Genomic DNA, 54,715 nt, shown 5'->3' on the forward strand with positions numbered 1-54,715 from the left:
AAGTGGGTTATGGAAGAGGTTAGATGGGTTATGGGTTTAGGCGTCCAAACTCCGAACTGATAACTCCTAACTTTAAGTGGGTTATGGAAGAGGTTAGATGGGTTATGGGTTTAGGCGTCCAAACTCCCAATTGATAACTCCAAACTTTAAGTGGGTTATGGAAAAGGTTAGATGGGTTATGGGTTTAGGCGTCCAAACTCCCAACTTTAAAAGGGTTATGGAAGAGGTTAGATGGGTTATGGGTTTAGGTGTTTAAACTCCTAACTGATAACTCTCAACTTTAAGTGGCTTATGGAAGAGGTTAGATGGGTTATGGGTTTAGGCGTCCAAACTTCCAGCTGATAACTCCCAACTTTTAAGGGGGTTATGGAAGAGGTTAGATGGGTTATGGGTTTAGGCGTCCAAACTCCCAATTGATAACTCCCAACTTTAAGTAGGTTATGGAAGAGGTTAGGTGGGTTAAGGGTTTAGGTGTCCAAACTCCCAACTAATAACTCCCAACTATTTAGGCCTCTAATCTTTTCGTCACGTCTTGATACTTGATACTATTTACGATACTACTTTTAATAACCCGCTTTGCACAGTCTTGATACTCGATACTAAATACTTGATACTATATACTTACAACTACTAAAAATGATAGAACTTAAAAACATAGAAAAATACTACTCCAGCAAAGGCATAAAGCATTACGTTTTGCGCCACGTTACCACAACAATCAAGCAAGGAGAATTTGTGTCCATCATGGGCCCATCTGGTGCTGGAAAATCTACGTTACTGAATATTTTAGGGATGCTTGAAGAGCCAACATATGGTACATATGAATTTTTGGGTGAGGATGTAACCACGCTGAATGAACGTAAACGGATTGAATTGTACCGTAACCACATCGGTTTTGTGTTTCAGGCTTATCACCTCATTGATGAAATGACGGTTTACGAAAACATTGAAGCACCTTTACTTTATAAAAAGGTTGGAGGTGCAGAAAGAGCCAGTAGAATTGCCGATTTATTAGATCGGTTTAACATGGTAGCCAAGAAAGACTTATTTCCTAACCAGCTTTCGGGCGGACAGCAACAGTTGGTTGGCATTGCCAGGGCCTTAGCCGCACAGCCGTCAATAATTCTGGCTGATGAACCAACCGGTAACCTTCAATCTGCTCAGGCGGAAGAGATTATGCAACTTTTTCAGAAGCTAAATAAAGAAGATGGGATTACAATTATTCAAGTTACACACGCTGAAAAGAATGCAGAATACGGAACTAGAATTTTGCACCTCGCTGATGGCGTGGTAAAGGATGATGTGAGCGTTTAGGGTAGTAAGTTATAAGTGATCAGTTTTAAGTTGGGTATATGATGCTAATAACTTACCACTTAAAACCTATAACTTTGCTTCATGCAAAAATCTTTTGTCGATCAATTAGGGAAGGAGATTACAATTAATTTTCCACCCAAAAGAATTATTTCTCTTGTACCATCGCAAACTGAGCTGCTTTTTGATTTAGGCTTAGACCAAGAAATAATCGGTTTAACTAAGTTTTGCATTCATCCGATAGAAAAGTTTGCTGAACGGACTAAAGTTGGCGGCACTAAAAAGCTCAATATTGATTTAATAAAAGATTTAAAGCCCGATTTAATCATCGGTAATAAGGAAGAGAACTCGCAGAGCGACATCGAAGAGCTATCGGAGTCTTTTCCAGTTTGGATGAGCGATATTTTTACGCTGGATGATGCAAAAAAAACCATTTCACAAATTGGAGAACTGGTAAATCGAGAGCCTGAAGCGGCTTATCTCAATCACCTGATCTCCGCTGGTTTTAATGATTTGCAAACACTTGCCTTGCAAAATAACATAGACAAAAAAGTAGCTTACCTCATCTGGCGGAAGCCTTTTATGGCCGCTGGGAAAAATACTTTTATACATGATGTTCTGCTTACCAATGGAATGACAAATGTTATTGAGGAAGAGCGATATCCGCAGATTACATTAGAAAAGCTGAAAACTTTAAACTGTGAACTGATCCTGCTTTCCTCAGAGCCTTATCCATTTGGTTTAAAGCATATAGAAGAAATTCAGGCTGCTATCCCAAATGCCAGGATTATGCTGGTTGATGGTGAAATGTTTAGCTGGTACGGAAGCCGGCTGGTAAAAGCGGTGCAGTATTTTTTTGAATTTCAGAAAGAACTTTATTAGCTGTTTTCAGCAGAGTTTTCATAAATTGTCGCGTTAATTACATTTACCTCGTTTTACTCATTATGAAAAGAATACTTATGTTATCGTTATTTGTAGCCATTTTTTCTGGTTGCACTTCTTTTAAAGATTCGAATACGGCCAACAGGGCAACCGCAACCGGAACGATTCAAAAAATTGGTATGACCACCTTTCAATATGGCACACACCTGTTAACCACCGAAAATAAAACTTACGCCCTAAAAAGTAATGCCATTAACCTGGATGAGTATATGAACAGAAAGGTAACCGTAAAAGGGAAGAAAGTTAAAGGTTATCCTTTAGATGGCGGACCTGAATTTTTGGATGTAACCTTAATTAAGTTTTAACAATTGATCTTGCTTTTTAGTTAGCATTTAAAATTTCGCAGTTTTTTTGGCGAATCTAAACCTTTCCCAGAAGCAAGATTTTTTGTTCACTAAACCCGATTGCCGCGAAAAGCCCCGGTTTTTTCTACCGGGCTTGAAGCAGAAAGCGGGACTGCCGAAACCGATTAGCACGGGAACTGATTTTCTAAATAGTTTTTAAATGAAATTTTTCTCGCTCTAAATTAAAGACTTAGCTTTTTTTGCTAAAAATAATTGATGATTTTTGGTGCATACCTTTTGATTATTCAATCTTGTTTCTATCTTTGCAGTCCTTACAAAATCCTAACTGCGGATGTGGCGTAATTGGTAGCCGCACCAGACTTAGGATCTGGCGCTTCACGGCGTGGGGGTTCGAGTCCCTTCATCCGCACTATAAATGAAGCCGTTTTGAGTTAAATCGAAACGGCTTCGTTTTTTTTAAAAACATTGATTAACAAAAATTGATGTGCTGTTAAATTAGAAAGATATGTGCCATTTGTCTCAAATCTCATATCTTAATACCCAAATCTAACCGCACATCTCAATACTCATATCTTAAAAAAATGAATATTACACAGGAAAAAACCGGCAACTTAAATGCTGTTGTAAAAATCAAAATCGCACCTGCTGATTATAGTGATAAAGTGGAAAAGGCCATTAAAGACCAGGCTAAAAAAGCACAATTACCTGGTTTCCGTAAAGGAATGGTTCCTCCTGCCCACATTAAAAAAATGTATGGCAAAAGTATTTTAGTAGAAGAAGTGAATAACTTGTTAAACGATACTTTATCTAACTACATTGCTGAGCAAAAATTGGAAATTTTAGGTCAGCCTTTACCGCAGTCAGAAAATGAGCGTGAATTTAAATGGGATAATACGGATGAATTCGAGTTTGATTATGAGTTGGGTTTAGCGCCTGCTTTTGAGGTAAATATTTCTTCTAAAGATCAATATACTGAATACTTAATCAAAGCTGATCCCGAAACTTTAGAAAGCCGGATGAAAAACATCCGTCGCAGTTATGGTAAAATGACTAACCCTGAAGTATCTGCTGAAGGTGATGTATTATATGCAGAACTGGTGCAACTGGGTGCTGATGGTACCGTTTTCGAAGGTGGAATTACCAACACAGCTACACTTCGTTTAGATTTGGTTAAAGACGCAGAAATTCTTAAAACCTTAATTGGTTTGAAAAAGGATGATGTAGTAACCATTAATATTACAAAAGCGCTTGATGACCATGCTGCAGTTGCAAAAGCATTAAATATTTCTGAAGAAGATGCTGCTGATTTGCAATCAGAGTTCCAGTTAATGGTTAAAAATGTGAACCGTTTGGAGGAGTCAGATTTAAACCAGGAGTTCTATGATAAAATTTTCCCAGATGGTTCGGTAACTGACGAAGCTGCTTTCAGAGCGAAAATTACCGAAGAAGTAGAAGGCATGTTTAAACAAGATGCGGAACGTAAACTATCTAACGATATTTATGAAGACCTTTTGAAAAAACATACTTTTGATTTGCCGGATGAGTTTTTACGCCGTTGGTTAAAAGCGACTAACGAAAAATTAACAGACGAAGAATTGGCTGAAGGCTATGATGATTTCGCTAAAAACCTTAAATGGACTTTAATCGAGAACAAAATCATTAAAGATAACAGCATCGAAATTAAATACGAAGATGTGGTTCAGGCAGCTAAAGCGAAGTTAGATGCGCAATTCAGAATGTACAGTCCAGCTCCGCTTCCAGAAGATCAGTTGGCGCAATATGCTGTTCAGTTTTTACAGGAAAAAGAAAATGCAAACCGTGTTTTCGAAGAGGTTAAAGCATTGAAAACATTCGAACAAATCAAATCTATTGTTACTTTATCACAACAGGATATAGACTACGATAAGTTTGTGGAGTTGGATAAGAAATAAAGCGTTTGGCGGGGAGCGTATGGCGTTTAAAATGATTGTTCAATTGCCTATATTTAGCAATGGCTCAATTTAAATTCCAATCGCTCGAAGTTTGGCAGTTGTCAATCAAATTAACTGATAAATTACTTGATATAGCTGACCGATTGTCAGTTGATAAAAAATACAGATTTGCAGAGCAGCTCAATGGGGCTGCTCTTAGCATATCTAACAATATTGCAGAAGGTTCAGGTTCAGTTTCTAATAAGGAATTTGCTCATTATCTGAATATTGCACATCGTTCTGCGTTTGAAAATGCAAACATTTTAGTAGTATTGGAGAGAAGAAAATATATTTCTGACACAGAACTGCTTTATTATCTGGAAGAATTGAATAAATTGGCACGGAAATTAACCAACTTCAGGAAATTTTTATTAAAATTATAATCCGGTTTGGCTTCTCGTAATTCAACGCTTTACGCCAAACTCCAAACGCAAGACAAGATTATGAACATAGATTCACAAGAATTCAGAAAATTTGCCGTTAAACATCAGGGGATTGGCGGTTTGCACGTAGATAAATTTATTTCCCAGGCGAATGTAAATCCGCAGAGCATGACACCATACATCATTGAAGAACGTCAGTTAAACGTTGCACAGATGGACGTGTTTTCGAGGTTAATGATGGATCGTATTATCTTTTTAGGAGATGCGATTTATGATCAGAATGCAAACATCATTCAAGCACAGTTGTTGTTTTTACAGTCAACCGATGCAGATAGAGATATTCAGATTTACATTAACTCGCCAGGAGGTTCAGTTTATGCTGGTTTAGGTATTTACGATACGATGCAGTATATTCAACCAGATGTTGCTACAATTTGTACCGGTATGGCCGCATCAATGGGTGCCGTTTTATTAGTGGCAGGAGCAGAAGGTAAACGTTCTGCATTACCACACTCAAGAGTAATGATCCACCAGCCATCAGGAGGTGCACAAGGTGTAGCATCTGATATGGAAATCAACTTAAGAGAGATGTTGAAATTGAAAAAAGAATTATACGATATTATTTCAGAGCACTCTGGTCAAACTTATGATTGGGTAGAGAAAGCTTCAGATCGTGATTACTGGATGAGTGCTGAAGAAGCAAAAGGATTTGGTATGATTGATGAAGTGTTATCGAGAAACACAAGAAAAAATGGCGAAACAAAATAAAGAATCCCGGTGTTCCTTCTGCCATTCTGGCAAGCATGAAACTTTAATGTTAATTGAGGGCATGGATGCATTTATCTGCGATAAATGTGTTACACAGGCCAATCAATTGCTTGCGCAGGAATTGGGTACGAAGAACACGAAAAATATTCAGGATGCAATCTCGTTGCTTAAACCCTTAGAGATTAAACAACACCTTGATCAATACGTAATTGGTCAGGATGATGCGAAGAAAGTATTGTCTGTAGCCGTTTATAACCACTACAAGCGTCTGAATCAGAAAGTAGATAAGGATGAGATTGAGATTGAAAAATCAAATATCATGTTGGTTGGTGAAACCGGAACAGGAAAAACACTTTTAGCTAAAACCATTGCGAAAATTTTGCATGTACCTTTTTGTATTTGTGATGCAACAGTTTTAACCGAAGCAGGATATGTTGGTGAAGATGTAGAAAGTATTCTTACCCGTTTATTGCAAGCTGCTGATTATGATGTGGCTGCTGCGGAACGTGGAATCGTTTACATTGATGAGGTAGATAAGGTGGCCCGTAAGAGCGATAATCCATCCATTACACGTGATGTATCTGGTGAAGGTGTACAGCAGGCGTTATTGAAAATTTTAGAAGGTACGGTTGTGAACGTTCCACCTCAGGGCGGTCGTAAGCATCCAGATCAGAAAATGATTCCGGTAAACACGAATAATATCTTATTTATTTGTGGTGGAGCATTTGATGGTATTGAGCGTAAAATTGCCAACCGATTACGTACGCAGGCAGTAGGTTATAAGATAAAGAAAGATGATACTGTTTTAGATCTTAAAAATCTTTATAAGTATATTACACCACAAGATTTGAAGTCTTTCGGATTAATACCTGAATTAATTGGTCGCATTCCAGTTCTTTCTCACTTAAATCCATTGGATAAAGAATCTTTGCGTAATATCTTAACTGCACCGAAAAACTCTTTAATTAAGCAATATGTTAAGCTTTTTGCTTATGAGGAAGTAGACCTGGTATTTGAAGATGATGTGTTAGATTTTATTGTTGATAAGGCAATGGAATATAAACTGGGTGCCCGTGGGTTAAGATCGATTTGCGAAGCCATTATGCTTGATGCGATGTTCGATACGCCGACTCAAACGGATGTCAAGGAGTTGCACATCAATCTCGATTATGCGATAGAAAAATTTGAAAAGGCCGACTTTAAAAAGTTGCAAGCCGCATAAAAAATCAAATCCTCTCGTGAAAGCGGGGGGATTTTTTGGTAAATACGCTAAGCGCCTGGCGCTAAACTTATGATTATGAATGAAGAAAAAGACGTTAAAAAAGATGAAGCCATAGTAGAGAAATCGAAAAAAGTAAAAGAAGTAGAAAGTCCGGTTAAATCTGGCCTGAAATCTAAAGATGAAATTGTGAAAAATTGGCTACCAAGATATACCGGACGCCCATTAGATCAATTTGGTGATTATATTTTGTTAACGAACTTTAGTAAATATGTAAGCATGTTTTCTGAATGGAACGACAACGCCCCGATTATGGGGTTAGATAAACCGATGCAGAGTGTTACGGCAAACGGAATCACTATTATCAACTTTGGAATGGGAAGTCCGCTGGCAGCAACCATGATGGATCTCTTAACTGCAATTATGCCGAAAGCCGTATTGTTTTTAGGTAAGTGTGGTGGTTTGAAAAAGAAAAACCAGTTGGGCGATTTAATTCTACCTATTGCAGCAATAAGAGGAGAAGGAACATCAAACGATTACCTTCCTGCAGAGGTTCCGGCATTACCAGCCTTTGCGTTACAAAAAGCAATATCCACCACCATTCGCGATCATGGTAGAGATTACTGGACAGGAACCTGTTACACCACCAATCGCAGGGTTTGGGAGCACGATAAGGAATTTAAGAAGTATTTAAAAACCCTAAGGGCCATGGCTGTAGATATGGAAACGGCCACTGTATTTACCACTGCTTTTGCGAATAAAATTCCAGCTGGCGCATTGTTATTGGTTTCAGATCAACCAATGATTCCAGAGGGCGTTAAAACCGCTGAAAGTGATAGCAGTGTTACGGAGAAATATGTGGAGACACACTTAAGAATTGGTATCGATTCGCTTAAACAACTAATCAATAATGGTTTAACGGTTAAACATTTGTTGTTTTAGTTATTAACTTCTCGTTGCGGCAATCGTGATGTGGAATTTAATGCATATAAGATCGGGTTACCGGTCTTTTTTTATGCGTTGTATTTGGTCGGTGAGCCACCGACCAAGGGATTAGGATTAATCATTGAAATCTGGTAAATAGCCGTGAAGGATAAGATCGTCAGTGGTATTTATCTTATAATTGCAGCCATTATGGAGAAGCACAATTCTATCTGATATATCCAGTATGGATCTGTAATAATGGTCGGTAATGATAAACCCTTTTAACGGTTTCATTTTGTTAATGTGGAGTTTAACTTCATCAACCAATAATGGCGCTAATTGTGAAAAAGGTTCATCTAAAAGTATAAACACCGCATCACTGTAAATGATAATTAAAGCTTCTAATAACCTATGTTCTCCACCTGAGCAGTCTCGGAATTTCTTTTTTAGATTTTGAGCGATAAAGGTAACTTGAAGGAGTGCTTCTTTATGCCTTGTGCAGAAAATCTCTATTGCGTCTTCAACGGTTAATTTATTTGGAATAAAAGTGTCTTGGGTTAAATAAGCTATCCTTCCTGATAAATAACCTTTCTGAATAATCTCGTCATTAAGCTTTAAGTGCTTAAAATCGGCTTTTATACTTCCGAAAATAATTTTTAATAAAGTTGATTTACCACTTCCATTTCTGCCCAATAAGCCAACAACTTCACCAATTTTGCAGTTCAGGTATACGCCATTTAGTACTGCTTGCTGGTTAAATCTGTGGGTAACACTGTCAATAAATAGTTCCTGCATAGAAAGCTTAAGATAATAATAGAAATGAGAAAGGCTAAATCATAAATTAAAATATTCATAAATATTTTTCTGAAACCCAATCCCATATTCTTGTAGAAGAAAGCGTGTTTGGTAAGAAAGAATCTTTCTATAACAACCGAGAATACCCAGCCAACAGGTTTCATAAATACCGCCATTGCATATCCGCCAGGCTTTTCAAAACCATCGATGATAAAGAAAATGCCAATCAATATATTAACCAGAATGTTCCACAGTACGATTGGTTTATAAACTATTAATGATTTTTTGAAGAGCTTAACAGACATATTTAAATATATAGAAAAAACTTAAAAAGCCGGTAAACAAAAACGGACCGACAATTGCCGATCCGTTTTTAATTTGATGAAGGTAAGTATCAAATCCACAAAAAAAAAGACCAGCAATAGCTAGTCTTTTTTTTATCTTTTTTACCGTATTTGGTAAAATTATCCCAGATAAGACTTTAATATTTTACTTCTTGAAGTATGTCGAAGGCGCTGAAGCGCTTTATCTTTAATCTGACGAACACGTTCACGTGTAAGGTTGAATTTCTCACCAATTTCCTCTAAAGATAATGGGTGGTTTGAGCCTAGTCCGAAGAACAATACAATAATTTCTCTTTCTCTTTCTGTTAAAGTAGACAGTGAACGTTTGATTTCTTCAGAAAGCGACTCGTTAATTAATGAACTATCTGTATTTGGCTCATGGTTTTCCAATACATCTAACAACGTATTTTCCTCACCCTGAACAAAAGGAGCATCCATAGATACGTGACGACCTGAGTTACTTAAGGTATCAGAAATTTTATCAACCGTAGTTTCCAAAATCTCTGCTAATTCTTCAGGAGAAGGTTCGCGCTCATATTCCTGCTCTAACTTAGAGAAGGCTTTGCTGATCTTGCTTAATGAACCAACCTGGTTCAATGGCAAACGTACAATACGGCTTTGTTCAGCAATTGCTTGCAAAATCGACTGACGGATCCACCATACGGCATATGAAATGAATTTGAAACCTTTTGTTTCATCAAAACGTTTTGCTGCTTTGATCAAACCTAAATTTCCTTCGTTAATTAAATCGCCTAAGGTTAAGCCTTGATTTTGGTATTGCTTTGCAACGGATACTACGAAACGTAAGTTTGTTTTTGTTAATCGCTCTAATGCAGCTTGATCGCCTTCACGAATCTTTCTTGCTAAAATTACCTCTTCCTCTGCTGTTATTAAATCTACTTTACCAATTTCGTGTAAGTATTTATCAAGTGATTGACTTTCACGGTTGGTAATGGATTGCGTTATCTTGAGTTGTCTCATTTATACGTTTTGTGTGCTCTTTAATTATTGAAGTGTGCAAAGTTACGAAATTGTATGGCAATCCGAAAGGATAAAATACTGAAAATGTTGCTGTTTGCACGTGTTTTTTACATTTTTATCTATAACAAAAATCATTCCAATAAAGTTTTTGACATAGATAGCATATGTAAATGTCAAATATTCGATTATCAATACATATTTATTGCAATTCAATAAATATGTATTGATTTATAATTAATATATTTTTTATTTTTGCTATTATTGCATTGTAAATTTGACGCTCGACAGATAACTTACAAACCGAGTCAGGAAAACGAAACTTTTATCAGATGTCGGTTTTGGATGTTTAGAATTTAGATAACGGGGTTTAGGTGTATGGCTTTGCTAAGTTTCACCTCTTGAAACAAGAACTGTGAGGTCTGTCATATAATGCATTAACATAAGAGGATCTTGTAGGTGGAATCTATTTAAATAAAAGTAAAAGAAATTAAATTAATCAGCATCAATATGAAAACACAACACCAGATTTTAATGATCAAACTAGGATATGTTATTACGCTAATAAGCGTACTTCTGTTTTCGCTAGGTGATGCAGCACGTGACTTTCGGGATGGTTATAATGATGCTGGTACACCGGGTACGCTAAGCTTCACACATGGTATTCTTATGTTGTTGATTGTTTTTTTAACGTTGAGGGTGTTAGTATATATTTACCGTTTCATCGATTCTGTACAGGAGGGGAATGTGTTTATTGAAGAAAACACAAGAAGGCTAATCCGAATGGGGTTCTACTGTATAAGCATCCCGTTTTTATTATTTGGTTACAATGCTATGAGTTACTTACATCACGCCAATAGTAATGCTACTCAAATTAGTGATGTTATCAAATATGTTGATTTTGAGATCTGGTTACTCATTTTTGGTTTAACACTTTTAACTATAGCCTTTGTTTTTAAGAAGGGGATTGAACTTAAACAAGAAAGCGATCTTACCATTTAAATCACATTACCTATGCCAATAATTATAAATTTAGATGTGATGCTTGCCCGAAGGAAAATGTCACTCACGGAACTCAGTGATCGGGTAGGGATTACAATGTCTAATTTGTCTATTTTAAAAACTGGTAAGGCTAAAGCGGTTCGTTTAGAAACACTCGAATCCATTTGCCGGGTTTTAGAATGCCAGCCAGGAGATATATTAGAGTTTAGCGTAAAATAATTAAATACAGGGGAATCTGAGCAGTATTTTCTTAAAGCGTTTTAAATAAAAGAGTCCGTTCATCTTATGATGCGGACTCTTTATATTAATCACTCAAATAATTAATCTTGTTTTTGGTTTAGAAAAACAAAGTTGTGATCAAACATATCTAACTTTATTTTACTTTCCTTATCAATTTTTCCTGCCAGAATTTCTTTCGATAACTCGTTTAGGATTCGTTTCTGAATCACCCTTTTTAACGGCCTGGCTCCAAACTGAGGGTCGTAACCTAACTGTGCCAACCAATCCAGCGCTTCATCACTGGCCTCCATTTCAATGCCCATCTCTGCAAGGGTTTGTTTTACCTGTTTAAATTGTAAGGCAACAATATCCCTGATTTCGCTTCTGTTTAATGGAGTGAACATGATCAACTCATCAATACGGTTCAAAAACTCCGGACGAATCGTTTGTTTCAATACTTCGAACAGTTCACTTTTGGTTTTCGCAATCACCTCATCGCGGTTCTCATCGCTCAGGTCTTTAAAATTATCCTGAATTAAATGCGCGCCGATGTTTGAAGTCATGATGATGATGGTATTTTTGAAATTTACCGTTCTACCTTTATTATCCGTTAAACGGCCATCATCTAACACCTGTAACAAAATATTAAATACATCAGGGTGAGCTTTTTCAATCTCATCCAGCAGTACTACCGAATAAGGTTTTCGTCTTACAGCCTCTGTTAATTGTCCGCCTTCATCATAACCCACATATCCGGGAGGCGCTCCAATTAAGCGGGAAACCGAATGGCGCTCCTGATATTCACTCATATCAATTCTGGTTAAGGCATTTTCATCATTGAATAAAAATTCTGCCAATGCCTTTGCTAATTCTGTTTTACCTACGCCCGTTGTACCTAAGAAGATGAACGAACCAATTGGTTTACGCTTATCTTGCAAACCGGCACGCGAGCGACGGATGGCATCAGAAATGGCTTCAATTGCTTCATCCTGTCCGGCAACACGCTGGTGTAACTCATCTTCCAAATGAAGCAGTTTCTCGCGCTCGCTGGCAATCAACTTGGTAACCGGAATACCGGTCCAACGGCCAACAACTCCTGCAATATCATCAGCAGTAACTTCTTCCTTCAGCATGCGGCTATCCAACTGCTGACTTTCTAAATCGGCTTTAAGTTTTTCAACCTGATCTTGCGCTTCTTTAATTTTTCCGTAGCGGATTTCGGCTACTTTGCCATAATCCCCTGCGCGTTCAGCCTGCTCTGCCTCTAATTTATAATGTTCTATTTGCTCCAGCTGATTGTTAACTGCATCAACGAGGTCTTTTTCGCCTTGCCATTTCGCTTTAAATTCATCACGCTCTGCAGATAAATTGGCAATTTCTTCAGATAATTCCTGAACTTTACGATCATCTTTTTCTCTTTTGATGGCTTCACGCTCAATTTCTAAGCGCATAATCTCACGATCCAAAGCATCAACATTTTCTGGTACGCTATCCATTTCCATCCGCAGTTTTGAGGCTGCCTCATCCATTAAATCGATGGCCTTATCTGGTAAGAAACGATCGGCAATATACCGCTGACTCATTTCTACAGCTGCAATAATGGCTTCGTCTTTAATCCGCACTTTATGGTGCGTTTCATAACGCTCTTTCAATCCACGGAGGATAGAAATTGCATCCTGAGTATCTGGCTCTTCAACCATCACTTTTTGGAAACGGCGTTCTAATGCTTTATCTTTTTCTAAATATTTTTGATATTCATCTAAAGTTGTAGCACCAATAGCCCTTAATTCTCCACGGGCCAGCGCAGGTTTCAGAATGTTCGCCGCGTCCATGGCACCTTCACCACCGCCGGCACCAACCAGCGTATGGATCTCATCTATAAAGAGCACAATGTCTCCATCGCTTTGCGTAACCTCTTTAACAACAGCTTTTAAACGTTCTTCAAACTCGCCTTTATATTTAGCGCCGGCAATTAAAGATCCCATATCCAACGAGAATACCGTTTTGCTTTTTAAGTTTTCCGGCACATCACCTTTGATAATTCTAAAGGCAATTCCTTCAGCTATCGCTGTTTTACCCACACCAGGTTCACCAATTAAAATCGGATTGTTTTTCGTTCTGCGGGATAAAATCTGAATCACCCGACGAATTTCCTCATCACGACCAATTACCGGATCCAATTTTCCGCTTTCCGCGTATTCATTTAGGTTGCGGGCATATTTACTTAAAGCCTGGTAAGTGGCTTCGGCATTTTGATCGGTCACTCTATTGTCGCCACGTAATTCTGCAATGGCTTTTTTCAGGTCTTTTTCGTTTACGCCTTGCTCTTTTAAAAGTTTCGAGGTGCTATCATTAACCGCTAAAAGCCCCAATAACAGGTGTTCTACCGATACAAATTCATCTTTAAATTCTTTCAAAAATGTTTGGGCCTTTTGCAATACGTTATTTGTATTTGATGACAAATAGACATTACTTCCGCTCACTTTGGGGAATTTGGCGATTTCCGCATCCAAATTCTGGTTGAGGGAATTAAGGCTTACATTTAATTTTTTTAAAACGTATGAAACTACGTTTTCATCAACAGTTAGCAAACCTTTAAGCAGGTGTGCTGTTTCAATAGCCTGTTGCTGATTGCCCTGAGCTATTTCAGAAGCCTGTTGAATCGCTTCCTGGGCTTTTATTGTATAATTGTTGAAGTTCATATTTTCCTTTTGATCAAAACAAATGCCATAGCGGTTTTGACTTTTCAATCGGAAATTTTGTCGCTTATTTATGTTTTTTAATGACTAAATTACTGATTTATAGTGTTTTGTGCTGAAATTTTGTCTGAAATGATGTGGTTCGAGATCAATATCATCTGGCTTTCTTTTCAATTACATATTTGCCGGAGGTTAATTCAATTGTCTGGCTCTTAACTAACTTCCCGTTGAGATAAGTATCTGCATCAGGTTGTGGCGGAACATTGAATGAAGCAGTAGAGTTTGCCGGTATCGTAATATCGTATCTGATATCTTTATCAATCTTTTTCCAGGCACTAACAATTTTCCCATAAGGGCTGATATGACTGGCTTCGAATGAATCTAACCCTTCCATAATATGCGGATCTAAGATGATATGTTTAAAGCCGGGTTGCTGTTCATCTGGCTTGATGCCGCCAGGAGATTTGTACAACCAAGCGCCAATTTCGCCAAACATGATGTGGTTCATCGAAATATCAGATTTTGCATCAATCGGCCAGTTCTCGTATAAGGTAGTGGCGCCGTTTTCCATCCACCAACCCCAACTTGGATAGGTTTTTTGAGCAGCAATTTTGTAGGCAATATTACTATAACCGTTTTCGCTTAAAGCATTTAATATGGCTTTTGTACCCAATAACCCCACGTCTAAATGGAAACCATCAGCTTCCACTCGTTTGGCCAGATTTCCGGCAACTAAGGCCATTGATTCTTCTGGCACGATTTTCCAATAAAGTGGAACGCTCATTTCAGTCTGTACCCCAGATGCATAAATTCCTTTTTCCTTATTTAAATATTTGGCATTAAAAGCATCTTTGATTTTTTTTGCCAAAGCAATGTACTTTTCATAATCATCGTTTTTGCCTAAAACTTTAGCAGCTTTGGCTAAGATAATCGCATCGGCATAGTAATAGCAGGTGGATGTTAACTCTACAGGAGATTTAGATTTTACCGGAATCCAATCACCCAAACCCCAGCTTGTTAATCCGGTAGGGTAAGTTTCATCAATATGATTTACATATTTTCTGATGCTTTCATAGCAGTCGGCTAATAATTTCTTGTCTCCATAAAACAAATAAATATTCCATGGGATAATGGCAATGGTACTGGTCCAATCCGGGCCATTTCCCCATTCATAACCCCAGCCATCAGTAGGGATGATAGATGGAAGGACGCCATTGGGTTGTTGCTCATCTCGGTGATCAGCTAGCCATTTTTCGTAAATGGTAATCCCATCAAAACCATAAAGCCCGGTTTCGATCGCGATTTGTGCATCGCCCGTCCAGCCATTTTTCTCCCTCTGCGGACAATCAGTAGGATAACCAAAAAGATTGGATAAATAGGAGTTATTGGTGGCGGAATATATTTTATTGATGATGGCCTCGGAGGATTTTACCTCACCGGAAACCGGCACATCACTGTGCATAAAATAACCGACCAGATCTTCCTTTTTAAGGTTAATAGGCGTAGATGTGGTTACTTCTACATATTGAAAGCCTTTGTAATTGAAATGCGGCATAAAACTTTGTACGCCTTTTCCGTTGAGGACTAAAATATCAGTTTGAAACGGATCTGTGTTGTCTGTAGGGCGATAATGTGCATCTATATTAGAAATGTCTAATCTTCCATTGGGATATAAACGTTCGCCATGTTTTAATTTAATGATAGCTCCGGCACGTCCATTGATCGTTATTTTACTCACGCCGGAAATATTTCTTCCTAAATCAAAAAGGTAAGTGGTGTCATTAATTTTCTTTATCATTTTAGTGGCAATTTCTTCCACGTTGCGAATGGGATGGAGGGCTTGTGCTATAATATTTTTTGAAGGAGCGGTTCGATATATTACATCTTTCCAATCTTTGTCATCGAAGTTTGCGGTGTTCCATCCGGGTTTTTCCATTCTGGCATCATAATGTTCGGCGGTGTAGATACTGTTAAAAACAATCGGACTCAAAGCTGTTTTCCAGTCCTTGCCTGATTTGATCGTTTCTAATGATCCATCCTCGTAAGTGATTCTTACATCAAGACAGAAAGTCGGCCTGTTGCGCCAGGGTGCCCGGTCGAAATCCCAAACGGCGGTAGATTGATGATTGTACCAGCCGTTGCCTAAAAGCACACCAATAGCATTTTTACCCTGATTAATTTCATTGGTTACATCATATGTTACATACAGCGTTCTTCTGTCAAAACGGGTGTACATCGGGTCCATACGGTGGTTGCCGATTTTCTTTCCATTGATTGATAATTCATATAAACCAGCAGCGGCAATATATGCTCTGGCCGACTTCACCTTTTTTAAGGGACTAAAAGTTTTTCTGAAGTAGGGGGCAGGTTTAAGCTTTACGTTTTCATTATCCGATATCCATGCGCCTTGCCAGTTGCTCATGCTCATCATGCCCATCTCAAAGCTTGCTATTTTACCGAAAGTTTTCTGGCTACCATTGGTTACGTCTACCCTCCAGAAATATTTAGTAAAAGGTTTTAGTGACTGCCCGGAATAAATTACCAAATTGAGATCTGATTTGATCCAACCCGTATTCCATTTATTTGCTTTTCCTTTTGTTAAGATGGATGAATCAACATCTACTAAAATTCGATACTTCGTTTGCTTTGCATCCTGGCTATTATCATTCATTTGCCAGGTAAAACGGGGTTGAGGGTTATCTAAACCGATTGGTTGAGTAAGGTATTCTGTTTTTAAAGCTGTTAGTGATTGTGCTTTGGCATTTGAAATAAGGAAAATAGATGGGAGTAGTGTTAATATTTTAAGGAAATTGAATCTCATAGTTTAGGGCTTATCCAAAACTAAGGTATTAAAAAAATATATAGATAAACACCACCTGAAATTTCTTTGCATAAAAAAAGCGAAGAAAAATCTTCGCTATATCTTAATCGATTGCTAATTTGATTGCAGCATCGAGAAATCTGAACTATCCTAAAATTTGCTGTAACCGTTCCGTCTGGTGATCAACTAATTTTTGCAGGGGACCTGAAGCCAACATCTTCATCATCATATTTAGATCTGCAGAGATGATGAGTTTTGCAATTGTTCCTTCACCATTTTCGGCAACAGTCCATTTTAATTCAATTTCGAAAGGTGCTTTTTCTATTGGTGTGGCCGTTAATTCCTGATTTTCAACACGGTTGGTGATCGCAATTGCTAATTTAGCCATGTTTTGAATGGTAAAACGTGCTTCATCTTCGGTAGATTCCCAATTGTATATATTTTCGGGCATTAATCTTTGATGATTGTTCATATTAGAAAGAAAAGTATAAACCTCGGTAACGGGTTTATTCACTTCTACAGCGCTTTCAATAATTGTCATTATTTTTATTTAAATGGTTTAGGTAATTGGTGTGAAAATCAGTGATTTTAATTAGAATTTTGACCCCACTCTGATGGGTTTAAGCGCCATTTGCTTAGTAATTCCATATCATTTTTGGCAATGATACTGTGTTCAGCAGCATAATCAATTAATGCACCATAGCTGGATAAAGTTAAGTATCGGCATTTTGCTGCTGTAAAGTTTTCATCAGCTTTTTCAAATCCGTAAGTGAAAATTGCAGCCAGGCCAGCAACTGATAGTCCAGCAGATCTTAAGGCCTCAACAGCTTGCAAGCTGCTTTTGCCTGTAGAAATTAGATCTTCGATTACCACCACACGTTGCCCTTCTACCACTTCACCTTCAATTAAACTTCCAGTTCCATGCTCTTTTGCTTTCGCTCTTACATAAATAAAAGGGAGACCAAGTTCTTGAGCAACCAGTACACCTTGAGGAATTCCGGCAGTTGCAACTCCAGCAATAACATCAACTGAACCAAACTCTTCCTGAATTGCTTGTGCAAGCTTTTGACGGATGTAAGTTCTAACCTGAGGATGGGAAAGGGTAATTCGGTTATCGCAATAAATTGGCGACTTCCAACCAGATGCCCAAGTAAAAGGATTATTAGGTTGTAATTTAATTGCCTTTATTTGTAATAAAAATTCCGCTACCTTTAATTCAATATCACTTTTATTATACATGGCCCAAAATTACAGAATTTTTTATCTTTGTCATTATCATACTTTAAGTCCACTTTTTTAGTGGTGTGTAGAAAATTGTAGAAAAATTCCTTGTTTAAAATTTAATTAATGTCTCAAATATCGCAAATTTTAGTTGATGGTGAAAGCTATATTTTACCATCTGTTAGTAATCAACACTTTAAATCAGCAGCAGTTTTAAAAACGCCAAATAAAGGTGATTGGTACATTTATTACTCAATTTGGGATTTTAAGGTTGGTAAATGGAAACCTGTTAAATTCTATACAAAGCAGCTCAATAACTCAATTGCGTTGAAGCTACCTATTAAAAAAAGAATACTAATTGGTGAGACAATTTTATCAGCCTGTAATGAGGATTTAAACAATGGTATAGACCCTAAGACTACTTTGGCAATTGCACCTTTTAGCAAGGTTACACTAAAAGATGTACTTGAAGATGCACAAGATTCATCAAATATTCCCAGACTAAATGAGGCTATTGAAATCTTTATTGCTACTAAGAGTGATAAATTAGGTGGTAAAATTGCAGCGGAAAATAAAGAAAATACTACCATCACTTATAAATATTTTTTCAAAGCATTTCAAGATTTTTGTGTTCGGTCAAAAATTGATAACTATAAGGTTAATCGATATACTAAGCAACACGTGTTTGAATTTATGCAAGAGTATTTAAATGCGGGAATATGGGGCGCTAGTACATATAACAGTAATTTAGGCTTCATCAAATCGTTCTTCAACTTTTTTGCTAAGAGATATGACTTTACCCACTACATAGGTAATATTGAGGATGTCGAAGTGACAGAAGAATCCGAAAAGTTTGAACCGTTTAATGAGGCTGATATTAAGCGTGTCTTTGATTTTTTAACTAACCCACAAGTTATTACATATCCGCACTATACACGCATCTTAGAGCCTAACAATTTAATTAGAATAATTGCCGAAACAATCTTCTATTCATTTCTTAGACCTTCTGAAATAAGAAGAATAAAAATAAAGCATATAAAGCGATACAAGCAAGGTTATTTTGATTTGACATCAGACATTACCAAGAATAAGAAAGTGGCTTCACGCTTCAAAGAACTCTATATTGACCCAGTATTAGTTGCTGAATATTCTAACCTAAATTGGGAAGCTTATATTAACAACAAAGAATGTCAGGAGTATTATGTTTTTACAAAAAATCTTGTACCATCACCTGAAAAATCTACCAATTATCAATTCGGTAAAAAGTTCGCACGTGAATTAACTAAACTAGATAAGTCTGCCGAAACAGGTGATACAATTTTTGCTGATGCAAAATACTCTCTTTACTCCCTAAAGCATTCTGGAAACATCCAAGCATATAAAGCTGGTTGGACTATTGCACAATTACAATTACAAAACAGGCACTCATCCGAAGAGCAAACCGAAAATTATCTAAGGGAGTTGAAGCAGGAAATCAATCAACAACCAAGACCGCTTAGAGCAGCTATTTAAGTAGCTGGTTGGTTCTAAATTCCAATAAGATATCTTCTTTGGTTTGATTAGTTTTGACTTTATTAAGCTTGGTATTTAAAGCTTTCTTTAGTGGTTTAAAATCTTCTTTAACTTCATTCATGGTTGTTGTTAGTTCAGCAACCATTTTTATTACATCTGATTTTTCATGCAATAAATTGTTTTCAATTCGCAGCCTTTCAAGTTTTCTGAAAATTAAGTCTGGATTGGTTTTAATTTTGCGTTGAAGGAAATCATCTTCAAAAATGTTCCCAACTAGATAAGTTTTTTTCATTTTAATACAGTCTGGTTAAGTCAATTACTACTGGTTGATTAGCCTTTTCTATTTCATTTTCCAATTCAACCTTTGCAGTATGTAGCATAGCACACACTTCATAATTTTCATCTTGAATAAGTATTTTTAAGGCTAGTTCATAGGTTAGTAATAGCTTATCTTCAATTAACATAGTTGTTTGCTTGTATAGCTGCAAATGAGGTAATATGATGCTATAATTCCAAACATGAATAAGAATATTTTCTCTACTCCGTTGAATGGTAGATTGCGATGACAAATAAAAAGGGGCTACTATAGTTCACCCCCCTTATGTCTGCTTATATGTCTTTAAAAACTTACTTTAATTTTATTCAAAGTTATTCCTGTCTTTAAATTCCTTTATAGCCACTGCAAATTCATCCTTAATCAATTCATAAGCAACTTTATTTACAGGTGAGAATGATGAATCAACGGTAAAATCATATTCTAAATTCTGATGTACAACTTTTGCATAATCACCTTTTTCACTAATTATTGTAACTATATATTCGCCTGTAGCGGTCCTGTCAATAAAAAATGTTTCATTTGGTAATTTTAGATTTTTACCTAAAATTTCTAGATTCAACATCTGATTAAAAAATGGTTGAATCTTTTGTTTGATTTCATTATCAACCCAGTCTTTCAATGGTGTCATGTCTCTACCATCAACTGTATCTACACTAGAAATTATCTGTAAACCTTCTTTCTTTATTTTGAAATTATCTGTCAGATTAACGGTAAAACCCAAGTTGTCTGAATTTCTTTTAATGTCCTTGTTTTCCAAAAAAGTCTTATTGATAAATTCAATCACTAAGCTTTCAGTTTGTTTTTCTATACTTCTCATGAGATTTTAATTTAAATATGTTGGTGGTTTCCAACTTCGCCAAGTTGGGGAATTTATTCCATTCTCAAAAGATGTTTAAGTTAAAATACTTATACATAACTTGCCATCAATCCATCAAAAAGTTGAGAAGAACAATTCAATCTTCGTTCCTCGATTTCATAACTCACCCATAGTTTAAATAAAAATAATTAAGTAAAGAATAGATAAGTTAGTAAATCAAGAATAGATGTATAAGTATTTTACCAAATTCAAAATACTTACAGATATAGATACTCTTAATTGATTTTTTATATTAATCTATATTAAACTATATAATACTATATAATACTATAATATCTGTAAGTATTCTGCATAAGTATTTCGCTTAAGTATTCTGCTTAAGTATTTCAACTTAATAGACAAGTTATGTGTAAGTATTTTTACTTATCTAAGTTTTGAACTTGCAAAAAATCAATCGTGATATATCTTAGACTTAAACGAAAATAAATTTTTTCCAAAAGTGGTACTTTCCAAAGTTGGATGATATTTATAGAAAACAATTAGTTATCTGGTGCAGGTTCATTTCCAACATACCAACCTGTGCCAGATTTTGCCTTACTTGGAAATGAGGCGTTAAAAGGTAGGTTGGGGCAAAATGTAATAACAAATTGAAAACACAATTAATTAATGGTAAAACCACACTAGTCTTCAACACCCCTAAGTGTTTTGACTTCGATGCATTCGGTAAATTCGGATATACTAAGGCTAACAAAGCAAAATTAATCTTCTTGATACACCAAATCAACTATTGGTCGCAAAATGGAGGTGATTATAATCTTCATTATAAAGCACACTATGAGATGCTAGGATTAAGCCCAAATGACCTACAAAGCTTTCTAAGCATGTTAGTAAGCCAAAAGATAATTACTTTATCGAGTGCTTATAATAATGGTCAAAATGGAGGTGTAAAAAAATGTAACCACTATAAAATTATCAAACCATTTTCTTATCAGTTAAACGCTGAAAATGTAGATAAACATTTCTTCAACCTTGAAGATAAAAGATGTCCGCTATTCATTAAAAAATTCGTTGGTGATGATTTCAAAGTTTGTTGTACAGAATATTCAAATTCCGCAAAAGAATTAAAAACACTTAAATCATTAAAGCCACTGAAAAAGGTTTCCAAGTCATCAACACCAGATGAAAAGGATTTAATTATAGCGCAAATGGCAAAAGAAATTGAATTATTAAAGGCAGCATTGAAAGGATTGTCAAATAATACATCAGTAGCCCAAATTAAAGCGCCAGAAGTACCCAAAGTTGAAAGTAATACAAGTACATCAACCAAAGAAATAACAGCGGATAATGGTCATAAATTTATTTTAGAAAATGCAAATGAATATACTGATGAAATGATTCAACTGATTAAAGCTAAATACAGAAGAACATTGCCAATGATTCTTTGTGATGGTATCGCCTTTATAATTGAAAAAGATGTATTAAAAGAAAGAATTAAAGAACCAGAATTGAACTAACATGAAAATACTAGAAAAAAGAGAATTTCTTCAACCCCTTGAAATTATAACGGAGAGGGGAAAAAAGTTCAGGATGATGCACCCATACAAGTATCATCCTTTACTTATAGAAGAATTCAAAAAGCAATACAAAGGGCATCATTCGACAATAAAGATATTCTATGTCCGATTTATAATTTTGGGTAATGAGGTTCGTGAACTGCCATTCTCTAATAGACGGAACTAATCTATTAATACCGATGGTTTAACCTCTAAGGCTTTTGCAATTCTGGCTACCATTGTGATAGTGGTATTGATTAAACCCCTTTCAATTTTGCTAATAGTTGTGTAGTCAACATCGCAGCTCTCGGATAATTGAAGAAGCGTTAAACCCCTTTCTTTGCGCAACTGGCGAACAGCAGCACCGAAATTTTTGATAGTTGTATCATCCTTTGGGTTCATCAACCACAAAAGAATACAAATAATATCTGAAAAAATATGGTACATGCGCACATTATAAAGAAAATTATTTTATTTTTGTGCGATTAAATTAATTCTCAATAAAATGGAACAAAAACCAGATTTTACCCCAAAGGGGTGTTTAATACTATTTATTTTCTTTGGTACTATATTGGCAGGTCTAACCATCTACTTCAACAACTCAAATGATTGTGTCCGGACAATACCTGATGGTACTGTTAGATGTAAATGCGATATGCCTAGCAAACAAGCATGGGATGACTTTCTCGAAACTACTAAAGGTAGTTATGAAGGTGTGATAGTTGAAGGTAAGGAATGCGATTAAAAATGAAAAAGGTAATATTATCAATTACCCTGGCAACTATAATGTTGCTGGGTTGCAAAAAGCAAGAAACGATAGAGCCAGAGGTAAAGAATGAAAAATGTGGTAAAGTTACTAGATATGAAAAGGGTGATGCCTATATCACTTACCGATTGGTAGATGGTTACTATGTTTATTTTTCCAATGGTAAAAATGGCTTCATGCGAGATGCGGTCTATGAATCTTTAAAAGTTAAATATGAAATTGGTTCAACGCACTGCGACATCCCTGTATTCTTAGATTATTAGAATGTATACAATTACATCAATATATAGGAAGTGGAATCTTAGTAAGCACAAGATTGAGGCGTTATTGAACGCCCATAATGTAACACCAGTTAAAGAGAATGAGATGTTACTTACTTCAATGGTTTACCTTCAACGATACAATGTGATAGCCAAATATTATGATGAAGAAATCATTGAAGATATTTTCAAAGATATACCCATAAGGCAACTTTAACTTCTATTTGATTACTAGCCCTTTACTTAACTGTAAAGGGTTTTTTATGCACTAAAATGTGGATAACTTTTTTGGTCATATTTTTTGTAGCCTACTATTTATATATATGAAAGCAACAGAAGAATTAAATAAATGTGACCTATTTGACCAGATTGGAATTTCAATTTTGAATGGGTTAGTAAGTTTCGATACACAGACAAAGAACCCAGACAGATATGGTTGGTGGGATAACAGCGGTACTACAATCAGCAACCAAAAGATTTTAAATGAAATCAAATGCAATCATTCGAGCCAATTATATTTTGATACAACGGTGTTGACCAAAAAGGATTTCGACCAATTGGTGAATGGTACACCGGATGATGTAACACCGCTTTATTTCTCAATTACCAATCGATACACTTTCTGCTTCAATCTAAGGAAAATCGCAGCTGACCCATCAGTGTATGAAATCAAAACTAAGTATGCAGTCTCTACAAAATATGGTAACAATCCATACATGCGGGATGAAGTTTGGATATATTTTGATAGAAAGAAATGCAGGGATAAAGGTTACATGACTTTAATAAAAAAAGGTGGAAAAACATTTGGTTATGACATTGACAAATTACTAAGGGTGGGTTAACTTATGGGTATAGTTGGTTCAATGATAATTATTTCATCAATCATTTGGTGGATTATTACAGCAGAAAATGATTAAAAATGACAAGGCAAAAAATCAATAGATTCAATGAAAAGCTGGATGAAGTACACAGGATGATGACATCAAAGGGCTATGATAATGATAAATTAAATAAAGCCTTCTTAGTTTTCAATCTGAGCTCGTTAAGTGAAGAAAAAGATGCTTTTCAATTTATCATCAAATCATTAATTAGGATGAACGAGAATGCAGAAAATTATGAGATATGTCAATATCTGCAAGTAATGCAAAAAGATTTAAATAGAACGAGAACAACATGGAAACAAGCACGATAAATAATTTAGTTTTAAATATAAACACTGATTTACAGTGTATGGTTGATGAAGAATTTGTAAAGGGTTTTTTAGCTGATAAACCAATGGAATTAGGACTAATTCCTTTAGATGTACTTTCTGGTTATTTGACAATTGGTGATGAAAAATTTGGAGTAAGGGTGTTTACTAATCATGACAATACTAAAAACTTTATAAAAAGGATTCCAGCAGATTGGAAAGAAAAGGAAAAACTAGCAATGGATAAATATTTAGAAGATTTTAATAAGAATGGTAATTAATTCAATTCTCTAGACCTTATTTATTAATGATGCCTTAATAAAAACATTACAGGAAGCTAAGTAATTAGCGAAACTGGATAACAAGGTTATACCGCATTATCGGTATAATTAATTAAATGGTAAGGTGGGTGTTTTTGTTTATTCATCCACCAAAACCATTTCTAAATTCAAACACATTATGTTATTCAATAAAATGGCTAGTTGGTTAGGAAAGTTTTCAAACCAGTTGTTGGTATTATTAATAATTTTTGCCATTCTAAGTTCAATTTTTCCTGCTGTAAACTGGATAGAAAATGGATACTTTTTAATGCTTGGTGCTTTTGTAGTATTACCACCAAATGATAAGGCAACCAAAGAGCCTATAACATCTGATGACAAAGATGGATTCAATAAAAAACACTAATAATGCTATTTAACATTGATAGTCTTTTAGACTTAGACAGAAAGTCTGATGGTTCGGTTATATCTGCTCAACAGATTTTAACTTATGATGAAATTTTAAAAGTACATATATCTAGACAAATGCATGGTGTAAGTGATTCCACTATTAGCAGTTCGAGAGATATTAAAATTTTGCAAGTAAAAGAAAATTTCTTAGCAAATATTATATTGAAATATTTCGGGAAATCTAGCGATGTGAATATAATCCTCACTGAATTCTTATTCAGACATCTGATTGACAGGGTTGAAAGTAATTGGACAATATCTAATTCAGACAGACAAATTGAGGTAAACGTTTCATTTGACTTGGCAAAATTAAATAGCTACTTAATTGACACTTTTGGAAGTTGCCCAGGAATTTCAAAGTATGATGAGCCACTTAAAGATGATGAGTTTTATGATAATTCAAAGTCATCAAATTGTATCAAGGCATTAATACTAATTGGAAAATCTCAAAATGCTAATTAATGCAATCCTGTTAGCCTTATTCATCAACTGGTTACTGATGAATCCCGTTTATCTATGGATGGTCGCAAAACTTCCAACCAAACCTGCAAAGTGTATTTACTGCTTGACCTTTTGGACAGGGTTAATAATCGCAGGAATACAACAAGATTACCATCAATTGGTATTAGCAGTCACAGCACCAGTTATAGCTGTTGTGATTGATAGGGTGCTTAAGGCACTCCCGACACCATTAAATTAATTGAAATTCAATACCGATTTAGCTGGATTAAAAAATAAGGTGTTAACCGAGTTCTATAATACTGGCAGAGTAGATAGATACTACTTCAAAAAACAATCCAACAATAAAGCAAATCCACTTAAGCATTACATCAGCAACTGGTTGAAAGTCTATGGTATTTTCGATACACAACACCATTACATAGATGATTTCTATCAAATGCTGTTTGTAGAGCTGTGGCGCATGGATGATGAGAAGTTCGCTGATAAATTCTTCAAAGAGGGTAAAGATTTAAACATAGTAAAGCTATGTGGTTATGCCTGTACCATCATCAAATTAAAAGGGTTTTATCGCCTTACCAAGTTAGTTAATGGTGAAGAAAGAATTTATCCGAAGCATTCATTGATGACTTACATATTGCATGGCTCTGCTTTGGCTCATGATGCATTGAGTATATCTCCAACTGAGAAAGAATTAGATGAAGATGATAAAGACCAGGCTAATGAAATGGTACTATACCAGCAGGAAGATGAAGATACTTTTTTTGACCAATACAATTTTACTGTTGAAGACATTCTCGAGCGGCTAACACCCGATGAAAAGCAAACCTTCTATGAAATGATAGGTACTCAACCGAAAGGAAAAAGAAGTAAAGAAACGCTATTAAAGAGAGAATTACTCTCAAAAAAAATTAAAGAATTAAAAGAAAAACTAAGATGACAGAACAAGAACTATATAATTTATTAAAACCACTATCAAGCAAATTCGAGGCTTATAAAAATAAACAATTACATGCTGTATCAGCGGATGTTGTTGAGCAGATGAAGCCAGCATACACTGCTATAAATCAATTATACATTGGAGCATTACCAAGATTATTTAATGCATCATGCAGTAGCTGTGTAGCTGATGCTTTCAAACAGATGGTGCTAGTGTGGGATAGATTGGCAAAAGTTTATTCAATATCAGAGCTTGAAGAACCTATCAAGCCATTGAAAAAGAAAGGAGTTAAAAAAGATGGAAAGTAAGAATTTCAAACAGCAGTTGAGAGAATCAAAGGTTAAAGCAAATATGAGCGAGAATAACGGGATGTACAACTATATTTCAGTTGAAGATTATATAAAGCAAAGAGAAGCTGATATAATTTATTTGGAGATGTTTTTAAGGTCGGTTAACGCCAAATTAAATAATGAATTATTTGTAACTAATGCCAGACCAGAAATTATTGCCAATGAAAAAAGAAAAAAAGCTGATGCAGAAGCAAAGATTGAAATAAATAAAAAAGTATTAAGAGAATTGAGAGATGCAGAAGCTAAACCTACTGTTGGATTGTTTTTAAAAGCATTATGTTTTGGTTTATTAATATATGCCTTTGCTCCAATCAAAACATTAATTAAAATATTGGGAGAAGAAATTTAACGAGGTTACCTATTGTTTGTTTTACCCCTGCTCTAAATGGTAGGGGTTTTTGTATTTTAGCAGTATGATAAATGCAAACGACATTGAAAAACTTAAGCAATTATTGCAACGTGCAAATGAATTATCTGACCAAGATTTATACCCAGCAAAAAGGGTTTTAGATGAGGTATTAGAAGTGAGCAAGCGCAACCCAGAGATAAATTTCAGCGGTGAATATGATAGCTTACTTTCCCAATTTGAAGAAGGTGAAAAGAAAATCAGTAAATGGAATTTGGCGAAAGAGAATCTAACAGAACAGATTGAAACTATTTTATTTAGATTTGATAGATAAAATACATTAACGCAATGCCAAACCTTTCACCACTATTATTTGATAGGGCTTTGAACTTCTTGTACAACAGAACTACTAAAATTCATCACAAATATGTTGTCAGCAATATCAAAGATAATTCAGCCAGATTGGTGATTGAATCTTTGGTACATGATGGATTAATTAAAGTTGATAGCACAGACTACTACACAATTACTCAATTCGGAAGAAGTGTTGTTGATGGTGGAGGCTATCGGAATTTTTCGGACTTTAAAGCTTATGATGAACCACAAGTAATTCCTTATGATACAATGAGAGATATTTCTCAATTTGTTAAAGCTAATGAAAGAAAAGCGGGTGACCCAATCTTGTTATCAGATACTAATCCAAAGAAAAGTAGAGCTAGAAAAATACTAGATTTCTTCGCACACCCTGATACTAAAACAGTTCTTCAAACTATGGTTTGGATGATAACCATTTTTGGTGCAGTATTAGCAGTTGTGAAATGGGTAATTCCTTGGGTTAAAAGTTTTTAGTTAGCTACTTACCATTTAAGATATCCCAACTCTTTCCAATGATAAAGTTTATTATGTTTAAACTCAATTCTTCTAAATCATCAATGTCTTTCTTTGAGAAAATTAGTTCCCTATTTTTATTCTGAAATTTATTAAAGTAAACTACTTCATCCCCATCATTGTTAATCCTTCTAGTTTGTCTTAAACTCATACTATCTGGGGTAAATGTATAGTCATTAGTCATGTAAGCATGTGCAAGAATGTTTCTCTTTTCTATTAAATGATTCAAATCTTTATGTAAGTCAGGAGCTTTTTTTTCTTCCTTTCTCGTGGTTATATATGAATTATACCAATCAAGATGTTCACTTTTCGCAATTGAAACAAAAACCTGAATTTTGCTATCAAGATTCATCCTGTTATCACCTAATATTAAAAAATGAAGCTGAAATTGTTTCTTTTCCGTTTCTGCAAAATATCTACAAATAAAAATTTCAATTACTTTTTCTACATCGATTACCTTATTTAAAATTCTACCACGATAATTAATACCATTATCGTTTCTTCTTTCTGTGAGCGTTTTCTTTTCCATAGTGCTAATATCACTATAAAAATTTTCTAAAAGTTTCTTTTTTGATTCTACCATTCGAGAAGTATTCTCGTTCAACTGGCTTATTCCTCATTATGATATAATAAATACATATTGCGACTATAATGGCGAAACCCCACATGCCAGTATTAGATAGCACACCAAATCCAAATACCTTTAAATTTACAATTTCTAAAATCTTCTTTCCCATATAGTAAATAGTATGTACTTGCGAAACATTAATTCAAAAATCAGCATTTCCATTCTCAAAATATCACCGAAGTATAACCGAATTATAGACGGTAGAACTATAAATTCAATTTAAAGCGGATTGATGATAACAATCTAACAGCAAAGTTTTTATATTCATTTGCAATCGCATAATGTCGATTGTTTTACTGATTCAAAAATAGCCAATTGGAATCTTATATTAATGGGAATACTAGTTCCTATCTAGGCTTAGTAAGTAGCCTAATATTAAGTATAGATTTTTACCCTAGTAACTATCCTGTTACCATAATATTTATTCTAAAACAGAATGAAATAGAATGGCAAAAGCAAAAGGAACTCCAAAAACAGGCGGAAGAACAAAGGGTACAATAAATAAAAAAACAGCAGCAATCAGGGCATCTTTAGAGCTGGTGATGAATGCGTTGGAAGATAACATCTTAGATGACCTCGAGAAGGTTAACCCATCAAGAAGACTTCAACTGTACACTGATTTGATGAACTATATCAAACCAAAACTTTCATCAACTAAAAATGAAAACGATACTAAATTAAGTGGTGGGTTCGATGTGAATATCTCATTTGATTTGGATAACCTAAAGAATGATAGTGATGCGGAATAGTGAGAGAGCAAATAAATTTAAGGTTACCACAACCCCATAAAGGGCAAAGGGAAGTATTAAAGGCACTTGAAACCAAAAGGTACATAACGCTTTGTAATGGCAGAAGATGGGGCAAATCACTCCTTTGCCAGATAATTTCAATCATGTATATTTTCCAAGGAAAGAATGTTGGTTACATAACACCAACCTATAATCTTGGTAAAAAGTTCTTTGATGAGGTATTAAAGTACATCCCAGAGCAAACTGTAAAAAAAGCAAACATCAGTGATTTAACCATTGAATTATTAAATGGTGGTAAGATAGAATTCTTTACAGGTGAAAAGCTCAATAATTTGAGGGGTTCGAAGTTTCATTTAATTATAGTAGATGAGGCTGCATATATTGATGATTTAAAGGATGGTTGGGAAGGTGCAATATCTAATACCTTGATTGATTATGCACCGCACTCTAAAGCAATATTTGTAAGCACTCCCAGAGGTAAGGACTACTTCTTTGCTCTAACAAAGACCGAACATCCCGATTGGCAAAACTTCCATTTTTCAAGTTATGATAATCCACACCTATCTAAAGCTGAATTGGATGGGAAGAAATTAACACAACCAGAAGCAAGATTTAATCAAGAAATATTAGCAATAGCAGGTGAAAACAATGCTGCTGTAGTATCTCTAAACTACATTGAAGCAAATACTATAAAGCAACTTTCAACTAAGCCAACAGTGGTATATGGTGTTGATGTTGCCAAGTACACCGATTGGACTGTAATAACTGGTTTAGATGAAAATGGTGTGATGAGTTACTTCGATAGATTTCAGACTCCAAATGAAGTTACCAAACAAAAGATAAAAGCATTACCATCATCAATACTAAAGGTGATAGATAGTACACATGGTTCACTTGGTGATGGGATTTATGAAAGCTTAATTAATGATGGTGTTCAAAATCTTCAAGGGTTTGAATTTACAGGTGTATCTAAACCAAAGCTGATTATGGAAATGGTACTAGCTATTGAAAAGGGAGAATTAAAATTCAATGAAAAAACCGCTGATGAATTGTCAACATTTGAATATACCTATTCTTCAACTGGTCATATTAAATATAGTGCTATCAATGGTTGTCACGATGATTGCGTTGCTGCCATTGCAATAGCAAATAAATACAAAAATACAGCTAAGACCAATAGCAACTTCATCAACACATTTGGATTTATCTAATCAATAATATTTATAACCGATGAAAGATTTTAAATATTTAGAGAAGTTTCCAAGGGGATGGAATGAAGTAAAATTATCAACTTATATTGAGTTGACCCACATGTTGCCAGCGCCACAAGAAGTTGAAGATGGTGAGTACCTACAAGAAGTGTTTCAGATTTACTTCTATGTGTTCACAGGGATTAATATCAGTGATTCAGATATCACATCTGATGAAATTGTTGCAATATATACTAGATTAAAATTCCTTGATAATAAACCATTAACTGGTGAATACAATCCAAAATTAAAGAACATTGATAAGTTAAGTTATGATGACTTTATTATTTATCAGAAGCTTACAGAATCTGCTGATGGGTGGTTAACCAATATGGCTGGTATAGTTAAGCTGTTTCACATTGAAGAAATAAACGAAGATGACTTAACTGTTGATGTTGCCTTCAACACTTTTTTTTTGCTCAAAAAGAAATTGAAACACAGGTTATCAACACATTTCCGGTTCTCTTTGGGCATGAAGATAATCAAGCAGATAGTCAGTCAAAAGTGGAAAGCGATAAAAAGCAAAGTCAAAACGAGTTTAACAAGAACTTCGGCTGGTTCATCCTCTGCAAAGATGTAGCAACATTCTTAAATGAAAAATTCTTTGATGTGATGGAGATGAATGTAATTACAGTATTGCATTTCGCTAATCTACTACATCATCAGGTAGAGTTCATACAAAGCCAACAGGCGCAATTAACTAAATAATGGCAGGTAACTTATCATCAGCATCATCATCTTCACGTGCAGCGAACTTTAGAAATCAAATTGATTCATTAGGTTCACTCGGTACATCAGTTGAAGAATTCACATTTGAACTTGATGGAGTTGAAAGTGTAGTAGGTCAATTTATAGATGAGGTTATCAAGTCAATCGATGAAGCTGGTATATCTGTAACTGGCACAATATCCAATTTAAGTATGGAAGTTGAAGATGATACACTAAAAATTTATGGTGCAGAACATCTACTTTACATTGATGCGGGTGTTAATCCGGTTGGTAAACAACTTTATGATACACCTTACCAATATGAGGATAAGATGCCACCAATTGGACCAATTAAAGAATGGATTAAAAGAAAGAATATCAATCTAAGGAACAATGAGTTCTTTGGTGGTGAGGGTTCTCCTTTCGAAGAATTTGATGAAGAAAAAGCAATTGAAAGTTTAGCCTGGGCAATAAGCAAAAGTATCTATTCAAAAAAAGGTATACCACCTAAAGATGTCTTTAGAAAGCACATCCCATCATTAATTGAGAATATGAAAGAAGTTGTTGCAGGGTTTACAGAACAGAGTTTGATTTCAACCATCCGCAATAAATATGGAAACGATGTAATGAATAAAAAGAAGAATTAATACAAGCCACCTCTAAAGGGTGGTTTTCTCGTTTACAGGTACTTGGGCTATAATATTTATGGGAAACATTTTAAATGATTTCTATAACAAAAGCACCTTATACTTATCAACCATCAGGGAATGATTCAATATTTCAAATAGAATCTGATAACCCTAGTATTTTATCTTTCAATGTAAAGATATTGGAAGCATCATCAGGTGGTGTAATCTTCAACGGCAACTATTATGTTAGACCAGACCACACCACAGGGGTATCATTTAACCTTTCATCTATCCTTTCCAACTTAGTACAGGTTAAAGTAACCAATCTAAATACCATTGCAGAAGCTGTTAGTGGCGCAACGCTATCATATAGATTGGTAATAACTGAAAGAATAGTAGTTAATGGTTTAACGCAAGATGGTGCAACCTATAATAATGGTAATGATAGATATACTGTATGGGATGCAAAGATTGATAGATTGCTCTTTAAAGCATTTAACCCTGATGATTATGTTGTTACTGGTAACAGGTTAGCTAAGTTCTTAGATGTAAAACCATCTATCTCACCACAATCATTTACATCAAACGAGCAGCTTTACTTTATCAATACATCGTTTATTGCAAGGCAGGTTAGAATAAGATTATTCAATAATGTTGGAAATCAAATTAATCAGGTTCTAAGTAATATACCTGATGGGTTGATGATTAGGTTGAATGTATCACCTAAAGCACTTGGTATTGATTTCAATGGAGTTAAAGAATATAAAGTTGATTTAATTGCTGGCAATGGTACTGCGGTAACTGAAACAAAAACCTATAAACTTGTAAATGATTCATGCCATTTACAACCAGTAAATATCTTGTTCACAAACTCATTAGGAGGCGTTACAACACATGTATTCTATAATCCAATTCAGAGTATCAGCACAACTAAAACAACGCTTAAATCAAATATTCTTCAATTAAATTCTGGTGTATATTCTGATAGTTCAAATGGGATTTTAAACCCATCAGAGAGAATTATCAATACAACATCAACATCTAGTTACACTGTATTTTCTAATCCATTAACCGATGTTGAAACGCAATATTTAAGTGAGTTGATTACATCCGAAAATGTATATGTTGAATCTGGTTCAACATTAATTCCAATCACTATTAAAAATTCAAATTACCAAGTTGCAATAAGAAAAACTAATGGTGGTAAGATTAACCGATTGGAAATCCAATATTCAACCAATTACTAAGATGACAAATCAATCAATTTATTTAACTCAACCAGATGGTAACTTTGCCAAGCTGGAGATTGAATCTTTGGATTTGTCGGTAACAACATTTTCCATTGCAGACATTTCGGATATCACCACCAGAAAGGATACCACAACTAAAAATATCCAGCTAAAAGGAACTAAAACCAATAACAGAATTCTTGGGAACATATTTGATTTAAATAGGATTAACGACAATAATTACAGTCAATCGTTGATGTTCAATTACAACTTGAATAAGGAATGTGACTGCTTGCTATATGAGAATGATTCTTTGATAAGTAAGGGTTTCTTTAAAATCACTGATGTAACAATTGATGCGCAGGGTAACACAATTTATAGTGCTGTCATCACAGGATATACAGTTAATTTCTTTGCTAAAATAAAAGATTTATTACTATCTGATTTAGATTTTAGTGAATATAACCATGCTTATTCAATTGATAATATCTTAAATAGTTGGACCAATACCAGTGGGTACATATATGGCATTGCCGATTATGGTCAATCAGTTTATGGTGATGAAAAAACAGTTAGTAAAATAGATTATAAAGACTTTAGACCATCATTTTTTGTACAGGATTATATCAAAAAGATATTTCAGCAACCTGTATTAAATGGCTATACTTATTCAATTGAAGGTAATGAAGACTTCAAGGATAAGTTTAACCATCTGATTGTACCAAATAACGCTGATGTTCTAACCAATACAATTGATGGTGGGGTAGTACTTTATGGAACAAAGGATAATACTCAAAATTATTTTGGAGATTCTAACAATCAGATGGGGAATCAAGGAAATGGAGTTAACACTTATAAGACTCAGATAGCATGGAGTAATTTTACAGATGATAAAGGTTTCTTCACACCCAATTCAGAACCTTATTTTGACTACATAAATAACATTTTCACCTGCAACAAAAGCATTAATACAACGGTTGAGGTAAATATTAGTGTAACCTACATCACTGCTTTCTTTAGCGCAAATTCGGCCAATTATCTCAATTATGATTCAAAAATTCTAATACTGGAACGCTCAAGTAATAGCCAAGCATGGAATGTAGCATCACAATCAGAGGTAACGAGAATTAATTTAAATGGTGTTAACTACACAACGACAAAATTGTTGAAGTTTAAAAGCGCTTTGAATGTAGCTGCTGGTAGCCAAGTTGCAGTCTGTGTTTATAATTATAACTATTCCTATTCAAATGGTACTCCACCAGTATTCCCAGCTATGGGTGTGTTTGTTTATAACCCAGGTGATTCATTTATCCAATTTGGTGATAACATCAGCACAACAAAATTTGAATTAGAATTAAATGATATGATTGATTTCAAAAAGCAGACATCATTCAATACCTACAAGCAAGCAGACTTTTTAAAAAGCCTTTTAAATATGTTCAATCTGTATGTTTATTCTAATATTGATAGCCCTAAACACATAATCTTTACCCCTTACAATGATTTTTATGATAACTTTTCACCATCAAAATTAGTTGGAGCAGCTAACAATTGGAGTAATAAGATTGATTTTTCTAAACTTAAAATCAATAGTTTCCAACAGATTTTCAAGTCATATAAATTTCAATTTAAAGAAGATTCAGATTATTTGAATGCAGCATATAAAGCCAAATATGGCGTTGCCTATGGTAATTATACTTATAACAATACTACATCAATCACCACCGATTCAGCTATTGAAGTAATCTTTGCGCCTACACCAGTAGCCACATTTGGCAATAGAAACTATCCATTGTTCTTTACTTATGATGCCACCAATAATAAGGTTGCAAGGCAATCGACTATAAGGTTGATGTTCTACACTGGTTCAAAAAGTTGCGATGATTATGAAATTGGAAATTGGTTTAAAAACGCTGAAACGGGTGAATACCAATTCCAAACTTATGTGATGGTATCTGGTCACTACCCAGAGCTTCACACCATTTATAATGGTTTGGATTTGAATTTTGGTTCACCAGATGAGGTTTACTACAAGAGTATTCCTGATTCAAAATCTATATTCCAAGACTTTTATCAAAAGCAAATTGAAGAATATAATGATGCCAACACTGCAACTATAGAGGTTTCTGGCTATCTGAATGAAATAGATATTTCCAATTTGAATTTTAAAAAACCGATATTTATTGATGCACCCAACGGTACAGGATATTATAAGTTGTTAAATCTCGATTATGGGAACAATTCAGAACCTACCGATATAACACTGCAAAAGATTTAAATAAATCATTAGCTAGGGCAATCAGAAATGGTTGCCTTTTTCATGCCATAATATTTATCTCAAAGAATATTTACATGGCTAAGAGAGATGATGAGAAAATAATTTTACAGGTTGGAGTTGATAACCAACAAGCAATTCAAGGTATACAAGAAATTGATAGTGCGTTAAAGGACACCAATAAAACCAAGTTGGATGGTGGCGTTAAGTCCTTCAAGCAGCAATTAAAAGAGGCAAAGCAAGCAGCATTAGAATTAGCGTTAGCGCATAAGGAAAACACAGAAGAATATAGGCGAGCAGCAGCCGAGATTGCAAGGCTTACTGATGCACAGGATGTACTAAATAGAACTGTTTCAGCTTTAGATGTAGGGAATAAATTTCAAGGTGTGGCGAAAGTTGCAGGACTTTTAGCTCAATCATTTGCTGGATTACAAGGTGGTTTAGTTGCTTTAGGTGTATCATCTGAGACAGCTAATGAGTCAATCGCCAAACTTCAAGGACTTCAAAGTCTAATAGGGTTAATAGATACTTTCGGTGATTCGCAAGATATTTTAAAACCCTTTATTGCTACATTATTTGGTACAGCAGCTGCAACAGAAGCAACTACAGTTGCAACAGCAGAAGCTACCATTGCAAGTGGTGCGCAAACAGTTGCATTAGAAGCACAGACATTAGCACAGAATACAGCATCTACATCAGCTAAGGCTTTAAAGTTTGCTTTGGCTTCAATTGGTATTGGTTTACTAATAGCTGCCATTGCTTATCTGGTTGCCAACTTTGATGAGATAAAGAAATCAGTAGTTAAACTTATCCCATCCTTAGATGGTGCAGGAGCAACATTTGATAAGGTTAAAAATATTGTAATCGGTGTTGGTTCTGTGATTGTCAACTACCTAATTGCACCAATCAAATCTGCTATTAAATTATTGAAAGGTGATTTCAAAGGTGCCATCCAAGAAATGAAAAATGGTTTGGATGTAGTTAACAACTTCAAAAAAGGTGTTGCAATTGGTGAAGCAAATGATGCTGCCAAGCGGAGAAAAGCACAGTTAGAAGCTGATATAAAATCTACAGAAGATAGAATTGAAATTCTAAAGGCTGGTGGTAAGAAAACAGAAGAACTAGAGAGAGCCAATTTCAAAAGGAAACAAGAATTAGCCAAAGATGATGCAGCTAAATCGAAAGAAATTGCACAAGATAGGGCAGTATTTGAAGCAACTATTGCTAAAAAAAATGCAGATGAAGCTGAAAAATTAGCTAAAGAAGCAGCTGCAAAAGCTAAAGCAGCTAAAGATAAAGCAGATGCAGAGAAGAAAGCAAAGTTAGCAGAGGTAAAAAAATACAATGAAGATGCTGCAAAGATTATTCAAGAAGGAACTCAAAATGAAAGAGGTAAAGAGTTAACCGCAATTGAAATTAAATATCAAAAACAGCTTGAATTAGCCAAAAAATTAGGTGAATCAACCCTTGATATTGAAAAGGCAAAAGGTATTGAAAGGGCTAACATCAATAAAAAATATGATGATATCATATTTGCTTATACCGCTTCAATTACTGATGCATCTTTATCTGAATTTCAAAAGAAGAAAAATGAAATTGATAAGCAAGCTGATGAACTCTTAAAGAATGCAACACCTGCACAAAAAGATGCTATCAATAACGTTAGAAAAAATCTTCAAACTCAAAACAGCGATTTAGAAACTTCAACAAATGTATTAGCTGGTGCAAATAATGATTTAAAGAAATCAGAATTGGCAAATGCACCTGATGATAATGATACCCCAGAGCAAGCAACCAACAAGATTAATGCATTAAGTCAGGCACGTTTGGATGCTGAAAATGCTGCTTTCCAATTGAAGTTGGTACAGTTAAGAGGTCAAAATAATGAGTTAGAACAAGCCAAAAAAGACCATGAAACTAGTGTTACAGCAATTGAAGATGCACAAGCAAAGGCAAGAAAAGATATAGCTGCCAAAGAGAAAGAACAAAAGCTATTATTATATGATGCTATTAGTGCAGGTGCAACTGCCTTATCAGATATTGTAGGTAAAGAAACAGTAGCTGGTAAAGCCTTAGCTGTGGCTGGTGCATTGATTAGTACTTATGCTGCCATTGCAGGACAATTGAAAGCATTTGCTGGTGTACCAATACCTGGTTATGCAATTGCACAAGCGGTTGTAACTGGTTTAGCTGGTTTTGCTGCGGTTAAAAATATATTAAGTGTTAAAGTTCCAGCTAAATCTGGTGGTGCTGGTAGTGGTCAGGCAGTCGTTCCACCTACAATAAATTCAACTGTTTTAAATAAAGCGGCTAATGGTAATGCTGATGTACAGCAAGCAGTGGAGACCAAAAATAATGAACCTGTTAGGGCTTATATAGTTGGTAAAGACTTACAGACCCAAGCGCAAAAGGAATCATTTAATAAAAGTATTTCAAGTTTCTAATAAAGCTCCTATATAAACGGTAAAACCAAATTTCCAGAGGCATAAATATAAAATATTGATATATAACAAGTTACATGATGTCGTTTTAAAACGAAATTTCCAAAATTTTAGAATTAGTTGAGATTACCTTGCTTTAGGAACGTTCTAAGGCAGTTTTAAATAAGTTGAAAGTCCGTTGGATGTACCGTTGGATGTACTCCAAGTGTCCTTTGAATTTGTATAAACAATTGATAATTAATGGGATGAATAAATGTTGTTGGAAATTTGGTTTTGCATTTTTGGAAATTTGGTTTTGCCGTTTATATGTATCACTTTTTATTTTTCACCATAATATTTATCGGAAACGATAAATGATAAAAAAATTACCTCTTATTCAACTTGAAATTGACCCAGAAAATCAATCATTTGTATCAGCAATTTCAATAGTTGAAAGCCCAGCAATAGAAAGTTCTTTTATTGCATTCTCGGATGAGCTAAAGCAGAATAGACATCAAAAGTTTAACCTATCATCTGATGAGAAAATGGAATTGATAGGTGCTGCGATGATTCCAAATGTACCTATATATAGGTTTGATGAAAAGGTTGGTGAGTTCGCAGTGCAATTTTCAGAAAAAACTATTAGGGAAATAGCCCAAGTATTTTCAAAAAAAGGATTTAATAAAAATTTAAATCTTGAACATTCTACTGTAAATGCTAATAGCTATGTATTTCAATCTTACATCACTGATTTAGATAAAGGTATTACCGCACCTAAAGGTATTGATGTACCAAATGGTACTTGGATAGTAGGTGTGAAGGTTGAGGATGCAGAGGTATGGAAGGAAATTAAATCTGGTAAGAAAACAGGATTCAGTATTGAGGGCATTTTTGAATTCATTGACACTGAAAAGATGATTGACTTTCAATTCAACAAGCTTATTCCATCTAAGGACCTTATCTCATTCTCCAAAGAATTAGAATCTGAATTGGATTCTATCATCAAGATTTTGAATCTGTAAAGTGAAATAATATTTATCTAAAAATATTTAGAAAATATGTTCAAAGACCTAATAACCAAATTAAATAAAGTATTGAATTTTTCTACTCAGTTCAAAAGTGAAAAGCTGAAAGATTCAGATGCAACCATTGAGTATGCTGAATTAGTAGTTGGTGCGGATGTATATACATCCAGTTCAACTGGTTCAGTGGCTGCTGCGGATGGTAAATACACAACTGATTCTGGTGCTTCATTCGAGGTTAAAGAAGGTAAGATTTCTGAAATCTTTGAAACACCAGCAGAAGAAGTAGTCGTTGAAGAAGCCTTAGCGGTTGAAGAAGATGCACCAGTTGCAGAAGATAAACCAGCTGATAAAGAAGCTGAATTACTGAAAGAGATTGAAGACTTGAAAGAGGAAATCAAAAAACTTAAAGGTGATTTTTCTGCCCTTCCAACCAAAGAAGACTTAGCAAAATTTCAAACAGAACTAAAAGAAGAGTTCAAAAAATTAGAAAACATCCCAACGGAGTTTTCAAAAACAGATGCACGTGTTGAATTAGAAGACACTGTTGAAGATAAATTTAAGGCACTTGCAAGAGCCTTTAAAGCAAGATAGAATAGTTTAAAAAATGGGATATAATATTTCAGGTTTACCAGCATATACCAGTGAACAATCACGTGAGTTTATGTACAAGAGCATCCTAGGCTCTCAAACTATTGACCTTTTAACATCTGCTGGTTCGTTTGACCCAACAGCAAAAGGTACTCAGGCAGTTCAATTAATTGATGTAGATGTTTACTTCCAAGATGGTTCAACGTGTGGAAGAAATCCAATGGGTGGTGCAACATTATCACAAGCTAAATTAACGGTTAATGATATCAAAATCAATACTAATTACTGTGTTAAAGATTTGTTAAAGACTTATGCAGTAGAGGATATGAAAGCAACCATGAAAGGTACTAAATATGATGATGCATTGTTTTTAGACACGATTGGTAATCTTGTTTCAAGTAACACTGCAAGTGTTGTAGAGAAATTAACATGGGTTGGTGATGTTACCTTAACTGGTACTACTAACATGAAATTTGCTGATGGTTATTTAAAGCAAATCAAAGCTGCACCAGAGCATATCAATTTATCTGGTGTAACTGGTTCAACGGTAACCGCAAAACTTCAAAAAGTTTTTGCTGGTATGCCAATCGAGGTATCAGGTGCAGAAGATTTTAGAATCTTCATTGGTAAAGATATTTTTAATTCTTACAAAGCAGAATTAGCTGAAAAGAACTTATTCACTCCGCAAGCTGAAACAGAATTATTTGGTACAACTGGAAAATTAGCAGTAGTTGATGGATTAAATGGTACTGGTGAAGTTGTTGCAACTCGAATGAGGAATCTTCGTGCAGGTGGTGAGATGGATGCAATTGAAATGGAAAAATGGTATTCAAGAGAAACTGATTCAGTAAATCTCGATTCAAGTTTTAGCATAGGATATACTATCGTGTACCCAATTGAAATTGGTCACGCTAAGATTACCTAATATTTTCTGAAAAGAACTAAAGGGGTTACCGAGATCTCGGTAACCCCTCTTAAAATAATTTAATAAAAAATGGCTTGTAAATCAATATCTGCATTCCTACATGATTGCGGAAAATTTACCCAAAATGGTTTGAACAAAATCTACATGATTGGCTATCATGACTTGCTACCAGTTAGTGGTAGTACTGATGTATATGCTACATCTGTTGATGGAATTGTAAACGAAATAGGCAAAACAGTTGGTAAATCATTTGTTAAAGTTGACCAAACCAAAAAAACTGGTGGTCTAAAAGAAACTACTACTATTAATGATAATGGTTCTGTTGATTTTACCGCTGAATTCACGCTTTCAATTGACAATTTCGGAGCTAAAAACAAATCTTTCACCGAATCTTTAATTGGTGTGCCTGTAGTTGCATTAGTTCAATTAAGAAGTGGTGTATGGGTTGCAATCGGTTTAGATGGTGAATTTGAATTGAGAAGTGCAGAAGGTACTCTCGATGACGCTAACAACTTAAGAGCATTAACTTTCAGTGGTAACATTGATGGGTTAATCCCAGAAGTTGATAAAACAATTGTTCCCGCTTTAATCGCTTTACTTTAACCTTTCCCAAAGAGAATAAATCTTCATTTTCTTCAACCTCTATCAGTTCTTGGTAGGGGTTTTTTTATTGATATAGGAGCCAAGAAATAATATTTATTCAAAAAGTAAATATGATTTTAATAGATAAAATAAAACCAACCCAAAGGATAGTTTTTAGTGCCAATCACTTCAATGTAGATGGTTCATTTCTATTAAAAATAACTGGTGATTCATCCAAGGAATCATTTCATTTCAATTTAGATAACAACCTATCAACTGATTCAGAAAGATACTTTATGTATCAATTAACTACTGAATTATTTGATGCAGTACCATCTGGTTTTTACTCATATAACATCTTTAAAGATGCCTTAGTAGTAACCAGCGGTAAACTATATGTAAAGGGAATTGAAACCGATAACGAGCAAATTTTCATGCCCGAATCACCAGAAGATGATGAATATATAGTATACAATGGCAGATAAACCACAGGATTTAGGTTTACAACTTATCAATTTTGCAAAATCAATTACCCCTTTACCAACAGAATTAACATTTAAAGATTCCAATAAGTATTCAAAATGGGGAGAGGATAATCTTTACCCTAATTTTTTATTGAAGATTTTCAATAAAAGTGCAATGCACAAGGGTATTTGCATAAGCAAATCTGATTACATATTTGGGGATGGTCTGGTTGATTCCAATGGACAGAATATTGGAAATGTTAAAGTTAATCCGATTGATACACTTGCTGAATTTGTACAGAAAATAGTTATTGACTATGTTTTATTCAATGCTTTTGCGGTTGAAGTGGTTTATAATGTTCTTAATCAACCTAAAGAATTTTATCATGTACCGTTGCATCATGTCAGACCAAATAAAAATAAATCAAAATTCTTTACCACTGATGATTGGCAACTAAATACCAGAAACCTTTCAACTTTTGATAGATACATAGTTGGTAATAATCAGGATGGTAAGTCAAAGATGTTTTATTATTCCAATTACACACCATCAGTAAATAATGTATTTGGTGAATTAGATTATAGCGGAGCGATTGAAAGTATTGTTACCGATACTTTGATTAATGAATTTTTCCAGAATAATATTCAAGGTGGTTTTTCACCAGCTCATATTATTTCAAGTTTTAAGGGCGTGCCATCTGATGACCAGATGAGATTGGCAAACAGAAAGTTCACTGATGCATTGAGCGGTGTTGATGGGTTAAAATTTATTCTTGATTACAATACAAATGATGCTAGCGCTAAAGGCTTACAAATATCATCTGTACCAAGCGATGACTATGCTTCCAAGTTAATTGAAGTAATTAAAAAAACAGAAAGAAATATTCTATCTGCACATCAAGGTACATCATCGTTATTATTTGGAATTGAAAAAGAAGGTTCATTAGGTAATTCCACAGAACTTGAAAATGCTTATCAGTTATTCAAGGATGGTTATGTTAAGAATGCCAGGAATCAAATTGAATCAGGTTTAAATAAACTATTCACTGAATTTACAGGAATTCCAAAGCTAGTCTTTAAGGATAAATTAAAGCTATTTGCACCTGTTTTAGCTGATTCAACTAAGGAAAAAATCTATACCATTAATGAATTAAGGGTAGAAGCTGGCTTACCTAAAATTGCTGATGGTGATAAGTTGATTGGTTCATCTGTTCCAGCACCATCTAACTTTTCAACTGATTCAAAATTGGTAAAACATGAACTTTCAAATGAGGATTTCGATAAAATAAAAGACAAAGGCCATGCCAAAGCAGACTTTGAAATTCTAAAAGAATACTTACCAGAAGATTTTTCTAATCAAAAGCAAATGGAACTTCAATTTGATGATGATTCAGATGTTGCCAATTATTTAACCAAATCAGAATTAGCTGATAAAACAGTATCAGATTTGCGAGCTGAAATCAAGAAAGAATTAGGTATTTCAGTTACCTCACAAGAAATAATTAATACCCTTAATGCCTTAACTAAGGCTAATGTAGTCAATACAAATATTGAAGATGGTAAAATCAAGGTAACACCTATTAAAAAGTCTCCAAACGAGCCAGAAAGAAAAGTTGAAGTGATGTATTCCTATGAGAAAAGACCAAATATCAAAGGTGAAAAGATATTAGCTACATCAAGAGCATTTTGCCAGAAATTATGTGAAGTTGAAAAATTATTCTCTCGAGAAGATGTTCAAACTATGGCTGAAACATTTGGATATGACATTTTTACCTATGCAGGTGGATATTATACCAATTCAGAAACGGGTGAAACCACACCATATTGTAGGCATTATTTCAAACGTGTACAGGTGATTAGAAAGGAGAAAAAGAAATAATGAAAAAAGTACTATTTATCGGCATGACAGAGGTTAAAGAAAAATCTCTAATAGCCACCAACACTGATGAAAAAACAATTACTGGTGCTTTACTCGAAGTTCAAGAACTAGAATTAGAACCCTTAATTGGTGCTAAACTCTATAAAACTTTAGAAAATGAAATTGTTGGTCAAACATTAACTGATGAACATAAAACCATTATCAATGAGTTTATAAAACCATATTTAATTTATGGAACTTTAGTCTATAGTGTTGTTCCACTTCATTTCAAATTAAATAATAAAGGTTTAAATAAAGCCACAGATGCAAACCTAGGTTCTGTATCAGGTTCTGAACTTGAATCATTCAAAAACTACTATAGAGAAAAATTTGAAGGTTACAAAAGGCGGTTAATTGAACACTTTCAATGCGATTCAAACAGCGAAACAACGACTTCCATAAATGAAGATACTACTTCATCAACTCTAGGTATTTACTTACCAGATGTTGCAGATTATTCTAACGAATATAACAATTCCAGAGCCTATAAGACAGGTTACTATAGAAGATACTAATGGTTAATCTATTTACATATTTAAACCTTTTAAACGAGTTCTTTTCAAGCCATTTCCAAATTAATACCATACTTGTTGGTGATAAAAAAGATATAACTGGCAAAGCTAATATCATGTATCCGCTTGCGAATATTGAATATCTTGATAAAGTGGTTAGGGGTGGTGAAGATGCTTATCGATATGAAATAATTATTGCTGACTTATCAACAGATGAAAGCGAATTAACTATTATAAATGATTGTAATTCAATTGCTGATGACCTTATTAACTGGTTTGAGGATACTTCAAAATTTGAAGAATTAGAACTGGTAAGCAATGTCACTATCAAACCCTTCACTGACTCATTTGGCGATAGGGTTAGCGGTGTAACCTTCACTATTACAATGACAGGATTCAGAAAATCTTGCAGCAATTCAATACCGATTAGCCAATAATATTTATAATATGATTTGTAACTCAATTGCTGCGAGCCTTAAGGCATGTAAACCTACCAGAAATGGCTTATCAAAGATTTATGTTATTGCCTACCATGATTTGAAGTTATCACTTCTTGGGGATGCTGAATACATTGAGGTTGATGGTGTGGTTACATCATTAAAAATGAAAAACCAAAGGAATTTTGTCGAAATCCAGAATGCCAATAAATCTGCATTATTGAAAGAAATGGTAACTGTATTTGATAATGGTTCAGTTGAAATCAATCAAGAATTTACCTTAACCCTGATGACAATTTCAGCTAAGAACAAAATGTTTGTTAATGCTTTAATTAGTACACCTGTGGTTTTCTTAAATAAAACTAAAAACGGTGAATGGTTGATTATCGGGCTTGATGGCAATTTAACTCTTAAAGATGTTAATGGTGAAGTCAATGAGACTTCAAATCAAAGGACTCTAACATTTGCTGGTACAGCCTTACAATTGATAAGTGAGATAGATGCTTCAATAGTACCATCACTTATTTCACCACCAGAGTGGGTTGATACAAATAAAAATGGGTTCAACTATACTTTGGGGATGGTTCTAAAAGCCACATAAACATGCCTAAAATAAACTATACAAATAAACAGGTAGCACAAGATGCTGCAAATCCTGTAGCTCCCATCGAAATATTTTCAGCGAGAGATGCAAATGAAATAAAAGAGTCTGTGAATGCGCTTTATGAGATTGTAGGTGATGATGGATTCATCTATATAACCCCAGAAGATAGCACACTATTTATTTAAATAAAATGAAGAAATTAATATTAAAGAAAGATTTATTACTTGATATAAGAGATAAAAAAGCTGGTAGAAAAGGCATTTTATTGGTAAAACAAGATAATGTTGGTGGTCACATTGTAACCTTAGCAGCTAACAACGTTGGTAATGTAACTATTGACTTAACCCCAAATGTTACCTCTGAATTATCGTTTGTAATTGATGATGAAAAAGTATACTGGCAATGTAATGTGCTTAATCCTGCATTGCCTGATGTTGCACCACTTCCAATTGATGATTTGCAAATTGAGTATGTTAATACCACTGATGTAAAAATTAAATGGAGCGCACCAGTTGCCGATGCTAACAGACCAAATTTAAAAGCTACTGCTTACTATCTAGTATGTTCAGAAGTGATGCTGACTTCCAACTTGCCAACAAGTCAAATATTGCAGATGCCTAATACCAGGTTAAAGATTAAGCCAAAAGCATCTGGTGAGGAAGAAGTTTATTTAATGAAAAATCTTTTACCAAGTAAAAGGTACTTTATTAATATTATTAGTGAGAATTTAGTTCAAGGAAAAGTGTTGAAAAGCTTACCTTCAAATATTGAAGCCTTTTTCACACCTCACGACAGCATGGAAACAAACGCAATTCCTTCACTAATACCTTTATATAATACATCTGATAAGGCATACTCTTTCTTTCCAATGCCTTTCACAGAAAAACCATCTGATGCATTGAATGAAAATAACTTCTATCTAGATGGTAGGGGATTGGCCCTACAAGAAGGTGTAAGCAACCGAGATGGTGAGCCAGATGGCATCCCAGTAAACTATTCTTTCATTACACCTTGGTCAACCAATACTGGTGATGCTCCGCCACCTTATGTGCCAGAAAATTATGGTTTTATAAGTGGAAGTTGGGGTAATCCATACAATAAGGGATGGTATAATTTTGATTCACCTGAAGTAATTTTTGATTTAAATGGTAGTTGGAATATCACTTCAATCTGGGTTTATATCAATACCAATATGGTTCAATCATTGGGTTATGATTTAGCACAAGATTCAAGAAAAATGGATTTCAAAGTATCTTCAAACGGTACACAATGGGATGTTATAGGTACAATTGAAGCAAGTTATGGTGAACAAGGATGGTTGAAAATTGATATTAACCCATCATTAGCGGTCAATGCTAAGTATTTCACTATTGGTATTAAATCATACCATCTTGGTTCAATTGCTATCTATGGTGTAAGGTCTCAAGCACAAGAAATTAAAGGCTTAAAGTTAAAACGCCAAACCCCAACCAGAGACATGAAAGCCAGAATTGGTGTGAATGGATTCTTGGGTGAAAAGAATGTTGATATTATGGCTAGTTTATCATCTGTTACAAGATGGTATAATAATGCAAATTGGAATATTGAATATCCAAGCTGGCAACAAAGGAACGATGATGTACAAGGCATTCAACCCAATGATTTAGTTTTCAAATATGAAGAAAGCGTTGATGGTTGGAAAATGTTGGATTACCTTAAAAACTTTAAAGATGCAGGTGTTACCAACCTTTTTACCGTTAACAACTGGTCCGCATATAATACCTTTAGAAATTACATCGCAACCGTTGCTGAAGCATTAGAGGCAAGACCTTTAGACCCATCAGTTGAAAGAGATAATTTAACGGTTTCAACTATTCCATCAAATTATAAGTTCATTGCTCGGACTTGGTATAATATTGCTGGTAAGTTAGGTAACAACAAAAATGTTGATAAAACTTTCATGCAGTTGAAACCTAGCGAAAGCCAAGAAGTTGGTTTGAATTTAGTTAATTATGGGGAAATAAATAATGAACGTGATAGTATCTGGGCGCAAACCAGATGGACTAATGCAGAAGAAAGTGCTGCAATACATTCTGCTTGTTATGATGGTCACAAAGGACAAATGGGAGCAGGTTATGGTGTAAAAGCAGCAGACCCATCATTCCAAGTTCTAAATGCTGCAACAGTAGCACCAGAAACTGCATATTTCTGGAAAATGATGAAATGGTGGGATTACCATAGAGGGGTTGGAAACTATCCACTAGATGTAATCAGCTACCATCATTATGTTGCATTCAGCGACTTACCTTCAACTTATGGAAGTGCAAACACCTGGGCAATAAGACCAGAGAGAGATTCTCAATTTGATTCACACAAGGGTAAGTTATGGGATTTCCCACATTTTAGAGATACCTACATGCCAACCAAAGAGATGTGGTTGACTGAAACTGGATATAGCGAGCATTATGGCGGTTCTTGTTCTCCAAACTATCCTACACAAGTAGAAAGAAGCTGGTATAAGGCATGTTGGACATTAAGACTACTTATTATTAACATGTATGTTGGTGCAGATGTAATCAACTTATTCTGGTATTCAAATCAGGATGGTGCAAGATTAGTAGATTTAGACCCAACAATTAAAAATAAAGCTGCTTTCTTAACTCATGGGTTAACCGAGGGTGATACAAGTGCTAATGATTGGAATAGACACTATTTAACTACTGGTTTCTACTTAGCATCTTTCAGAAACGAGGTAAATGGTTATTTTCTTAAATATGCTGTTAAGCTTGGTTTGGAAGATTGGACTATGGAAAATATTATTCCAACTGTTGACCCAACCTTATATGCTTTTGCAGCGGAAAAAGATGATGATGAAAAAGGTATTTTCATATGGTATTCTGATATGTTGATGGACAAGAAAAGTGTTAGGGTAATTCTTGATGAATCGGAAACGATGGTTGAGGTGATTACATTCGAAGGTGCAGATGTAAGGAAAGACTTAAAAGGCTTATCAACCAATGTACCAGCACAAGCAAGCGGAAATGTAAGATTTATTGATATTGAAGTGGGTGAATGTCCTGTATTTGTTAAAACAAAAAACATAGGGGTTGAAAAGCTTAAGCCATTGGAAGAAATCAAAATTCAATCAATAAGCCAGTCAGCAATCAAGTTAGCTTGGAGAGATAACAACGTTGGAAACACCCACAAGACCAAGATTTTTGTAAGTGACAAAGCTAATGAAGGTTATACTATTGCCAATAACACCGTTTTAACTAATGGGGAATATACAGTATCTGGTCTATTGCCGAATACCAACTATTTTTTCAGAATTCAATTAGAAGATGGTGCAAGCCAAAGTGAAATGACTGTTACTTATGGTGCATCAACTTTGGGTGTGGTCACAGTTCCAACCAATTTCCATTCAACTAACGCTAGTACTTCAACAATTGAATTGGCTTGGGAATATGCCGATGAAGCAAAGATTGATAAGTTTATTATTTATAGAGCTTTGAGTTTGAATGGTACATTTAACAAAATTGCGACCATTGAAAAGACCGAAAGAATATATACAGATAGCCAGCTTTTTGCTGCCACTAATTATTACTATAAAATAGTAGCTGCATTAGGGTCTAATATCTTATCTCAACCAGCTATTGCTAATGCTTCAACCGATACACAAGGTTCTAATGATGCACCAACAATCCTTAATGCAAAAACCAATTTTATTGGTGATATTATTTATGTGAGGATGTCTCAACCTGTGAAAAATGTTGCAAATAATGAATCCGCATTCTTAATAACTGATGCTGGTAATGTTGTAAATGTGGTTGAAACCAGACTAGCTATTGGTGATGATACATTAGTTGAAGTTGTAATTAATAGGGTATCACAATCAGCTACACCAGCATTAAATTATGATGGTATTGCAGGTGCGATTTGTGATAAGGATACTGAATTGAAAACAGTAACAGTAAATGATTTGGCGGTTGCTAATAACGCTAACAGCCCATCTTTACTATCCAAGAAGGCTAGACTAAATTTTATTAATGCTGGTGTTGGTTCATTGGAAAATGAAATTGTTCATAATGGTGATATATGGAATGATATTGTCATACCTGCGAAGGATAATGAGAGTAATCAATTCCAAGGTGCATTAGTTGATGTAAATGGCAACGCCACTAATTGGAGATTCTTGTTACCATTCTCGGATTACCCGGTCTTTTTTAATAAATGGGATAGTGAAGGTTTTCCAACATTTAGCCATGCAGCGGTATCGCCAATTAATTTGGATATGTTCCCTTATGAAACAAGAAGGTCAGGAGCTTACATTGCTGATTGGGCGTCAAAGATTGCTTTCAATTTATCAGGTCTAGATACCTCGAAGCAGTATAATATGTGGTTTAGCGTTGTGCCAATTGAATGGGAGACTGAACCATCTAGCACCTATCATATTGAAACAACAAATGGCACTAAATCAGTATCATGGAATATTAATAAATCTGAATTCAATGTTGGTTTAATAAGAGAGATGTCGCCAAACGTTGGAACATTCCAGAATCTAAAACCAACTGCGTTTGAAAAAACTGGTTCTGGTTTTGCAACAACTGCAACACCTGTAAATATATTACCAACTGATATCAATTTGGTGTTATCTAATTTAACACCAGCATACAGGTTAGCAGTGACAGGTATGATAATTGAAGAAGTAATACCAATAGAATTGTAATAGAGATTACAGCCCTGTTATAAAGTTAGCAGGGCTTTTTTATTAGTTCTATGTAAAGTTATTAACACTTATTTTATCAAGATATTTAATTCATGTTTATGAAGTTGAAATTTAGAGTTTTAACTCAAAAAAAGACTACTTTTTTTAAGTGTCCTTGAGTTTTCAATTGACTGAATTATAGATAGTTGTTTGTTTTTGTGATAAGGGTTGTATAGAACACTTGTACTATGGTTTTATCAAAAGAGTTTCTTTTGGTAATTAAAATAAATTTTAACAAATAATTAAAATAAATTTTAACGATTTCATTTAACACATTGAATTCTCCACCAGAATCAAAGTAGTGTTAAGAAGTTTGAAGCTCAACATAAGTCTATGAACTATATATTTGTGTTAACGCTAAAGAAAAAAGCCAACATTCGACGTGTTGGCTTTTCTAAAACTTTGGCTAAGTAACTTGATGTATAAATTAACATTAACCCTAACATTTGGTAGAGATGAACTACCAGATGAACTGTACTACAAACATAGTGTTTGCACAGTACAAAACAAAGAAGAAACTACTGCTCAAACAAGTGGTAGTTTTAAACATCTTAATTGGATTCCTAATCTTGTTAAAGATGTTGCTCTTTTACTAGGCATATTACATGACTATATTATTTAGATAGTTAAATGTTAATTAATGCTAATAAGCCCTATTATTCAACTAATAGGGCTTTTTTTTTATTCGTCTGTTAAAAGACTTGGAAATAAGAAACTCATAATTTCAATTGTTAGTAAAATTTCTAAATGCTCATTGTTCCTTCCATTATATACCGAATCGTTAAGATTAGAATTTGTCAGATTGGGTTTCATAGATAACTTTTACAATAATATTTATCGGTAAAACACCGATGAATTTAGATAGTAAAGGGATAGCATTTTTGCATAATGAAGAAGGATTAAGATTAAACGCCTATAGGGACCAGATAGGTAAGTGGACTATTGCATTTGGTAATACTTATATGTTGGATGGTTCGCCAGTTAAAGAAGGTGATAAGCTTTCATTAGCAGAAGCTAACAAGCTATTTGCTGTCAAAATTAAAGACTATGAAGCTGCCGTTAGTAAAGGTGTTAAACTTCCACTAACCCAAAATCAATTCAATGCTTTGGTATCGCTATGTTACAATATCGGTACTGGTGCATTCCTTAATTCAACCTTGTTGAAGAAAATCAATTCCAAGGCATCTGCAGAAGAAATACAGGCCCAATTCAATCTTTGGAAAAAAGGCGGTGGAAAAGTATTACCAGTTCTGGTTAATCGCAGAAAGCGAGAATTCAAATTATTTCAATCTTAAATGGCAATTAAATTAGATGAAAAAAACCTTAAGCTATTTTCAAAATTCCCTTGGCAATATGCGCTGATAGCATTACTAATAGCTATTTGTTCTCTTTTTGGAATAATTATAAAAAATAATAATGATGTTAAAAAGAATCAGGATGAACGAATTGAGTATTTGAACAACCACATAAAGAATTCAGACATTGTTAAAGCCACTTGGTTGAAGGAAGCTTCAATTAAATCTGATGCTGAAATCAGAAGGCAACAGGTATTGATTGATTCGCTTCAAAAATTATTGTTGACTAGAACTGATAAAAACTATCAGGAATTAAAAGATATACTTGATATAAGAGGTAAGGATGCTATTATAACTATCAAGCCAAAAAATAAAAAACTATGAGAAATTTTATAATCATAGCAATCATCTTTTTACTATTTGGTGGTTGCACAACCCATAAAAAATTACTTAAAAATCAATCTGAACTCAAGATTGAAAATCATATTGAATCAACTAACGAGATTGTTGAAGAATCTAAAGCCGTTAAACTAGGAAAAACCAATGTAGTTGAATCTTCAACGGTTGAAGAAATCTCAATAAAAAAACCAGTAAACATTGAACTAACGGCAAACTTTAGAATCGATTCAACAGCAACATTGCGTGGTGATACAGCACTTAAATTAGTTGATGTAAGCGATAAAAATGTTTCAGTGACCATTTATCAGAATGGTAAAAATGGACAGCTCACTGCGAAGATTAAAAGCAAAAATTCAGTTGAAGATGTACCCTTTAGTGAGATTTCAATTAAGAAATCTACAACAAATAAGGCAATTAATATAGATACCTCAAAAATTGATAGTTCAAAAGTGTTAGTTAAAGCAACTTTGAAAGATAAATCAAAAGTAAAAGCATCAAAATCTAAAGTTGAAAAGGATGTACAAAAAGCGAATTATTTGTTTATGATTAGTTTTGTGGTTCTGGTGGTTTGTTTATTGGCGTTTTTATTTAAAAGGTAGTCAGTTATGTTTTCCTATTAAATATACTGTTTTCGTTATTTTTATCGAATTCTTCCCAGTAATTAGAATATTCGGTAATGAATCGTTCTGTGGAATCTTCATTATGGATTGGATATTCAACCTGAAAATGTTCGGTACAAGTTTTGAATACAGCATTTAGTATTTCAACATGCAACTTTGCATCTGCCAATTCTTCATCACTAAATTGAGGTATGTTAAATGTTGGAAAGTGATTTCCAGAGTGTGCTACTTTTTTATCCCTTAGCTTTTTAATTTTCTTATAAAAATCAGTGTTTAATAGTGTAAGCAATGAAACTGACACATCGTTGTATCTAATATGTGTTTTATCATTATTTGATTTAATTTTCCAATTCAATTTAGCTAAAGAAGCAATGTTTTCACTTCCATCTGTTGTATCAGTTTCTAGCAATTTACAATATTCTAGAATGAAAACTCCCTTCATCGCATAGTGATATTTTATAAAAAACATATCCTTTAGAAATTCCAGCTCATATCCTTTTCTGTTTTGATTTAAAATTGAAAGCTCATAAAAACTTTGATTTAGAAATACAATTGCTTCATAAGCTGAACCAATATATTTCTCTACTAATTTTATTTTGTCACTCATACTCAAATATAATGTTTATAACTCATTTTGTTTTTACTAAAAATATTAGTAAAATTTGCATTATGAATAATGGTTATAATTTTGTTCCACCAAAAACATCACGCTTTACCGATGTACATATTGTATGTAGAGAAGCAAGGGATAACTATTGTTGGATATTCAACAAGACTTCCAGAAAATGGTGGACACCGGATGAATTTTATAATGCCTTTCACGATAAAGATTTTAATAGTATTAAAATGTTAGATTTTCTAGCAAATATTTCAATTCGAGACCCACGAAGTGGAATTACAGCAGCATTCAAACAAGTAGGCGAATTAGAGGAAAAACACAAAAATGAAACACAGGAATTACTTGATAGGATAGAGGAATTTAATAAGAAAGTAATTCTATACTATCAAGAAAAAGCTAAACCAAAATTGAAATAATGGATAATAAAGCAGCAACAGAGCAAAAACAAATCAAGATAGGTGGAGATGTAATTACCATTGATGGCGTGAAAGGAGATAAGTTTCTTTTTAGGGTGATGATTAATAAAACATTCAAAGGTTATATTCAAAAGCGTGATGGGGATTATTATCGTTTAGATGGTAGTGATATCCATAATTTAATTTTTGCCAAAATATGCCATTCATTGGGGAATTAAATACATCTCCAAACAGTAATTAATTTAGAGGCGCATTTAAAGATTAGAAATGTTAATAGTTGATAAAATAGAAAAGAAGAAATATAGTCACGTTTAATTTATGTCTGCTATATTAGCACTTTATAAAATTTAGATTTTTTGTAGAAAATTTGTAGAAAATCCAAATAAAAACCCCTTTCAGATTCATTCTAGAGGGGTATATTTTTTCTACAAAAATTCAAAAAGCTTCATTTAAATATATTTAGAAATAGATGGCGAATAATTACAGAATTTATATTAACGATAACACTTTGTTTATATCAGAAGTTTTACCAGAGCAGAAGGAAAAGATCCAACAACTTGAATTTCAAGATTTTGATTTACAAACATTTTATAAAAAATTAAAGAACGGGTCTAAGAAAAGCTATCTTTTTTTAACTAAAAATCCAGAGGAAACATTTAATAAGCTTAAAAAGAATTGTGAGATCATTAAGGCTGCTGGAGGTTTGGTAGAGAGTGCAAATGGAAATTATCTTTTTATTTTTAGAAATAAGAAATGGGATTTGCCCAAAGGTAAGCTCGAATTGGGCGAAAAAATGAAAGAAGCTGCTGTTCGTGAAGTGGAAGAGGAGTGCGGAATAAAGGTTTTAAAACGTGAAAAGAAGCTCTGTAAAACGTACCATGTTTATCAGAATGGATCAAAAATGGTGATCAAAAAAACCAACTGGTATAAAATGACGGTTAAGGGCGAACCAAAATTAATTCCACAAAAGGAGGAGGGAATTGATGAGGCGGTTTGGCTGGATAAAAATCATCTTGCGCCTGTGGTGAAAAATACGTTTCCATCGATTATGGATGTGATGAGGACTGGTGGGATATTGTAATGTTGTTTTTTAAATTTTTAGCTCCGTCTTTGTGAGGAACTTTCTGGTCTTAGTGTCTCGCTAAACTTTCAATTTTTAAATAACTGGTTTTGGTATTTAGTTCAGCACCTATCTTGGTAGATCCTGAATCAAGTTCAAGAGGACGATTCGTCTCAAAATGGATTTCTCGAGGGATATACTAACCGATTCGTCATGCTGACCTGTAGCGCAGCGGAAAGCTACGTAGTAAATTTAGTTCAGCACCTATCTTCGGTAAGATTCTGAATCAAGTTCAGGAGGACGATTCTTTGCAAAATGGATTTCTCGGGAGATGTATTAACCGATTCATCATGCTGACCTGTAGCGCAGCGGAAAGCTACGCAGTAAATTTAGTTCAGCACCTATCTTGGTAGATCCTGAATCAAGTTCATTGTTGTCCGGTAAAGATTTTTTTTTGATAAAATAAAAGGGGTTGCTTTTGGCTTCCCCTTTTTAGTGTTGATATTTGAGTTACCACACTTAAACATTCAACATGGGCAAAAATACTTTTTTTACCGGACAGCCAGTACTGAA

61 protein-coding genes and 1 tRNA gene are annotated in these 54,715 nt (G+C 34.4%); 49 read left to right on the plus strand and 13 right to left on the minus strand.

Annotated features, from left to right (window positions below; translation table 11 throughout):
• Positions 1–636: 636 nt before the first annotated feature.
• The 9 genes from ACN1CD_RS22625 to ACN1CD_RS22665 all read left to right on the plus strand — a co-directional run bounded on the left by ACN1CD_RS22625 (position 637) and on the right by ACN1CD_RS22665 (position 7,840).
• A complete protein-coding gene (locus tag ACN1CD_RS22625) occupies positions 637–1,314 on the plus strand; it encodes an ABC transporter ATP-binding protein (RefSeq protein ID WP_419132697.1) in 678 nt (225 codons plus the stop codon).
• 81 nt (positions 1,315–1,395) lie between these two features.
• Positions 1,396–2,193, plus strand: coding sequence for an ABC transporter substrate-binding protein (locus ACN1CD_RS22630; protein WP_419132698.1), 798 nt, complete (start codon positions 1,396–1,398; stop codon positions 2,191–2,193).
• Positions 2,194–2,255: 62 nt separating this feature from the next.
• Positions 2,256–2,558, plus strand: a complete 303-nt coding sequence (locus ACN1CD_RS22635) for a hypothetical protein (protein WP_419132699.1) — start codon at positions 2,256–2,258, stop codon at positions 2,556–2,558.
• A 327-nt stretch (positions 2,559–2,885) separates the two neighbouring features.
• Positions 2,886–2,967: transfer RNA gene (locus tag ACN1CD_RS22640), tRNA-Leu, on the plus strand.
• A gap of 172 nt (positions 2,968–3,139) precedes the next feature.
• Complete coding sequence (gene tig / locus ACN1CD_RS22645; protein ID WP_419132700.1) at positions 3,140–4,489, plus strand: trigger factor; 1,350 nt, start codon at positions 3,140–3,142, stop codon at positions 4,487–4,489.
• Between the two features lie 59 nt (positions 4,490–4,548).
• Positions 4,549–4,911, plus strand: a complete 363-nt coding sequence (locus ACN1CD_RS22650) for a four helix bundle protein (RefSeq protein ID WP_419132701.1) — start codon at positions 4,549–4,551, stop codon at positions 4,909–4,911.
• 60 nt (positions 4,912–4,971) lie between these two features.
• Positions 4,972–5,679 (plus strand): ATP-dependent Clp endopeptidase proteolytic subunit ClpP, encoded by a 708-nt coding sequence (clpP, locus tag ACN1CD_RS22655; RefSeq protein ID WP_419132702.1) that lies wholly within the window; start codon positions 4,972–4,974, stop codon positions 5,677–5,679.
• A complete protein-coding gene (gene clpX, locus ACN1CD_RS22660) occupies positions 5,633–6,901 on the plus strand; it encodes an ATP-dependent Clp protease ATP-binding subunit ClpX (RefSeq protein WP_419132703.1) in 1,269 nt (422 codons plus the stop codon). The genes clpP and clpX overlap by 47 nt, the downstream gene beginning before the upstream one ends.
• A gap of 75 nt (positions 6,902–6,976) precedes the next feature.
• On the plus strand, positions 6,977–7,840 hold the full coding sequence (locus ACN1CD_RS22665; RefSeq protein WP_320465163.1) for an AMP nucleosidase: 864 nt from the start codon (positions 6,977–6,979) through the stop codon (positions 7,838–7,840).
• Positions 7,841–7,957: 117 nt separating this feature from the next.
• Here ACN1CD_RS22665 and ACN1CD_RS22670 read toward each other — a convergent pair whose 3' ends face one another.
• From ACN1CD_RS22670 to ACN1CD_RS22680, 3 genes are all read right to left on the minus strand, one after another.
• The gene (locus ACN1CD_RS22670; RefSeq protein WP_419132704.1) at positions 7,958–8,617 is read right to left on the minus strand and encodes an ATP-binding cassette domain-containing protein; all 660 of its coding nucleotides are present in this window, start codon (positions 8,615–8,617) and stop codon (positions 7,958–7,960) included.
• On the minus strand, positions 8,560–8,922 hold the full coding sequence (locus ACN1CD_RS22675; protein ID WP_419132705.1) for a hypothetical protein: 363 nt from the start codon (positions 8,920–8,922) through the stop codon (positions 8,560–8,562). The genes ACN1CD_RS22670 and ACN1CD_RS22675 overlap by 58 nt, the downstream gene beginning before the upstream one ends.
• Positions 8,923–9,081: 159 nt before the next feature.
• Positions 9,082–9,942 (minus strand): sigma-70 family RNA polymerase sigma factor, encoded by an 861-nt coding sequence (locus ACN1CD_RS22680; RefSeq protein WP_116251301.1) that lies wholly within the window; start codon positions 9,940–9,942, stop codon positions 9,082–9,084.
• Positions 9,943–10,449: 507 nt separating this feature from the next.
• Here ACN1CD_RS22680 and ACN1CD_RS22685 point away from each other — a divergent pair.
• The gene (locus ACN1CD_RS22685) at positions 10,450–10,941 is read left to right on the plus strand and encodes a DUF2975 domain-containing protein (protein WP_419132706.1); all 492 of its coding nucleotides are present in this window, start codon (positions 10,450–10,452) and stop codon (positions 10,939–10,941) included.
• Between the two features lie 12 nt (positions 10,942–10,953).
• Positions 10,954–11,160: a helix-turn-helix domain-containing protein gene (locus ACN1CD_RS22690; RefSeq protein ID WP_419132707.1), complete on the plus strand. Its 207-nt coding sequence runs from the start codon at positions 10,954–10,956 to the stop codon at positions 11,158–11,160.
• 101 nt (positions 11,161–11,261) lie between these two features.
• On the opposite strand, the gene clpB is transcribed toward ACN1CD_RS22690, so the two are convergent.
• The 4 genes from clpB to pyrE all read right to left on the minus strand — a co-directional run bounded on the left by clpB (position 11,262) and on the right by pyrE (position 17,919).
• On the minus strand, positions 11,262–13,862 hold the full coding sequence (gene clpB / locus ACN1CD_RS22695; protein WP_419132708.1) for an ATP-dependent chaperone ClpB: 2,601 nt from the start codon (positions 13,860–13,862) through the stop codon (positions 11,262–11,264).
• Positions 13,863–14,013: 151 nt separating this feature from the next.
• Positions 14,014–16,680, minus strand: a complete 2,667-nt coding sequence (locus tag ACN1CD_RS22700) for a family 78 glycoside hydrolase catalytic domain (RefSeq protein WP_419132709.1) — start codon at positions 16,678–16,680, stop codon at positions 14,014–14,016.
• A gap of 145 nt (positions 16,681–16,825) precedes the next feature.
• Positions 16,826–17,221: an SRPBCC family protein gene (locus tag ACN1CD_RS22705; RefSeq protein WP_419132710.1), complete on the minus strand. Its 396-nt coding sequence runs from the start codon at positions 17,219–17,221 to the stop codon at positions 16,826–16,828.
• A gap of 47 nt (positions 17,222–17,268) precedes the next feature.
• Positions 17,269–17,919 (minus strand): orotate phosphoribosyltransferase, encoded by a 651-nt coding sequence (gene pyrE, locus ACN1CD_RS22710; RefSeq protein WP_419132711.1) that lies wholly within the window; start codon positions 17,917–17,919, stop codon positions 17,269–17,271.
• A gap of 108 nt (positions 17,920–18,027) precedes the next feature.
• On the opposite strand from pyrE, the gene ACN1CD_RS22715 reads away from it, so the two are divergent.
• Complete coding sequence (locus tag ACN1CD_RS22715; protein ID WP_419132712.1) at positions 18,028–19,413, plus strand: tyrosine-type recombinase/integrase; 1,386 nt, start codon at positions 18,028–18,030, stop codon at positions 19,411–19,413.
• Here the strand turns inward: ACN1CD_RS22715 and ACN1CD_RS22720 are convergent.
• The 3 genes from ACN1CD_RS22720 to ACN1CD_RS22730 form a co-directional block, all read right to left on the minus strand.
• Positions 19,406–19,705, minus strand: coding sequence for a hypothetical protein (locus ACN1CD_RS22720; RefSeq protein ID WP_419132713.1), 300 nt, complete (start codon positions 19,703–19,705; stop codon positions 19,406–19,408). The two genes, ACN1CD_RS22715 and ACN1CD_RS22720, sit on opposite strands and share 8 nt — an antisense overlap.
• Before the next feature lies 1 nt (position 19,706).
• Complete coding sequence (locus tag ACN1CD_RS22725; protein ID WP_419132714.1) at positions 19,707–19,877, minus strand: hypothetical protein; 171 nt, start codon at positions 19,875–19,877, stop codon at positions 19,707–19,709.
• 174 nt (positions 19,878–20,051) lie between these two features.
• The gene (locus ACN1CD_RS22730; protein WP_419132715.1) at positions 20,052–20,567 is read right to left on the minus strand and encodes a hypothetical protein; all 516 of its coding nucleotides are present in this window, start codon (positions 20,565–20,567) and stop codon (positions 20,052–20,054) included.
• Positions 20,568–21,214: 647 nt separating this feature from the next.
• On the opposite strand from ACN1CD_RS22730, the gene ACN1CD_RS22735 reads away from it, so the two are divergent.
• Entirely contained in the window at positions 21,215–22,081 is an 867-nt protein-coding gene (locus ACN1CD_RS22735) for a hypothetical protein (protein ID WP_419132716.1), read from the plus strand.
• Between the two features lie 222 nt (positions 22,082–22,303).
• On the opposite strand, the gene ACN1CD_RS22740 is transcribed toward ACN1CD_RS22735, so the two are convergent.
• The gene (locus tag ACN1CD_RS22740) at positions 22,304–22,567 is read right to left on the minus strand and encodes a helix-turn-helix domain-containing protein (RefSeq protein WP_419132717.1); all 264 of its coding nucleotides are present in this window, start codon (positions 22,565–22,567) and stop codon (positions 22,304–22,306) included.
• Between the two features lie 58 nt (positions 22,568–22,625).
• Here ACN1CD_RS22740 and ACN1CD_RS22745 point away from each other — a divergent pair, with 58 nt between their 5' ends.
• The 12 genes from ACN1CD_RS22745 to ACN1CD_RS22800 all read left to right on the plus strand — a co-directional run bounded on the left by ACN1CD_RS22745 (position 22,626) and on the right by ACN1CD_RS22800 (position 28,007).
• On the plus strand, positions 22,626–22,865 hold the full coding sequence (locus tag ACN1CD_RS22745; RefSeq protein ID WP_419132718.1) for a hypothetical protein: 240 nt from the start codon (positions 22,626–22,628) through the stop codon (positions 22,863–22,865).
• A gap of 2 nt (positions 22,866–22,867) precedes the next feature.
• Positions 22,868–23,149 carry a hypothetical protein gene (locus ACN1CD_RS22750; protein ID WP_419132719.1) on the plus strand — a complete coding sequence of 94 codons (282 nt, stop codon included), beginning with the start codon at positions 22,868–22,870 and terminating at the stop codon, positions 23,147–23,149.
• Positions 23,150–23,469: 320 nt separating this feature from the next.
• Positions 23,470–23,988: a hypothetical protein gene (locus ACN1CD_RS22755; RefSeq protein WP_419132720.1), complete on the plus strand. Its 519-nt coding sequence runs from the start codon at positions 23,470–23,472 to the stop codon at positions 23,986–23,988.
• A gap of 77 nt (positions 23,989–24,065) precedes the next feature.
• Positions 24,066–24,338: a hypothetical protein gene (locus tag ACN1CD_RS22760; protein ID WP_419132721.1), complete on the plus strand. Its 273-nt coding sequence runs from the start codon at positions 24,066–24,068 to the stop codon at positions 24,336–24,338.
• Positions 24,320–24,616, plus strand: a complete 297-nt coding sequence (locus ACN1CD_RS22765) for a hypothetical protein (RefSeq protein WP_419132722.1) — start codon at positions 24,320–24,322, stop codon at positions 24,614–24,616. The genes ACN1CD_RS22760 and ACN1CD_RS22765 overlap by 19 nt, the downstream gene beginning before the upstream one ends.
• A gap of 178 nt (positions 24,617–24,794) precedes the next feature.
• Entirely contained in the window at positions 24,795–25,019 is a 225-nt protein-coding gene (locus ACN1CD_RS22770) for a hypothetical protein (RefSeq protein WP_419132723.1), read from the plus strand.
• Positions 25,020–25,021: 2 nt separating this feature from the next.
• The gene (locus ACN1CD_RS22775; protein ID WP_419132724.1) at positions 25,022–25,525 is read left to right on the plus strand and encodes a hypothetical protein; all 504 of its coding nucleotides are present in this window, start codon (positions 25,022–25,024) and stop codon (positions 25,523–25,525) included.
• Between the two features lie 238 nt (positions 25,526–25,763).
• Positions 25,764–26,462, plus strand: coding sequence for a hypothetical protein (locus tag ACN1CD_RS22780; RefSeq protein WP_419132725.1), 699 nt, complete (start codon positions 25,764–25,766; stop codon positions 26,460–26,462).
• Positions 26,459–26,770 (plus strand): hypothetical protein, encoded by a 312-nt coding sequence (locus ACN1CD_RS22785; RefSeq protein ID WP_419132726.1) that lies wholly within the window; start codon positions 26,459–26,461, stop codon positions 26,768–26,770. Before ACN1CD_RS22780 ends, ACN1CD_RS22785 begins: the two co-directional genes overlap by 4 nt.
• Positions 26,760–27,161, plus strand: a complete 402-nt coding sequence (locus tag ACN1CD_RS22790) for a hypothetical protein (protein ID WP_419132727.1) — start codon at positions 26,760–26,762, stop codon at positions 27,159–27,161. Before ACN1CD_RS22785 ends, ACN1CD_RS22790 begins: the two co-directional genes overlap by 11 nt.
• A 64-nt stretch (positions 27,162–27,225) precedes the next feature.
• Positions 27,226–27,492, plus strand: coding sequence for a hypothetical protein (locus tag ACN1CD_RS22795; protein ID WP_419132728.1), 267 nt, complete (start codon positions 27,226–27,228; stop codon positions 27,490–27,492).
• 14 nt (positions 27,493–27,506) lie between these two features.
• Entirely contained in the window at positions 27,507–28,007 is a 501-nt protein-coding gene (locus tag ACN1CD_RS22800) for a hypothetical protein (RefSeq protein ID WP_419132729.1), read from the plus strand.
• Between the two features lie 4 nt (positions 28,008–28,011).
• On the opposite strand, the gene ACN1CD_RS22805 is transcribed toward ACN1CD_RS22800, so the two are convergent.
• Positions 28,012–28,629: a hypothetical protein gene (locus ACN1CD_RS22805; protein WP_419132730.1), complete on the minus strand. Its 618-nt coding sequence runs from the start codon at positions 28,627–28,629 to the stop codon at positions 28,012–28,014.
• A gap of 491 nt (positions 28,630–29,120) precedes the next feature.
• On the opposite strand from ACN1CD_RS22805, the gene ACN1CD_RS22810 reads away from it, so the two are divergent.
• The 21 genes from ACN1CD_RS22810 to ACN1CD_RS22910 all read left to right on the plus strand — a co-directional run bounded on the left by ACN1CD_RS22810 (position 29,121) and on the right by ACN1CD_RS22910 (position 52,026).
• A complete protein-coding gene (locus ACN1CD_RS22810; RefSeq protein ID WP_419132731.1) occupies positions 29,121–29,423 on the plus strand; it encodes a hypothetical protein in 303 nt (100 codons plus the stop codon).
• The gene (locus ACN1CD_RS22815) at positions 29,423–30,634 is read left to right on the plus strand and encodes a terminase large subunit domain-containing protein (protein ID WP_419132732.1); all 1,212 of its coding nucleotides are present in this window, start codon (positions 29,423–29,425) and stop codon (positions 30,632–30,634) included. Before ACN1CD_RS22810 ends, ACN1CD_RS22815 begins: the two co-directional genes overlap by 1 nt.
• A gap of 19 nt (positions 30,635–30,653) precedes the next feature.
• On the plus strand, positions 30,654–31,253 hold the full coding sequence (locus ACN1CD_RS22820; RefSeq protein WP_419132733.1) for a hypothetical protein: 600 nt from the start codon (positions 30,654–30,656) through the stop codon (positions 31,251–31,253).
• 127 nt (positions 31,254–31,380) lie between these two features.
• A complete protein-coding gene (locus tag ACN1CD_RS22825; RefSeq protein WP_419132734.1) occupies positions 31,381–32,028 on the plus strand; it encodes a hypothetical protein in 648 nt (215 codons plus the stop codon).
• A 74-nt stretch (positions 32,029–32,102) separates the two neighbouring features.
• A complete protein-coding gene (locus tag ACN1CD_RS22830; RefSeq protein WP_419132735.1) occupies positions 32,103–33,257 on the plus strand; it encodes a hypothetical protein in 1,155 nt (384 codons plus the stop codon).
• A 1-nt stretch (position 33,258) separates the two neighbouring features.
• Positions 33,259–35,517, plus strand: a complete 2,259-nt coding sequence (locus ACN1CD_RS22835; RefSeq protein ID WP_419132736.1) for a hypothetical protein — start codon at positions 33,259–33,261, stop codon at positions 35,515–35,517.
• Positions 35,518–35,591: 74 nt separating this feature from the next.
• Positions 35,592–37,958, plus strand: a complete 2,367-nt coding sequence (locus tag ACN1CD_RS22840; protein WP_419132737.1) for a hypothetical protein — start codon at positions 35,592–35,594, stop codon at positions 37,956–37,958.
• Between the two features lie 350 nt (positions 37,959–38,308).
• Positions 38,309–38,956 carry an XkdF-like putative serine protease domain-containing protein gene (locus tag ACN1CD_RS22845; protein ID WP_419132738.1) on the plus strand — a complete coding sequence of 216 codons (648 nt, stop codon included), beginning with the start codon at positions 38,309–38,311 and terminating at the stop codon, positions 38,954–38,956.
• A 36-nt stretch (positions 38,957–38,992) separates the two neighbouring features.
• Positions 38,993–39,550 (plus strand): hypothetical protein, encoded by a 558-nt coding sequence (locus ACN1CD_RS22850; RefSeq protein WP_419132739.1) that lies wholly within the window; start codon positions 38,993–38,995, stop codon positions 39,548–39,550.
• Positions 39,551–39,563: 13 nt separating this feature from the next.
• Positions 39,564–40,472 carry a hypothetical protein gene (locus tag ACN1CD_RS22855; RefSeq protein ID WP_419132740.1) on the plus strand — a complete coding sequence of 303 codons (909 nt, stop codon included), beginning with the start codon at positions 39,564–39,566 and terminating at the stop codon, positions 40,470–40,472.
• 69 nt (positions 40,473–40,541) lie between these two features.
• Positions 40,542–41,075, plus strand: coding sequence for a hypothetical protein (locus ACN1CD_RS22860; RefSeq protein ID WP_419132741.1), 534 nt, complete (start codon positions 40,542–40,544; stop codon positions 41,073–41,075).
• A 110-nt stretch (positions 41,076–41,185) separates the two neighbouring features.
• Entirely contained in the window at positions 41,186–41,539 is a 354-nt protein-coding gene (locus ACN1CD_RS22865; protein WP_419132742.1) for a hypothetical protein, read from the plus strand.
• Complete coding sequence (locus ACN1CD_RS22870; RefSeq protein ID WP_419132743.1) at positions 41,529–43,397, plus strand: hypothetical protein; 1,869 nt, start codon at positions 41,529–41,531, stop codon at positions 43,395–43,397. The genes ACN1CD_RS22865 and ACN1CD_RS22870 overlap by 11 nt, the downstream gene beginning before the upstream one ends.
• Positions 43,397–43,951, plus strand: coding sequence for a hypothetical protein (locus ACN1CD_RS22875; protein ID WP_419132744.1), 555 nt, complete (start codon positions 43,397–43,399; stop codon positions 43,949–43,951). Before ACN1CD_RS22870 ends, ACN1CD_RS22875 begins: the two co-directional genes overlap by 1 nt.
• Positions 43,951–44,385, plus strand: a complete 435-nt coding sequence (locus tag ACN1CD_RS22880) for a hypothetical protein (protein ID WP_419132745.1) — start codon at positions 43,951–43,953, stop codon at positions 44,383–44,385. Before ACN1CD_RS22875 ends, ACN1CD_RS22880 begins: the two co-directional genes overlap by 1 nt.
• 10 nt (positions 44,386–44,395) lie before the next feature.
• Entirely contained in the window at positions 44,396–44,986 is a 591-nt protein-coding gene (locus ACN1CD_RS22885; protein WP_419132746.1) for a hypothetical protein, read from the plus strand.
• A 2-nt stretch (positions 44,987–44,988) separates the two neighbouring features.
• Entirely contained in the window at positions 44,989–45,174 is a 186-nt protein-coding gene (locus tag ACN1CD_RS22890; RefSeq protein ID WP_419132747.1) for a hypothetical protein, read from the plus strand.
• Positions 45,175–45,179: 5 nt separating this feature from the next.
• Positions 45,180–49,694, plus strand: a complete 4,515-nt coding sequence (locus ACN1CD_RS22895; protein WP_419132748.1) for a fibronectin type III domain-containing protein — start codon at positions 45,180–45,182, stop codon at positions 49,692–49,694.
• Positions 49,695–50,584: 890 nt separating this feature from the next.
• Entirely contained in the window at positions 50,585–51,028 is a 444-nt protein-coding gene (locus ACN1CD_RS22900; protein ID WP_419132749.1) for a lysozyme, read from the plus strand.
• The gene (locus tag ACN1CD_RS22905) at positions 51,029–51,412 is read left to right on the plus strand and encodes a hypothetical protein (RefSeq protein WP_419132750.1); all 384 of its coding nucleotides are present in this window, start codon (positions 51,029–51,031) and stop codon (positions 51,410–51,412) included. It abuts the gene before it with no gap.
• On the plus strand, positions 51,409–52,026 hold the full coding sequence (locus tag ACN1CD_RS22910) for a hypothetical protein (protein ID WP_419132751.1): 618 nt from the start codon (positions 51,409–51,411) through the stop codon (positions 52,024–52,026). The genes ACN1CD_RS22905 and ACN1CD_RS22910 overlap by 4 nt, the downstream gene beginning before the upstream one ends.
• A 4-nt stretch (positions 52,027–52,030) precedes the next feature.
• Here the strand turns inward: ACN1CD_RS22910 and ACN1CD_RS22915 are convergent, their stop codons facing one another.
• Positions 52,031–52,654 carry a hypothetical protein gene (locus ACN1CD_RS22915; protein WP_419132752.1) on the minus strand — a complete coding sequence of 208 codons (624 nt, stop codon included), beginning with the start codon at positions 52,652–52,654 and terminating at the stop codon, positions 52,031–52,033.
• 62 nt (positions 52,655–52,716) lie between these two features.
• On the opposite strand from ACN1CD_RS22915, the gene ACN1CD_RS22920 reads away from it, so the two are divergent.
• The 3 genes from ACN1CD_RS22920 to ACN1CD_RS22930 all read left to right on the plus strand — a co-directional run bounded on the left by ACN1CD_RS22920 (position 52,717) and on the right by ACN1CD_RS22930 (position 54,163).
• Positions 52,717–53,082: a hypothetical protein gene (locus ACN1CD_RS22920; protein WP_419132753.1), complete on the plus strand. Its 366-nt coding sequence runs from the start codon at positions 52,717–52,719 to the stop codon at positions 53,080–53,082.
• Complete coding sequence (locus ACN1CD_RS22925) at positions 53,082–53,300, plus strand: hypothetical protein (protein WP_419132754.1); 219 nt, start codon at positions 53,082–53,084, stop codon at positions 53,298–53,300. Before ACN1CD_RS22920 ends, ACN1CD_RS22925 begins: the two co-directional genes overlap by 1 nt.
• A 251-nt stretch (positions 53,301–53,551) precedes the next feature.
• Positions 53,552–54,163 carry an NUDIX domain-containing protein gene (locus tag ACN1CD_RS22930; protein ID WP_419132755.1) on the plus strand — a complete coding sequence of 204 codons (612 nt, stop codon included), beginning with the start codon at positions 53,552–53,554 and terminating at the stop codon, positions 54,161–54,163.
• The last annotated feature ends 552 nt before the right edge of the window (positions 54,164–54,715 follow it).

The organism is Pedobacter sp. N23S346, assembly GCF_048515415.1.
GTDB lineage: Bacteria > Bacteroidota > Bacteroidia > Sphingobacteriales > Sphingobacteriaceae > Pedobacter.

Coding starts and splice junctions, on each gene's coding strand:
- ACN1CD_RS22625 (WP_419132697.1), top strand. CDS start 637: ATGATAGAACTTAAAAACATAGAAAAATACTACTCCAGCAAAGGCATA.
- ACN1CD_RS22630 (WP_419132698.1), top strand. CDS start 1,396: ATGCAAAAATCTTTTGTCGATCAATTAGGGAAGGAGATTACAATTAAT.
- ACN1CD_RS22635 (WP_419132699.1), top strand. CDS start 2,256: ATGAAAAGAATACTTATGTTATCGTTATTTGTAGCCATTTTTTCTGGT.
- tig (WP_419132700.1), top strand. CDS start 3,140: ATGAATATTACACAGGAAAAAACCGGCAACTTAAATGCTGTTGTAAAA.
- ACN1CD_RS22650 (WP_419132701.1), top strand. CDS start 4,549: ATGGCTCAATTTAAATTCCAATCGCTCGAAGTTTGGCAGTTGTCAATC.
- clpP (WP_419132702.1), top strand. CDS start 4,972: ATGAACATAGATTCACAAGAATTCAGAAAATTTGCCGTTAAACATCAG.
- clpX (WP_419132703.1), top strand. CDS start 5,633: ATGAAGTGTTATCGAGAAACACAAGAAAAAATGGCGAAACAAAATAAA.
- ACN1CD_RS22665 (WP_320465163.1), top strand. CDS start 6,977: ATGAATGAAGAAAAAGACGTTAAAAAAGATGAAGCCATAGTAGAGAAA.
- ACN1CD_RS22670 (WP_419132704.1), bottom strand. CDS start 8,617: ATGCAGGAACTATTTATTGACAGTGTTACCCACAGATTTAACCAGCAA.
- ACN1CD_RS22675 (WP_419132705.1), bottom strand. CDS start 8,922: ATGTCTGTTAAGCTCTTCAAAAAATCATTAATAGTTTATAAACCAATC.
- ACN1CD_RS22680 (WP_116251301.1), bottom strand. CDS start 9,942: ATGAGACAACTCAAGATAACGCAATCCATTACCAACCGTGAAAGTCAA.
- ACN1CD_RS22685 (WP_419132706.1), top strand. CDS start 10,450: ATGAAAACACAACACCAGATTTTAATGATCAAACTAGGATATGTTATT.
- ACN1CD_RS22690 (WP_419132707.1), top strand. CDS start 10,954: ATGCCAATAATTATAAATTTAGATGTGATGCTTGCCCGAAGGAAAATG.
- clpB (WP_419132708.1), bottom strand. CDS start 13,862: ATGAACTTCAACAATTATACAATAAAAGCCCAGGAAGCGATTCAACAG.
- ACN1CD_RS22700 (WP_419132709.1), bottom strand. CDS start 16,680: ATGAGATTCAATTTCCTTAAAATATTAACACTACTCCCATCTATTTTC.
- ACN1CD_RS22705 (WP_419132710.1), bottom strand. CDS start 17,221: ATGACAATTATTGAAAGCGCTGTAGAAGTGAATAAACCCGTTACCGAG.
- pyrE (WP_419132711.1), bottom strand. CDS start 17,919: ATGTATAATAAAAGTGATATTGAATTAAAGGTAGCGGAATTTTTATTA.
- ACN1CD_RS22715 (WP_419132712.1), top strand. CDS start 18,028: ATGTCTCAAATATCGCAAATTTTAGTTGATGGTGAAAGCTATATTTTA.
- ACN1CD_RS22720 (WP_419132713.1), bottom strand. CDS start 19,705: ATGAAAAAAACTTATCTAGTTGGGAACATTTTTGAAGATGATTTCCTT.
- ACN1CD_RS22725 (WP_419132714.1), bottom strand. CDS start 19,877: ATGTTAATTGAAGATAAGCTATTACTAACCTATGAACTAGCCTTAAAA.
- ACN1CD_RS22730 (WP_419132715.1), bottom strand. CDS start 20,567: ATGAGAAGTATAGAAAAACAAACTGAAAGCTTAGTGATTGAATTTATC.
- ACN1CD_RS22740 (WP_419132717.1), bottom strand. CDS start 22,567: ATGTACCATATTTTTTCAGATATTATTTGTATTCTTTTGTGGTTGATG.
- ACN1CD_RS22745 (WP_419132718.1), top strand. CDS start 22,626: ATGGAACAAAAACCAGATTTTACCCCAAAGGGGTGTTTAATACTATTT.
- ACN1CD_RS22750 (WP_419132719.1), top strand. CDS start 22,868: ATGAAAAAGGTAATATTATCAATTACCCTGGCAACTATAATGTTGCTG.
- ACN1CD_RS22755 (WP_419132720.1), top strand. CDS start 23,470: ATGAAAGCAACAGAAGAATTAAATAAATGTGACCTATTTGACCAGATT.
- ACN1CD_RS22760 (WP_419132721.1), top strand. CDS start 24,066: ATGACAAGGCAAAAAATCAATAGATTCAATGAAAAGCTGGATGAAGTA.
- ACN1CD_RS22765 (WP_419132722.1), top strand. CDS start 24,320: ATGGAAACAAGCACGATAAATAATTTAGTTTTAAATATAAACACTGAT.
- ACN1CD_RS22770 (WP_419132723.1), top strand. CDS start 24,795: ATGTTATTCAATAAAATGGCTAGTTGGTTAGGAAAGTTTTCAAACCAG.
- ACN1CD_RS22775 (WP_419132724.1), top strand. CDS start 25,022: ATGCTATTTAACATTGATAGTCTTTTAGACTTAGACAGAAAGTCTGAT.
- ACN1CD_RS22785 (WP_419132726.1), top strand. CDS start 26,459: ATGACAGAACAAGAACTATATAATTTATTAAAACCACTATCAAGCAAA.
- ACN1CD_RS22790 (WP_419132727.1), top strand. CDS start 26,760: ATGGAAAGTAAGAATTTCAAACAGCAGTTGAGAGAATCAAAGGTTAAA.
- ACN1CD_RS22795 (WP_419132728.1), top strand. CDS start 27,226: ATGATAAATGCAAACGACATTGAAAAACTTAAGCAATTATTGCAACGT.
- ACN1CD_RS22800 (WP_419132729.1), top strand. CDS start 27,507: ATGCCAAACCTTTCACCACTATTATTTGATAGGGCTTTGAACTTCTTG.
- ACN1CD_RS22805 (WP_419132730.1), bottom strand. CDS start 28,629: ATGGTAGAATCAAAAAAGAAACTTTTAGAAAATTTTTATAGTGATATT.
- ACN1CD_RS22810 (WP_419132731.1), top strand. CDS start 29,121: ATGGCAAAAGCAAAAGGAACTCCAAAAACAGGCGGAAGAACAAAGGGT.
- ACN1CD_RS22820 (WP_419132733.1), top strand. CDS start 30,654: ATGAAAGATTTTAAATATTTAGAGAAGTTTCCAAGGGGATGGAATGAA.
- ACN1CD_RS22825 (WP_419132734.1), top strand. CDS start 31,381: ATGGCAGGTAACTTATCATCAGCATCATCATCTTCACGTGCAGCGAAC.
- ACN1CD_RS22830 (WP_419132735.1), top strand. CDS start 32,103: ATGATTTCTATAACAAAAGCACCTTATACTTATCAACCATCAGGGAAT.
- ACN1CD_RS22835 (WP_419132736.1), top strand. CDS start 33,259: ATGACAAATCAATCAATTTATTTAACTCAACCAGATGGTAACTTTGCC.
- ACN1CD_RS22840 (WP_419132737.1), top strand. CDS start 35,592: ATGGCTAAGAGAGATGATGAGAAAATAATTTTACAGGTTGGAGTTGAT.
- ACN1CD_RS22845 (WP_419132738.1), top strand. CDS start 38,309: ATGATAAAAAAATTACCTCTTATTCAACTTGAAATTGACCCAGAAAAT.
- ACN1CD_RS22850 (WP_419132739.1), top strand. CDS start 38,993: ATGTTCAAAGACCTAATAACCAAATTAAATAAAGTATTGAATTTTTCT.
- ACN1CD_RS22855 (WP_419132740.1), top strand. CDS start 39,564: ATGGGATATAATATTTCAGGTTTACCAGCATATACCAGTGAACAATCA.
- ACN1CD_RS22860 (WP_419132741.1), top strand. CDS start 40,542: ATGGCTTGTAAATCAATATCTGCATTCCTACATGATTGCGGAAAATTT.
- ACN1CD_RS22865 (WP_419132742.1), top strand. CDS start 41,186: ATGATTTTAATAGATAAAATAAAACCAACCCAAAGGATAGTTTTTAGT.
- ACN1CD_RS22870 (WP_419132743.1), top strand. CDS start 41,529: ATGGCAGATAAACCACAGGATTTAGGTTTACAACTTATCAATTTTGCA.
- ACN1CD_RS22875 (WP_419132744.1), top strand. CDS start 43,397: ATGAAAAAAGTACTATTTATCGGCATGACAGAGGTTAAAGAAAAATCT.
- ACN1CD_RS22880 (WP_419132745.1), top strand. CDS start 43,951: ATGGTTAATCTATTTACATATTTAAACCTTTTAAACGAGTTCTTTTCA.
- ACN1CD_RS22885 (WP_419132746.1), top strand. CDS start 44,396: ATGATTTGTAACTCAATTGCTGCGAGCCTTAAGGCATGTAAACCTACC.
- ACN1CD_RS22890 (WP_419132747.1), top strand. CDS start 44,989: ATGCCTAAAATAAACTATACAAATAAACAGGTAGCACAAGATGCTGCA.
- ACN1CD_RS22895 (WP_419132748.1), top strand. CDS start 45,180: ATGAAGAAATTAATATTAAAGAAAGATTTATTACTTGATATAAGAGAT.
- ACN1CD_RS22900 (WP_419132749.1), top strand. CDS start 50,585: ATGAATTTAGATAGTAAAGGGATAGCATTTTTGCATAATGAAGAAGGA.
- ACN1CD_RS22905 (WP_419132750.1), top strand. CDS start 51,029: ATGGCAATTAAATTAGATGAAAAAAACCTTAAGCTATTTTCAAAATTC.
- ACN1CD_RS22910 (WP_419132751.1), top strand. CDS start 51,409: ATGAGAAATTTTATAATCATAGCAATCATCTTTTTACTATTTGGTGGT.
- ACN1CD_RS22915 (WP_419132752.1), bottom strand. CDS start 52,654: ATGAGTGACAAAATAAAATTAGTAGAGAAATATATTGGTTCAGCTTAT.
- ACN1CD_RS22920 (WP_419132753.1), top strand. CDS start 52,717: ATGAATAATGGTTATAATTTTGTTCCACCAAAAACATCACGCTTTACC.
- ACN1CD_RS22925 (WP_419132754.1), top strand. CDS start 53,082: ATGGATAATAAAGCAGCAACAGAGCAAAAACAAATCAAGATAGGTGGA.
- ACN1CD_RS22930 (WP_419132755.1), top strand. CDS start 53,552: ATGGCGAATAATTACAGAATTTATATTAACGATAACACTTTGTTTATA.